53 protein-coding genes (2 of these 53 cut by a window edge) are annotated in these 57671 nt (G+C 60.0%); 20 read left to right on the top strand and 33 right to left on the bottom strand.

Going from position 1 to position 57671, the window contains the following annotated elements:
- Positions 1-673, top strand: the 3' end of a protein-coding gene (locus HH303_RS17990) for an NADPH-dependent 2,4-dienoyl-CoA reductase (protein ID WP_169626747.1). Its footprint begins 1325 nt before the window's first position; only the last 673 of its 1998 coding nucleotides appear in the window; its start codon lies beyond the left edge, outside the window; its stop codon occupies positions 671-673.
- On the opposite strand, the gene HH303_RS17985 is transcribed toward HH303_RS17990, so the two are convergent.
- The 3 genes from HH303_RS17985 to HH303_RS17975 form a co-directional block, all read right to left on the bottom strand.
- Positions 656-1717 (bottom strand): AbrB family transcriptional regulator, encoded by a 1062-nt coding sequence (locus HH303_RS17985; RefSeq protein WP_169626746.1) that lies wholly within the window; start codon positions 1715-1717, stop codon positions 656-658. The two genes, HH303_RS17990 and HH303_RS17985, sit on opposite strands and share 18 nt — an antisense overlap.
- Positions 1714-2655 (bottom strand): M14 family metallopeptidase, encoded by a 942-nt coding sequence (locus tag HH303_RS17980; protein WP_169626745.1) that lies wholly within the window; start codon positions 2653-2655, stop codon positions 1714-1716. The genes HH303_RS17985 and HH303_RS17980 overlap by 4 nt, the downstream gene beginning before the upstream one ends.
- Positions 2656-2788: 133 nt before the next feature.
- On the bottom strand, positions 2789-2989 hold the full coding sequence (locus HH303_RS17975; RefSeq protein ID WP_169626744.1) for a DUF3553 domain-containing protein: 201 nt from the start codon (positions 2987-2989) through the stop codon (positions 2789-2791).
- Between the two features lie 191 nt (positions 2990-3180).
- Between HH303_RS17975 and HH303_RS17970 the strand changes: the two genes are divergently transcribed.
- The 5 genes from HH303_RS17970 (at position 3181) to HH303_RS17950 (ending at position 9282) form a co-directional block, all read left to right on the top strand.
- Positions 3181-3840, top strand: a complete 660-nt coding sequence (locus HH303_RS17970; RefSeq protein WP_169626743.1) for a histidine phosphotransferase family protein — start codon at positions 3181-3183, stop codon at positions 3838-3840.
- 103 nt (positions 3841-3943) lie between these two features.
- Positions 3944-6736 carry a hybrid sensor histidine kinase/response regulator gene (locus tag HH303_RS17965; protein WP_169626742.1) on the top strand — a complete coding sequence of 931 codons (2793 nt, stop codon included), beginning with the start codon at positions 3944-3946 and terminating at the stop codon, positions 6734-6736.
- A 202-nt stretch (positions 6737-6938) separates the two neighbouring features.
- The gene (locus HH303_RS17960) at positions 6939-7304 is read left to right on the top strand and encodes a response regulator (RefSeq protein WP_169626741.1); all 366 of its coding nucleotides are present in this window, start codon (positions 6939-6941) and stop codon (positions 7302-7304) included.
- A complete protein-coding gene (locus tag HH303_RS17955) occupies positions 7304-8449 on the top strand; it encodes a protein-glutamate methylesterase/protein-glutamine glutaminase (RefSeq protein ID WP_169626740.1) in 1146 nt (381 codons plus the stop codon). The genes HH303_RS17960 and HH303_RS17955 overlap by 1 nt, the downstream gene beginning before the upstream one ends.
- Positions 8446-9282, top strand: coding sequence for a CheR family methyltransferase (locus HH303_RS17950; protein WP_169626739.1), 837 nt, complete (start codon positions 8446-8448; stop codon positions 9280-9282). The genes HH303_RS17955 and HH303_RS17950 overlap by 4 nt, the downstream gene beginning before the upstream one ends.
- 37 nt (positions 9283-9319) lie before the next feature.
- Here HH303_RS17950 and HH303_RS17945 read toward each other — a convergent pair whose 3' ends face one another.
- The 3 genes from HH303_RS17945 to HH303_RS17935 form a co-directional block, all read right to left on the bottom strand.
- Complete coding sequence (locus tag HH303_RS17945; protein WP_169626738.1) at positions 9320-9898, bottom strand: nitroreductase family protein; 579 nt, start codon at positions 9896-9898, stop codon at positions 9320-9322.
- 70 nt (positions 9899-9968) lie between these two features.
- Positions 9969-10664 (bottom strand): rhomboid family intramembrane serine protease, encoded by a 696-nt coding sequence (locus HH303_RS17940; protein WP_169626737.1) that lies wholly within the window; start codon positions 10662-10664, stop codon positions 9969-9971.
- Positions 10665-10667: 3 nt separating this feature from the next.
- Entirely contained in the window at positions 10668-11156 is a 489-nt protein-coding gene (locus HH303_RS17935) for a GNAT family N-acetyltransferase (RefSeq protein ID WP_169626736.1), read from the bottom strand.
- A gap of 164 nt (positions 11157-11320) precedes the next feature.
- Here HH303_RS17935 and ppk2 point away from each other — a divergent pair, with 164 nt between their 5' ends.
- A complete protein-coding gene (ppk2, locus tag HH303_RS17930; protein ID WP_169626735.1) occupies positions 11321-12304 on the top strand; it encodes a polyphosphate kinase 2 in 984 nt (327 codons plus the stop codon).
- Positions 12305-12307: 3 nt separating this feature from the next.
- Entirely contained in the window at positions 12308-12964 is a 657-nt protein-coding gene (locus HH303_RS17925) for an MBL fold metallo-hydrolase (RefSeq protein ID WP_319637457.1), read from the top strand.
- 15 nt (positions 12965-12979) lie between these two features.
- Here HH303_RS17925 and HH303_RS17920 read toward each other — a convergent pair whose 3' ends face one another.
- Both HH303_RS17920 and HH303_RS17915 read right to left on the bottom strand, forming a co-directional pair.
- Positions 12980-13405 carry a hypothetical protein gene (locus tag HH303_RS17920; protein ID WP_169626734.1) on the bottom strand — a complete coding sequence of 142 codons (426 nt, stop codon included), beginning with the start codon at positions 13403-13405 and terminating at the stop codon, positions 12980-12982.
- Between the two features lie 172 nt (positions 13406-13577).
- Positions 13578-14537, bottom strand: a complete 960-nt coding sequence (locus HH303_RS17915; protein WP_169626733.1) for a ribonucleotide-diphosphate reductase subunit beta — start codon at positions 14535-14537, stop codon at positions 13578-13580.
- A gap of 216 nt (positions 14538-14753) precedes the next feature.
- On the opposite strand from HH303_RS17915, the gene HH303_RS17910 reads away from it, so the two are divergent.
- The gene (locus HH303_RS17910; protein WP_169626732.1) at positions 14754-15377 is read left to right on the top strand and encodes a phenylacetic acid degradation protein PaaY; all 624 of its coding nucleotides are present in this window, start codon (positions 14754-14756) and stop codon (positions 15375-15377) included.
- Between the two features lie 16 nt (positions 15378-15393).
- Here HH303_RS17910 and HH303_RS17905 read toward each other — a convergent pair whose 3' ends face one another.
- The 3 genes from HH303_RS17905 to HH303_RS17895 form a co-directional block, all read right to left on the bottom strand.
- On the bottom strand, positions 15394-17382 hold the full coding sequence (locus tag HH303_RS17905; protein WP_169626731.1) for a hydantoinase/oxoprolinase family protein: 1989 nt from the start codon (positions 17380-17382) through the stop codon (positions 15394-15396).
- Positions 17383-17458: 76 nt separating this feature from the next.
- A complete protein-coding gene (locus HH303_RS20320) occupies positions 17459-18928 on the bottom strand; it encodes a methyl-accepting chemotaxis protein (RefSeq protein ID WP_169626730.1) in 1470 nt (489 codons plus the stop codon).
- Between the two features lie 146 nt (positions 18929-19074).
- Positions 19075-20514: a sensor domain-containing diguanylate cyclase gene (locus tag HH303_RS17895; RefSeq protein WP_169626729.1), complete on the bottom strand. Its 1440-nt coding sequence runs from the start codon at positions 20512-20514 to the stop codon at positions 19075-19077.
- Positions 20515-20730: 216 nt separating this feature from the next.
- Between HH303_RS17895 and HH303_RS17890 the strand changes: the two genes are divergently transcribed.
- Complete coding sequence (locus tag HH303_RS17890) at positions 20731-21873, top strand: succinylglutamate desuccinylase/aspartoacylase family protein (protein WP_169626728.1); 1143 nt, start codon at positions 20731-20733, stop codon at positions 21871-21873.
- A gap of 33 nt (positions 21874-21906) precedes the next feature.
- On the opposite strand, the gene ctrA is transcribed toward HH303_RS17890, so the two are convergent.
- Positions 21907-22608 carry a response regulator transcription factor CtrA gene (gene ctrA / locus HH303_RS17885; RefSeq protein WP_169626727.1) on the bottom strand — a complete coding sequence of 234 codons (702 nt, stop codon included), beginning with the start codon at positions 22606-22608 and terminating at the stop codon, positions 21907-21909.
- A 163-nt stretch (positions 22609-22771) separates the two neighbouring features.
- Between ctrA and fliI the strand changes: the two genes are divergently transcribed.
- Positions 22772-24112: a flagellar protein export ATPase FliI gene (gene fliI / locus HH303_RS17880; protein WP_169626726.1), complete on the top strand. Its 1341-nt coding sequence runs from the start codon at positions 22772-22774 to the stop codon at positions 24110-24112.
- Between the two features lie 18 nt (positions 24113-24130).
- Positions 24131-24556 carry a flagellar export protein FliJ gene (gene fliJ, locus HH303_RS17875; protein ID WP_169626725.1) on the top strand — a complete coding sequence of 142 codons (426 nt, stop codon included), beginning with the start codon at positions 24131-24133 and terminating at the stop codon, positions 24554-24556.
- On the opposite strand, the gene HH303_RS17870 is transcribed toward fliJ, so the two are convergent.
- The 16 genes from HH303_RS17870 to HH303_RS17795 form a co-directional block, all read right to left on the bottom strand.
- Positions 24553-24981 (bottom strand): hypothetical protein, encoded by a 429-nt coding sequence (locus HH303_RS17870; RefSeq protein ID WP_169626724.1) that lies wholly within the window; start codon positions 24979-24981, stop codon positions 24553-24555. The two genes, fliJ and HH303_RS17870, sit on opposite strands and share 4 nt — an antisense overlap.
- A complete protein-coding gene (locus HH303_RS17865; RefSeq protein ID WP_169626723.1) occupies positions 24978-26510 on the bottom strand; it encodes a hypothetical protein in 1533 nt (510 codons plus the stop codon). The genes HH303_RS17870 and HH303_RS17865 overlap by 4 nt, the downstream gene beginning before the upstream one ends.
- Positions 26511-26609: 99 nt before the next feature.
- Positions 26610-27362 (bottom strand): nucleotide-binding protein, encoded by a 753-nt coding sequence (locus HH303_RS17860; protein ID WP_169626722.1) that lies wholly within the window; start codon positions 27360-27362, stop codon positions 26610-26612.
- A gap of 6 nt (positions 27363-27368) precedes the next feature.
- Positions 27369-28358, bottom strand: a complete 990-nt coding sequence (locus tag HH303_RS17855) for a flagellar biosynthesis protein FlhF (protein ID WP_169626721.1) — start codon at positions 28356-28358, stop codon at positions 27369-27371.
- A 3-nt stretch (positions 28359-28361) separates the two neighbouring features.
- Positions 28362-30488 carry a flagellar biosynthesis protein FlhA gene (gene flhA, locus HH303_RS17850; RefSeq protein ID WP_169626720.1) on the bottom strand — a complete coding sequence of 709 codons (2127 nt, stop codon included), beginning with the start codon at positions 30486-30488 and terminating at the stop codon, positions 28362-28364.
- Between the two features lie 98 nt (positions 30489-30586).
- Positions 30587-31990, bottom strand: coding sequence for a sigma-54-dependent transcriptional regulator FlbD (gene flbD / locus HH303_RS17845; RefSeq protein ID WP_169626719.1), 1404 nt, complete (start codon positions 31988-31990; stop codon positions 30587-30589).
- A 4-nt stretch (positions 31991-31994) separates the two neighbouring features.
- Complete coding sequence (locus HH303_RS17840) at positions 31995-32831, bottom strand: motility protein A (protein ID WP_169626718.1); 837 nt, start codon at positions 32829-32831, stop codon at positions 31995-31997.
- A gap of 59 nt (positions 32832-32890) precedes the next feature.
- The gene (fliN, locus tag HH303_RS17835) at positions 32891-33268 is read right to left on the bottom strand and encodes a flagellar motor switch protein FliN (RefSeq protein WP_169626849.1); all 378 of its coding nucleotides are present in this window, start codon (positions 33266-33268) and stop codon (positions 32891-32893) included.
- Between the two features lie 80 nt (positions 33269-33348).
- Entirely contained in the window at positions 33349-34176 is an 828-nt protein-coding gene (locus HH303_RS17830; RefSeq protein WP_169626717.1) for a FliH/SctL family protein, read from the bottom strand.
- 13 nt (positions 34177-34189) lie between these two features.
- A complete protein-coding gene (gene fliG, locus HH303_RS17825) occupies positions 34190-35206 on the bottom strand; it encodes a flagellar motor switch protein FliG (protein ID WP_169626716.1) in 1017 nt (338 codons plus the stop codon).
- A gap of 109 nt (positions 35207-35315) precedes the next feature.
- Entirely contained in the window at positions 35316-36962 is a 1647-nt protein-coding gene (gene fliF / locus HH303_RS17820; protein WP_169626715.1) for a flagellar basal-body MS-ring/collar protein FliF, read from the bottom strand.
- Between the two features lie 470 nt (positions 36963-37432).
- Positions 37433-37678 carry a DUF1153 domain-containing protein gene (locus HH303_RS17815; RefSeq protein ID WP_169626714.1) on the bottom strand — a complete coding sequence of 82 codons (246 nt, stop codon included), beginning with the start codon at positions 37676-37678 and terminating at the stop codon, positions 37433-37435.
- 230 nt (positions 37679-37908) lie between these two features.
- Positions 37909-39420 (bottom strand): flagellar hook protein FlgE, encoded by a 1512-nt coding sequence (locus HH303_RS17810; RefSeq protein ID WP_169626713.1) that lies wholly within the window; start codon positions 39418-39420, stop codon positions 37909-37911.
- Positions 39421-39474: 54 nt separating this feature from the next.
- On the bottom strand, positions 39475-40182 hold the full coding sequence (locus tag HH303_RS17805) for a flagellar hook assembly protein FlgD (RefSeq protein WP_169626712.1): 708 nt from the start codon (positions 40180-40182) through the stop codon (positions 39475-39477).
- A gap of 40 nt (positions 40183-40222) precedes the next feature.
- Complete coding sequence (locus HH303_RS17800) at positions 40223-41809, bottom strand: flagellar hook-length control protein FliK (RefSeq protein ID WP_169626711.1); 1587 nt, start codon at positions 41807-41809, stop codon at positions 40223-40225.
- A gap of 276 nt (positions 41810-42085) precedes the next feature.
- Entirely contained in the window at positions 42086-42508 is a 423-nt protein-coding gene (locus HH303_RS17795; protein WP_169626710.1) for a flagellar protein FlaG, read from the bottom strand.
- Between the two features lie 290 nt (positions 42509-42798).
- On the opposite strand from HH303_RS17795, the gene HH303_RS17790 reads away from it, so the two are divergent.
- Positions 42799-43254 (top strand): flagellar biosynthesis repressor FlbT, encoded by a 456-nt coding sequence (locus HH303_RS17790; protein ID WP_169626709.1) that lies wholly within the window; start codon positions 42799-42801, stop codon positions 43252-43254.
- Here HH303_RS17790 and HH303_RS17785 read toward each other — a convergent pair.
- From HH303_RS17785 to HH303_RS17765, 5 genes are all read right to left on the bottom strand, one after another.
- The gene (locus tag HH303_RS17785; RefSeq protein WP_169626708.1) at positions 43224-43946 is read right to left on the bottom strand and encodes a formyltransferase family protein; all 723 of its coding nucleotides are present in this window, start codon (positions 43944-43946) and stop codon (positions 43224-43226) included. The genes HH303_RS17790 and HH303_RS17785 overlap by 31 nt on opposite strands.
- Positions 43943-44434, bottom strand: a complete 492-nt coding sequence (locus tag HH303_RS17780) for a flagellar biosynthesis regulator FlaF (RefSeq protein ID WP_169626707.1) — start codon at positions 44432-44434, stop codon at positions 43943-43945. The genes HH303_RS17785 and HH303_RS17780 overlap by 4 nt, the downstream gene beginning before the upstream one ends.
- 162 nt (positions 44435-44596) lie before the next feature.
- Positions 44597-45631: a hypothetical protein gene (locus HH303_RS17775; RefSeq protein WP_169626706.1), complete on the bottom strand. Its 1035-nt coding sequence runs from the start codon at positions 45629-45631 to the stop codon at positions 44597-44599.
- Positions 45632-45745: 114 nt separating this feature from the next.
- On the bottom strand, positions 45746-46897 hold the full coding sequence (locus HH303_RS17770; RefSeq protein ID WP_169626705.1) for a hypothetical protein: 1152 nt from the start codon (positions 46895-46897) through the stop codon (positions 45746-45748).
- Positions 46894-48153, bottom strand: a complete 1260-nt coding sequence (locus HH303_RS17765; RefSeq protein ID WP_169626704.1) for a glycosyltransferase family protein — start codon at positions 48151-48153, stop codon at positions 46894-46896. Before HH303_RS17765 ends, HH303_RS17770 begins: the two co-directional genes overlap by 4 nt.
- A gap of 180 nt (positions 48154-48333) precedes the next feature.
- On the opposite strand from HH303_RS17765, the gene HH303_RS17760 reads away from it, so the two are divergent.
- The 7 genes from HH303_RS17760 to HH303_RS17730 form a co-directional block, all read left to right on the top strand.
- On the top strand, positions 48334-49293 hold the full coding sequence (locus HH303_RS17760; protein WP_169626703.1) for a flagellin N-terminal helical domain-containing protein: 960 nt from the start codon (positions 48334-48336) through the stop codon (positions 49291-49293).
- Positions 49294-49544: 251 nt separating this feature from the next.
- The gene (locus HH303_RS17755) at positions 49545-50504 is read left to right on the top strand and encodes a flagellin N-terminal helical domain-containing protein (protein WP_169626702.1); all 960 of its coding nucleotides are present in this window, start codon (positions 49545-49547) and stop codon (positions 50502-50504) included.
- A gap of 233 nt (positions 50505-50737) precedes the next feature.
- Complete coding sequence (locus HH303_RS17750) at positions 50738-52711, top strand: tetratricopeptide repeat protein (protein ID WP_169626701.1); 1974 nt, start codon at positions 50738-50740, stop codon at positions 52709-52711.
- Positions 52708-54756, top strand: a complete 2049-nt coding sequence (locus tag HH303_RS17745) for a motility associated factor glycosyltransferase family protein (RefSeq protein ID WP_169626700.1) — start codon at positions 52708-52710, stop codon at positions 54754-54756. Before HH303_RS17750 ends, HH303_RS17745 begins: the two co-directional genes overlap by 4 nt.
- 35 nt (positions 54757-54791) lie before the next feature.
- Positions 54792-55805 (top strand): N-acetylneuraminate synthase family protein, encoded by a 1014-nt coding sequence (locus HH303_RS17740; protein ID WP_169626699.1) that lies wholly within the window; start codon positions 54792-54794, stop codon positions 55803-55805.
- Positions 55806-55811: 6 nt separating this feature from the next.
- The gene (gene asnB, locus HH303_RS17735) at positions 55812-57653 is read left to right on the top strand and encodes an asparagine synthase (glutamine-hydrolyzing) (RefSeq protein WP_169626698.1); all 1842 of its coding nucleotides are present in this window, start codon (positions 55812-55814) and stop codon (positions 57651-57653) included.
- Between the two features lies 1 nt (position 57654).
- Positions 57655-57671, top strand: partial view of an N-acetyl sugar amidotransferase gene (locus HH303_RS17730; RefSeq protein WP_169626697.1) — the beginning only. It continues 1129 nt past the right edge of the window; 17 of the gene's 1146 nt are visible here — the first part of the coding sequence; it begins with the start codon at positions 57655-57657; the stop codon falls past the right edge of the window.

The following is a 57671-nucleotide window of genomic DNA, read 5'->3' as shown; positions in this document are numbered from 1 at the left end:
ACTCGGCATCGATTTACGGCTGAATACACGGGCGACGCCGGACGCGCTGAAAGACTTCGATGCGGTCGTGCTGGCCAGCGGTGTCGTGCCGCGCGTACCGGATATAGACGGCGTGGATCATCCCATCGTCATGACCTATGCGGACCTTTTGTCCGGCGCGCGGAAGGCGGGCGGGCGCGTCGCGGTGATCGGCGCGGGCGGTATCGGCATCGATGTGTCGGTCTTCCTGACGGAAGGCGACAGCGATGCCTATCACGAGGTAGAGGCGTTTTGCAGTTTCTGGGGTGTGGACCGTCCTGCCGAAACGCCGCCGCCGGTGCGTCAGGTTACGTTGGTACAGCGGCGGTCCGGCAAGATGGGCATCGGGCCGGGACGGACGACCGGCTGGGTCCATCGGCTTGCCTTGCTGAAATCCAAGGTCGAGATGATCCCCGATGCGATCTACGAGAAGATTGACGATGCCGGATTGACGGTTCTGTTGAACGGCGATCGCCGGGTAATTCCCTGCGACAGCATCGTTCTATGTGCGGGGCAGGAATCCCTGACGGATCTGTCGGAACCTTTGTTGGCGGCCGGGCAGGAAGTCCATGTCATCGGTGGGGCAAAACTCGCGACAGAAGTGGACGCGAAGCGCGCCATCGCCGAAGGGGTGGCGCTAGCCGCCCGTCTTTGACAGGCGTTTCATCCACGCCCGATAGGCCATCGGCGCGGCGATTATGACATAGACGATGCGCACAATGTGATGGGTCGCGACAAAGGCGACATCCGTCCCCAGCGCCAGGGCGACAAGGCTCATTTCCGCAAGACCGCCGGGTGCATAGGCAAGCACGACGCTGATCACCGGGATACCGGCCAGCCAGGATACGAAGACGGCGAATACAGCGGTCAGACCCAACAGGATCGCCGTCGACCCGACACTCATGGCAATGGTGCGCAGAACCTCGCGTCGCGCGATACCGGCGAAGCGGCAACCGATGACGGTGCCCATAACCCATTGCGCCAGACTGACGATAACGATCGGCGGCTGGGTGGCGGTGGTGCCGGACAGGTGCAGGGCCGCGCTCGCCAGCATCGGGCCGACCAGCATCGGCGCGGGGATGCGCAGGTACTTCGCCGCCGGATAGCCCAGGATGCAACTGGTCAGCAGCAGGTAGTCCTGCAGCGACACATCTGTCAGGGCGACACCGAAACGCGAACGGTCGGCCATGTCGATATGCATCGTCAGCCGGAAGAAGATCGGAATGCACAGCACCGTCAGCAGGACGCGGCTGGCATGGGTCAGCACGATACGGCGATCGTCACCGCCCATTTCGTGGCCGATCACCATCATTTCGTTCAACCCGCCCGGCATGGCCGCGAAATAGGCGGTGGGCCGATCATAGCCCGCAATCTTGCGGAAATACGGGTAACACAATGCGCCGCCCAACCCGACATAAGCGGCCAGCAAGGCAAGGCTGATCGTCCATTCCCCGGCGCGTTGCAACATGTCCGGGGAAAACCCGCTGCCCAACATGACACCCAGGATGGTGATCATCGCAGGCCGGATTTTGTTCGGGCCGTTAACGGGGAGTTTCAGCAGGGACGCGATCGTGCAAACGACCATGGGGCCGAGCATCCAGGGCAGCGGCATGGTCAGCCAATTGGCGATAAGCCCGCCGATCCCGCCGATGCCGAGCGCGAACAGCGTCTTGGTCAGAAGCGTCTTGTCGATCGTCATATGCCCGCCTTTCGGGCAAAACGAACGGCGGTTTGCCCCGGCAAGGCATGGCGTGTCGGCATGACGAGGTAGCAGTTGTCATAGGGCGTTTCGATAGTGTTCGGACCGTCCAGCGCGATCGGCGTTCCTTTTTTTGGAATGCATTCCAATCCGTTGAAGCTTTCTACGAAGCGGAGCCCGGAATGCATAACAGTCACTGCGTCCGTCACCGTCAGGACGGTTTGGTCCGGGTTCGCGGTGGGGGTAGGGCCGTCCCTCATATCCAACAGGCGCAGGAATCGGTCCGTTACGTCTCGCGCGACGGTTACCGTGCCTGTCTGCCAATGCTGGCCGCACTCGACCAGAAGGGAGATACCCGCACCGGTTTCCGGCCGGAACCTGTCGAAATCCCGCATCCGACGCCCGGCCTTGTGCCCCGCATCGCAGATGATCGCGTGGTCCGTACCCAGGGCACGGGCAAACTCCACGGCACGCGAGTCCAAACCGGATAACATCATGGGCGGGGAAAAGCTGCTGGTCGAATGCAGGTCCAGCAGATAGTCGACCTGTTCGACGATGGGGCGCACTTCCTGTGCCCGGCGTACCTCCCGCGTGGTGGCGGGGCCGTCCAGACGATCCGTATCCCAGACTCGGTTGAAATCCTCATCCTGATAGCGCGACTGATCCGGGTGGTCCGGATCGAAGCTCTTGAACGCCGCGACATTCATAAAGGCAACGAACAGGCGACCGCAGGCGGGGTGGAAACCGGATGACAGTAGTTCCGCCGCGACGATGGCGCCGCACAACTCGTTGCCATGGACGACAGCCGAAATCATCGCCGTCGGGCCGGGACGGCCCGAGTCCAACAGATGGATATAGGGTATCCCGGCAGTGCCGTCGGCAAAGCCGTCTATCTTGGGAGGGGAGATATCTACCTGAAACGAGGACGCGGATTGCATGCTGGTTATTTTAGAGAAGGCCCGCTGAAATTCCAGTCGAGACAGCAACGCAAAGTCAGACAGCGTGTCCCAGCATTTGTGAAGGCCGGTCGTCGGTTAGATCGGCGGCTGAGGTCTGCAGCTTAGGTTGGTGTCAGTGATCCAAATCGGCTTTCGCCGAAACCAGGCCGACGACCGATATGTCGATGACCTGCTTACCGCATTCCTCGAAATTGACGGTAACCCGGTTGCCGATACTGGACTGTACCTGCCCGATCCCCCAGTCCGGGGCATCCGGATTCCGGACGAAAGCGCCGGGAACCAGTCCTTGTTCTTGGGAAGGGCGAAAATTCATGGCGCGACCCTTTTCTGTCACGTTGACCCAGGCTTCGGACGCACTCCCCAACAGCGCCCTTAACAGTGACGGCGCATGTCCATACTTGTATCTTGGCCTCATCAAGGCCAAGAAACTGTCCGGTGATTCTGGTTTTTGCACCAGATGCATTTCGAATTGTGGCAACAACGGCTGACCGAGGGCGAACCGACATGACTTCGAACACCGACGCCGCCCGTCTTTCGCTGGTTTCGGATCTAGTCGCGTCTCGCATGGCGCATGAACTGGTCGGTCCGATCGGCGCGATTTCCAACGGTTTCGAGCTTCTGGAAGAACTGGGAGCCGATGCGGGCGAAGACGTCATGGGCCTTGTGCGGGAAAGCACGCGCCAGGCCGGGGCTCGGCTGCGCTTCTATCGTCTAGCCTATGGTCGGGCGGGTCGCAGCGTCAGCAACGTATTCCAGTTGAAGGCGGCGGCAGCCGAGTTCTTTCAAGGCGCGACGAAGCACGAATTGTCGTGGCCGTTGCCGCCGATCCTGCCGTCCCTGCCGGACGGTGCCGGTCGTTTGGCATTGGTCCTCAGTGAATTGGGGATCGATGTCTTGCCGCGCGGCGGCTTGGTGAAGGTGGATACGGATGACGATTCCTGTCGGGTTTCCGCCGAAGGGGCAGGGGCGACGCTGTCCCCGGAAATTGTGGCGGCGCTAACCTTTTGCAGTTCCGCCGAGCCCCAGGACGGCGACCCGCAATTCGAGGCCCGGCATGCCCATGCCCTGCTTGCCGGCGTCATCGCGGCGGACGGTGGATGGACATTGTCATGGGCGGCCATTGAAGGACGGATTGAATTTACGGTCGAATTCGCGCGGACCTAAAACTTTTCTTAACTTTTTACAGGCTACCTATATTCACTGATACTGGGGTAAGCTGACGCAATGACTGCGATTTTGCGCACCTGGGCGTAACTGGAGGAACGTTATGGACGATCTGTTAAGCGAGTTTTTGACGGAAACGGCGGAGAGCATGGAAACGCTCGACACCGAACTCATCAAGCTCGAGCAGAATCCCAACGATCAGGCGATCCTGTCGAACATCTTTCGATTGGTTCACACGATCAAGGGCACCTGTGGGTTCCTCGGTCTGCCGCGCCTGGAAGCTGTGGCGCATGCGTCAGAGAACGTTCTGGGTCGAATTCGCGACGGCGAGTTGGAAGTAACCGCCGGCGCGGTGTCGCTGGTTCTCGAATCCCTGGACCAGATCAAGCTCATCCTCAACGGTTTGGAACAGACCGAGGCGGAACCGGAAGGTGACGACACCGACCTGATTAGCCGCTTGAACCACCTTGCGGAAACCGGAAAGGTTCCGGGCGAAGATGCCGACGCGGCGGCCGAACCGGTTGCCGCCGCCGAACCGGAACCCGAACCTGAACCCGCGCCGGAACCGGCTCCGAAGGCGGCAACGGGATCGGCGGCATTCGAAGCCATGATGAATTCCGAAGAAGTCGCCGAGGATTCCCCGGAACTTCAGGCGGCCTTCGACAATGCCGTTTACAAAGGGCCCGGTGACCCTCTGGCCGGGACCAAGGCGGCGGACGAACCCGCGCCGGAACCGGCCAAGTCAAGCCTGCCTGTGAAGGCGAAGGAAACCGCGCCCACCGCCGCCAAGGGCGATAATGGTGAAGTTGCGGTCGAGAAGAAGGAAGGCGCCGGCGTCATTCAGACAATCCGCGTCAATGTCGATCTCCTCGAAAACCTGATGACCATGGTCTCCGAACTGGTTCTGACCCGGAACCAGTTGCTTCAGATTCTCCGTTCCCAGGGCGACAGCGAATTCAATGCGCCGTTGCAACGCCTGTCGCATGTGACGTCGGAATTGCAGGAAGGGGTCATGAAGACCCGGATGCAGCCGATCGGCAATGCCTGGGCGAAACTGCCGCGTATCGTCCGCGACCTGTCGCTGGAACTGCACAAGAAAATCGATCTGCAGATGATCGGGGCGGAAACCGAACTGGACCGTCAGGTTCTGGAGATCATCAAGGATCCGCTGACCCATATGGTCCGCAATTCCGCCGATCACGGTATCGAGCAGCCGGAGGAGCGCGCGGCGTCGGGCAAGCCGGAAACCGGAACGATCACGCTGAACGCCTATCACGAAGGTGGTCACATCCTGATCCAGATTTCCGACGACGGTAAGGGGTTGGCGGCGGACAAGATTCGCGCCAAGGCGCTGTCCAACGGTCTGGCCACCGAATCCGAACTGGATGCGATGAATGAACATCAAATCCAGCAATTCATCTTCGCGGCCGGTTTCTCGACGGCGGCGCAGGTGACGTCGGTTTCCGGTCGAGGCGTCGGCATGGACGTCGTGAAAAGCAATATCGACAAGATCGGTGGGACGGTCGAACTGACCTCCGTCGAAGGGCGCGGTACGACGTTCACGATCAAGATTCCGCTGACCCTGGCCATCGTGTCGGCCCTGATCGTGGAATGCGGCGCGGAACGTTTCGCCATTCCGCAAATCAGCGTCGTCGAACTTGTCCGTGCGTCAGCCGATGCCGAACACAAGATCGAAATGATCCATGGCACGCCGGTCCTGCGTTTGCGCAACCGCCTGCTGCCGCTCGTGAACCTGCGCAAGCTGTTGGATGTGGACGGCGCGGAAGACATGACCGATCTGGACGAGGCCTTTATCGTCGTCAGTCAGGTCGGCCAATACACGTTCGGCATTATTGTGGACAAGATCTACGACGCCGAAGAAATCGTCGTAAAGCCGGTATCGTCGCTGCTGCGTCATATCCCGATCTTCGCCGGGAACACGATCCTGGGCGACGGGAGCGTCATCATGATCCTGGATCCGAACGGTATCGCCCAGTCGACCGGCGAAATGCAGGTCGCCGATCAGCAGGCCGTGGAACATGCGGATGCCCGCCTTGCCGGTAGCCAGGAACGCGTCGCGCTCTTGCTGTTCCGCGCCCATGGCCATCAGCCGAAGGCGGTGCCTCTGGGCCTCGTTGCCCGTCTGGAGGAAATCGATTTCGACAAGGTCGAGTATTCCAACGGTCGTGCGATGGTGCAGTATCGCGGCACGTTGATGCCGCTGGTGCCTATCAATCCGACGGAAACCTTCCCGGAAACGGGCAAGAAGCCGACGCTGGTCTTCTCCGACCGCTCGCGCTCCATGGGCTTGGTCGTGGATGAAATCCTCGACATCGTGGAAGACCGACTGACCGTGGAACACGGTGCGGATAAGCCGGGCTTCGTCGGCAGCGCCATTGTTAATGGCAAGGCCACCGAAATCATCGATACGGCACATTTCCTGACCATCGCCTTCCCGGATTGGTTCGGCCACGATCAGGGCAATGGCGTTCTGGAAGATGCCACCGCCCGGAAGAAGCGCATTCTGCTGGTCGACGACAGTGCCTTTTTCCGCAACCTGCTGACGCCGATGCTGTCCGTTGCGGGGTATTCCGTGACCTCCGTCGACAGCGCCGAAGCCGCCTTGCAACTGCATGAGCGCGGTGCGGAATTCGACGGGATCGTGTCGGATATCGAAATGCCGGGCAAAAGCGGTTTCGATCTGGTTCAGGAGTTGCGGGCCGGGGGGCGTTGGGCGTCGCTGCCGATCGTCGCGATGTCTTCGCACACGACCCAGGCGGACCTCGACAAGGGCCATCAGGTCGGTTTCTCCGATTATGTCGCGAAACAGGATCGCGAAGGCCTGCTTCAGGCCTTGTCGGAAATGCTGGGCGAAAGCTACTTAAAGGACGCCTAAAGCGGCCTTTCACCGGGGCGTGGTCGAGCGGCTGCGTCCCGGTTGCCTCTGTCATACGATCGTGATGCCACTGCGGTAATGTAATGTTGCGGCAGTCCCGATCGGCGACTAGACTCACTTTTGCTCGGTCAGGCTTGTCGTTTCCAACAATCGAAACGAAGCGGAGAGAGCGGACCGCCGGTCCAAGTTTAGGGGTAAGGCAATGAAGTCCTGCATTGTGGTCGACGATTCCCGTGTCATTCGTATGGTGGCCCGGAAAATTCTTGAAGAACTCGGATTTGAAGTACGCGAGGCTGAGGACGGGAAGGAAGCCCTGGATCTCTGCCAGAAGTCCATTCCCGACGGAATATTGTTGGATTGGAACATGCCGGTCATGGACGGCTTGGAATTCCTGAAACAGTTGCGCAAGCTGCCCAATGGCGGGACGACCAAAGTCGTTTTCTGCACGACGGAAAACGATCTGTCGCATATCCAGGAAGCGATTGCCGCCGGCGCCGACGAATACATCATGAAACCGTTCGACAGCGAGATCGTACAATCGAAGTTCGAACAGGTAGGACTTCTTTAATGAGCGAACTGCGCGCCACTGCGGCGTCTACAGGCGCGTCAGCGGATGATCCTATCCGCGTGATGATCGTGGACGACGCCTTGGTCATTCGGGGCATGTTGAGCCGTATCCTCCAGGAAAGCCCTGATTTCGCGGTTGTCGCTTCTGCAGGGGACGGCGCGCGGGCGCTGTCCATGCTGAAGCGCACCGATGTGGATGTGGTGGTGCTGGACATCGAAATGCCGGTGATGGACGGGATCGAGGCACTGCCCAAGATCGTCGCCGAATATCCGCATATTCAGGTCGTGATGGCCTCGACACTGACGAAGCGCAACGCGGAAATTTCCCTGAAGGCGCTGGAACTCGGCGCGGCGGATTACGTTGCCAAACCGTCGTCGTCCGGGGAGTTGCGCTCCGCCGACGATTTCAAACGAGAACTCGTCGACAAGGTGCGCAGTCTGGGCCGTGTTGCGAAACGGCGCGTCGGGCGACCGAAGGCGACCGCGACGGCGGCCTCGTCCACACTGACGGCCGCGCCCGCGCCGCGCCCCAAGGAATTTACGCTGCGCCCGCTTAAGGCGTTCAAACCCGATGCCCTGGCGATCGGCAGCTCGACCGGTGGGCCGCAGGCGTTGTTGAAGGTCTTGAAGGATTTGGGGCCGGTGGATCAGCCGATCTTCATCACGCAACATATGCCGCCGACCTTCACGACCATCCTGGCGGAACATTTGAGCCGCGCCACGGGGCGCCCCTGCCAGGAAGGTGCCGATGGAATGGTGGTGGAGCCGCGCAAGATCTACCTCGCGCCCGGCGACCGGCACATGCTGATCAAGTCGTCCGGTGGGCGCGTGACAATCCAACTGTCCGACGGGCCGCAGGAAAACTTCTGCCGTCCGGCGGTGGACCCGATGTTGCGAAGCCTGTCCGCGGTTTATGGCCCACGTCTGTTGATCAGTATCCTGACCGGGATGGGATCGGACGGCGCTAAGGGGGCGAAAGTGTGTGTCGATGCGGGGGCCCAGGTCCTCGCGCAGGATGAAGCGTCCAGCGTCGTGTGGGGAATGCCGGGGGCTGTTGCCATGGCCGGCGTTTGCGGCGCTGTTATTCCGTTAGATAAAATCGGTGCTGCGATCCGCCGGTTTGCGGTCGATGGAGCCCGGCCATGAGGATAGAAGACTTCGACATGCTCAGCGCGCTGCTGAAGCAGCGTTCCGGCCTCGTGCTGACGAAGGACAAGTCGTACCTTCTGGAAACCCGCCTGATGCCGGTTGCCCGTAAGCACGGGCTGAAGGATCTGGACCAGTTGTGCGACAATGTGCGTTTGAAAAAGGACGCGAAGCTGATTGCCGATATCACGGAGGCGATGACGACGAACGAGTCCCTGTTCTTCCGGGATTCGAAACCGTTCGATCAGTTCCGCGACGTGCTGCTGCCGCAGTTGATGATCAACCGCGCCTCGACCAAGAAAATACGGATTTGGAGTGCGGCCTGTTCCAGTGGTCAGGAACCCTATTCCCTCTCCATGATTCTCAAGGAAAATCAGGCGAAGCTGGCGGGCTGGCGGTTTGAGATTGTGGCCACCGACATTTCGGAAGAAATGTTGGCGAAGGCGCGGGCCGGGATTTATACACAGTTCGAGGTTCAGCGCGGTCTGCCGATCCAGATGCTGGTGAAGTATTTCAAGCAGAACGGCGAGAAATGGCATATCGACGCTGGCCTGCGGTCCATGGTCGATTACCGCCCGTTCAATCTGCTGGAAAGTCCGCGGGGGCTCGGGACCTTCGATATCGTCTTCTGCCGCAACGTGTTGATCTATTTCGATCAGCCGACAAAGGCGAAGGTGCTGGGACAGATTTCCGAGATATTGGCGAAGGACGGCGTGCTCTACCTCGGCGGGGCGGAAACGGTTTTGGGCGTGACGGAAAAATTCAAGCCCGTGCCGAACTTCCGCGGCATGTATCAGCATGCGGACGGTACCCCGGCGATCAAGGTCGCCTGATTGCCGGTCTTTGGAACCGCCGCGTCGGCTTAGGTACTTACCGCCAGTCTTCGATATAATTTCGGGCGTCCGGGCGCTTCATGTCGCGCGGCGCTTCCGTCGGTGTTCCCATATAGACGAAGCCGATGATGCTGTCCTTCGCGGCAAGGCCTAGACCTTGCTTCACCGTCGCGTCGAAGGCCGGCCAGCCGGTCAGCAGGATCGCGCCCCAACCGGCGGCATGGGCGGCGAGCAACAGGTTCTGCGTCGCGCAGGCGGCGGCGACCACCTGTTCTTCCACCGGCACCTTCGGGTGGTTTTCCATGACTTCCGCCACGGCGGCGACGATCAGGGGGGATCGCAGGGGCTTGCCGCGCATCGCCGCGACGACGTCATCCGCGACCTCCGGTTCCCGCTTGCGCAGGGCTTCTTCAAACAGGTCCGACAGTTTGTGCCGCGCGTCGCCGCGAATGACCTTGAATCGCCAGGGCCGGATCGCGCCGTGATCGGGGGCGCTCATCGCCGCTTGCAGCAGGTCGGTCAGTTGCGCGTCGCTCGGCGCGGGCTCCACCAACATATCCGCCTTCACGGAACGGCGGGCGGCAATAAGGTCGATCAATTGGCGGGAGTCACTCATGGAAATATCCTCTTTAAGAATCGTTCGCAAATCGAATTAGTCGGCACATGCCGGACGTCAAGTCCGGAGGTCACAGTCCATGGCCGTGATGCGGATCCCGTTGCCGATGTCGCCAGGGCAGCAACAGGGACAGGAGGAAGCCCGCGACGAACCCACCCAGATGACTTTCACCGGAGACCGTCAATCCGCCCGGCCCGGGCAGAAATTCGAACAGCAGATTGACCCCGAAAAAGACCAGGATGAAGATCACGCCCGCGCGCCGGTTGTTGAATGGCGGCGGCACGTATTCCTGGCCCCGACGCAGGAAGACCATGCGCGATAGGGCGCCGACCAGGGCGGAAACACCGCCGGACGCCCCGATCAGGTAAAGGTCCGCCCCCGGATAGACGATCAGAACCGCCAATGCTCCGCCTGCCGCGCCCAGGGCATAGAGCGCCAGGAAACTGAGCTTCGGTATCTGCCGGGCGATCGGCGTGCCGAAGGCGAGCAGGAAGGCGCAGTTCACCATCAGATGCAGCCAAGACCCGTGCACGAGGGCGTAGCCGACCCATCGTGCCGAAATTTCCACCGGATAGTCGCCGAAAAAATGCAGGTCGCCGGGATTGAAGACCAGATAGGTCAGAACGGGATCGACCCATGCTTCCGGCGCGACCAGCCGAAAGACATGCATCAGCACCGTCACCACGATGATTTGCAGGACGATGCCCGGCGCGTTGAAGGCAGGCGGATTGCGACGTGGTTGGTGTGTACCGAAGGGATGCTGCATGGCCTATAGCTGGGCTTCCCGGGCCAGTTTGTCCAGCTTCTCGTCGCGCAATTCATAGACCAGCGCGTCGGTTGGTAGGGCCGCCCCGATCCGGTCGTACAAGCGTCGCGCGGGATTGTCGGTATAGACGGCAAGACCGATGCAGCGTTGCCCCTTGCGTGCCGCGTCCGCCGCGACCCGCGCCAGCAACTGCCGTCCCAATCCCCCGGACCGATGCGCGGGGTCGACATAGAGGTCGAGCAGCCATGTCGCCATGGTGCCGGTATCGGTATCGAAGAACTTCTGACACAGGGCATAGGCCACGGGCATGCCATCGCTTTCACCCAGATAGCCATAAACCAACGGGTCATCGCCCTGCATGACGGCCGCCAGCGAGGCGCCGTTCAGCGTCGCCGCGTTTTCCATGCCGAAATGCGCATTCAGCGCGGCGGCCAAATCGGCGAGTGTCGCGGCGTCTTGAACGGTCGCGGCGCGGATGCTCCACTGTGTCATCGGATGCCTGTTTCCATTGAATGCGCGGTAGCTTATCCGCCGGTCCGTGAAAACGAAAGGGCGCTTGGTAAGGCCCTTGGCAAGGTCAGGCTCATGGCCGAAAATCCGCGTATGGTGTTCGGCACTATACTGAACATGACGGCATTCGAAGGGCATAACGGCGCATGACCAAACGATGGGTGAAATCCAAGGAACGGCGGACCCTCGACTCCATTCCCACGCCTGGACCGCATGGGCCGGATTCGACGGCGGATGCGGAGGCTATGCGCCATGAAACCGCCTTCCACGGCAGCGGCACGGGCGATCATGAGGCGGCGGTCGAAAGCTTCCGCAGTCCGGATTTCCCCTATAAGAAAAAGCTGTCCGATAGCGCCTATGAAGAACGCAAGGAAGCACTGCAGGTCGAATTGCTGAAGGTGCAGCGATGGACCAAGGAAACGGGCCAGCGCATCGTCGTCCTGTTCGAAGGCCGCGACGCGGCGGGGAAGGGCGGCACCATCAAGCGGTTCATGGAACACCTGAATCCGCGCGGCGCACGGGTCGTCGCCCTGGACCGCCCAAATGAGCGGGAACGCGGCCAATGGTATTTCCAGCGCTATATCGATCACCTGCCGACGGCGGGGGAAATGGTGTTCTTTGATCGGTCCTGGTACAACCGTGCCGGCGTCGAGCGGGTGATGGGGTTCTGTACCCCAATGGAATATCTGGAATTCATGCGTCAAACACCGCTGCTGGAACGCATGTTGGTGAACAGCGGCATTCTGCTGTTCAAATATTGGTTTTCCGTTACGCGCGACGAACAGCACAAACGTTTCGACGCACGCGAAACCGACCCGCTGAAGCAATGGAAGCTGTCCGCCATCGACAAGCTGGCCGTCGACAAATGGGACGCCTATACGGAGGCGAAGGAAGCCATGTTCTTCTATACGGATACGGCGGACGCCCCCTGGACGGTGGTGAAGTCCAACGATAAGAAGCGGGCGCGGATCGAATGCATGACGCATTTCCTGCATCACCTGCCTTACGACGGGAAGGACCGCGATCTGGTCGGCGTGCCCGACCCCCGTATCGTCGGGCCGGCGAGCCATCTGATCGGGCGGCACGAACATATTTTCGGCGAGGCATTGGAAATGCCGGAGGAGGAGTAACCCGTGACCATCAAGGCCGTTATCGTTCCCGTTACCCCGTTCCAGCAGAACTGTTCCGTTATCTGGTGCGAAGATACGAAAAAAGGGGCTGTCGTCGATCCGGGTGGGGAAATTGACCGCATCCTGGACGCCGCCCAACAGCAAGGGGTGATCATTGAAAAGGTCCTGCTGACCCATGGTCATTTGGACCATTGCAGCGCCGCGCGAGTCCTGGCCGACCGTCTGGGCGTGCCCCTGGAAGGACCGCATAAGGACGACGCCTTCTGGATCGACCGCTTGCCCGACGATTGTGCGAAATACGGCTTTCCGGAAGGGAAGGCGTTCACGCCGGACCGTTGGCTGGACGAGGGCGACACGGTGACCGTCGGCGATTGCGAGATGGCGGTCTATCACTGTCCGGGGCATACGCCGGGACATGTCGTCTTTCACGATGCCGAAGATGGAATAGCCTGGGTCGGCGATGTTCTGTTCCAGGGATCGATCGGCCGCACGGATTTCCCGAAAGGGGACGGCCCGACCCTGGTTCGGTCCATTGTCGAAAAGCTCTGGCCCTTGGGCGACGAGACGGTCTTCGTGCCGGGGCATGGCCCGCTATCGACCTTCGGGCAGGAGCGGCAGTCGAATCCCTTCGTATCGGACCACGCGCTTTCCCACGCGTAGCGGCAGCGGGCCGTCCTACATATTACGCGCGATGAATTCGCGCAGGAACTTTTCCCAGTTTTCGAACGGGGCGGGGTAGGTGACGACGACGTCGGCCCCATCCCGATGATGGACCATACCCGACAGGGAAATGCGGCGAATGCCTTCCTCGCTGACCAGCAGCAGGGCGAAGCTCAATGCCTGACCTTCCTCGATCCACGTGGGCAGGTCTCTTAAGCATATGCCGCTGGCCGAAATATCGAAGATTTCCAGCGTCTTTCCGTCCATTTCAAATCGGATGGAACTGGACCTGAAGCGTTGCGAGCCAGCCTCGCCGCCGACCTTGACCTTCGCCAGCGCGGATAATTCTTCTGCGGTGGATGATGTGTCTTCCGCGGATGGTTGCCGGGACCGTGTTTCGCCAACGGTCGACCGCGTCGTCTTAATATCGAAACTTTTCACATTCCCCACCCAGCACGCTTCGACGGCGCACCGATCGCAAGTCGGACGCGCCGCCGGTTGCGCGGCCACGACCCCCTGAAGGAGGGACTAGGCATTCCAGAAGGACGGGCCGCGGTCAAACCAGCGTCTGACCGGGATATGCTAGCGAGTTTTCTAAAAGTTATCTAGTATTTTAATCAAATGCCTCATCCCAGGATCCCTGGGTGGAGGCTTTCGAATATTCCGTTGCACGGTTTTCGAAGAAATTGGCGTGTTCGACGCCGTTCAGCATCTCGTCCATCCAGCGTAGCGGATTCTTCTCGGAATGGTACATCGGCTGGAGGCCCAGTTGCGTCAGACGGCGGTCGGCGATGTAACGGATATAGGTCTTCACTTCCTCCGCGGAGAGGCCGTCGATGGGGCCGAGTTCGAAGGCAAGGTCGATAAACGAATCTTCGTGGCTGACGATCGTGTCGCAGGCCTTGTACAGATCGCGCTGGAACTCTTCGGTCCAGACTTCCGGGTTTTCCGCGACGAAGGCCTTGAACAGGCGGATAATGGAGGCCGTGTGCAGCGATTCATCGCGCACGGACCAACTGACGATCTGGCCCATTCCCTTCATCTTGTTGTGGCGCGGGAAGTTCATCAACATCGCGAAGCTGGCGAAGAGCTGCAGCCCTTCCGTGAAGGCCCCGAAGACCGCCAAGGTTTTCGCGATGTCTTCCTTCGTATCGACACCCCATACCTGCATGTAATCGTATTTGTCCTTCATCTCCTTGTATTGGAGGAAGGCCGTATATTCGATTTCCGGCATGCCGATCGTATCGAGAAGGTGGCTATAGGCCGCGACATGGATGGTTTCCATGTTTGAAAAGGCGGCCAGCATCATCTGGACTTCGGTCGGCTGGAACACGCGCGAGTAATGCCGCATGTAGCAGTTGTTCACCTCGACATCCGCCTGGGTGAAGAAACGGAAAATCTGGGTCAGCAGATTGCGTTCCGGTTTGGTCAGCGTTTTGTGCCAATCCTTCACGTCGTCGGCGAGAGGAACTTCCTCCGGCAGCCAATGGATTCGCTGCTGCGTAAGCCAGGCTTCATAGGCCCAAGGATAGTTGAACGGCTTGTAGACTGGGCTGGCGTCGAGGAGGGACATCGGGAACCTATTGGCGTTGAGGGATTATTATCGACCGACCGCACATGATAATAGATGTGGTGTCTGTGGCAAGATCGAAATCTAGATATTGTATGGCATTCGATCTTTTTCCGACCGCCATTCATCATAGGGCAAACGACCGTTCTTGTCAGGCGGCGTGGTATCGTGGACTCTGCCAAAAATGCAAAGGCCAAAAATGCAAAGGGAGGAACCTGAATGTCGGATGACCGACTGAAGCCGAAAACCTATTCCATTGAGGGCGTGCGACCGATCATCCATCCGACGGCCTTCGTCCATCCGACGGCGGTGCTAATCGGCGACGCGGTGGTCGGGCCGAACTGTTACGTCGGTCCCGGCGCGTCCATGCGTGGCGATTTCGGCCGGGTCATCATGGAAGAAGGGTCGAACCTTCAGGACAACTGCATCATGCATGCCTTTCCGGGAATGGATTGCGTGATCGAAGTGGACGGGCATATCGGCCATGGCGCGATCCTGCACGGCTGTCGCGTGAAGCGGAACGCACTGGTCGGCATGAATTCCGTGGTTATGGACGGGGCGGTGATCGGCGACAGCGCGATGGTTGCCGCCATGGCCTTCGTGAAGGCGGGATTTGAAGTGCCGGATCGGATGCTGGCGGCCGGGACACCCGCCAAGATACTACGGGCGCTGACGGATCAGGAAGTCGCCTGGAAGGAAGAGGGGACCCGCGATTACCAGCGTCTGGTCATTCGGTCTCATGCAAGTTTCCAGGAATGCGACCCCCTAACGGAAGAGGAAGCGGATCGCCCGAAATTGGACGCCGGCGCTTCAGTCCCGCTATTCGTTAAAAAAGCAACGTAATCGCGGTAGCCGTTTTCTATCGGACAGCGAGCATCGGGCGACCGAAGGCGGTCGCGGTGATGCGGCTTTCGATGAAGACGTCGAAGGATCCCGCGACGGTCGCGACCCGGTCGTCGCGGTTTGTTTCGGTACGGATTTCGCTGGCGCCCGCTTCCAGCGCGCGGCGTTCCGCCTCCGTTGTCGCGATATCCGTGGCGCGGGCGGCGGCATCCTCCAGGAAACGGAAATCCTCCACCCCTTCCAGGGCGTGAACGCGGAATAGACCTTCCGCGGGGGAGGTGATGAGGATGTGCACCCGCTGACTGACGCCGCCCGCGACGGCGCCGACGGCGTTGCATACTTCCGCAAATCGCGGCACGTCGAAGTCGGTGTGTAGGCGTTTGGCGATTTCCGGATAATAGGTTTGCGCCGGGGCGCCGATCCCGATCAGGGGACGGTGCAGGCGGACTTCGAAACCGACCAGCGAGTCCGCGTCTTCCTGATCCGATCGATGGGCGAAGGCTTCCGTCATGAAGCGGCGGGCGCTGCGGCCCGGTGCGTCGGGGATGACGGCCTCCACCATCGCCATGCAGGATTGCACGGTCAGGCGGTCGATAACCTTGCGCGCCAGGTCGTCTCCATTCGCCGCCAGCGGAATGCCCGGTCTGCGTTCCGTGCGGGCATGCAGGCCGGCGGACAGTTTTGCCGCTTCGGTATTCCAAGAGTCCTGCAAGCCGAGGACATGCGCGGCATCGGACGGGGTGAAACCGGACAGGATGACCAGTCCCCGGTCGACGAGCCGCAAGAGAGGCTGTTCCGGCGCACGGGCGGCCAGCAGGGCTTCCAAAGATTTCGGCCCGTCCTGCAGCATGTCCCATATACGCTGTTCGCCCCGGCTGAGCGTACCGGCCTTCAAATCGCGCAGCTTCACGGCGAACCGTCCGTCGATCGGCTTCGGCCAAGCGCGGTCCAATTGGGTTTTCAATATATCGACGATACCGGGATTGTCGCGGGCGAGAAGGCTGACCGGGACCATGCGGCGGGGACCGACGCGCAATTGCTTTTCGTCATCCAGGCCGATCTCGCTGTCGCCGCCCAGGCCGATCGTGTGAACGGCGATCGCCTCGACCATCGTGCGGTAGCCGCCGACGACGGCCCCGTCATCCGCCAGGACCGGCTTACCGTCCTTCAGCACGGCGATATCCGTCGTCGTCCCGCCGATATCGGAAATAACGCAATCCGGCCGGTTGCACAGGAACTGCGCGCCGATGACGCTGGCGGCCGGGCCGCTGAGGATCGTTTCCACGGGCCTCGTCAGGGCGGTATCGGCGGCGATCAGGGAGCCGTCGCCCTTCACCACCATCAGGGGTGCGTCGATGCCGCTCTGGTCCAGCATGGCGGACACGGCCCGGATCAATTGTTGGATCAGGGAGATCAGGCGCGCGTTTAACAGCGCGGTCAGCGCCCGGCGCGGCGCATCGAGAGCGGATGCCATTTCATGCGCGCAGGTGACGGGAAGGTCGGTCAGGCGGCGCACCGCGTCGCGCACGGCGATTTCGTGGGACGGGTTCCTGGTGCCGAAATATCCGCAGACGGCAACGGCGGATACCTTTCCGGTCAGGGCCTCGATATCGGCTTGTGCGGCGTCCAGGTTCAGGGGCGCGCGCTCCAGCCCGTCGGTGCCATGCCCGCCGTCCAGAAACAGAACCGGATCGCTGCCCAGGGCTTGGCGCAGTCCGGCGCGATCCAAGGCCTTGTCGTCCTGACCGATTAGGATCAGGCCGACCGGGAAACCATGCTGTTCGACCAGCGCATTGGTGGCCAGCGTCGTCGACAGGGATACCAGGGCGACCTTGGACGGATCGATATCCGCCAGGGCGGCGGCAGTCGCTTCGGACACACAGATCGACAGATCGTGCTTGGATGTCAGCGCCTTGGCGGACGATATGACTTCCCGCGTTTCATCGTCGAAAATGACGGCATCCGTATAGGTGCCCCCGGTGTCGATTCCCATCAACAAGGCCATGTTTTTGCTCTTCCAAATCCCAACGATCCCAATGCCTCATGACATTGGGCCGGACGGGCGTCAATCGGGATTGGGATTATAGTTTGCGTATTTCCTCCAGGAAGGAGTCGACGGACCGGCTTAACAAGGCTGCTTGCTGGCTCAACTCGGATGCGGCCTTCAGCGTTTCTGACGCTGCTTCCCCAGTTTCCCTGGATGCCTGACCGACGCCGTCGATATTCGAACTGACCTCGCTTGTCGCGGCATGCTGTTTTTCCACAGCGGCGGAAATGGCCGCGGATATTTCGCTGATCTGGTTGATGCTGGCGGTGAACGTTTCCATGACGGCGATCGCGCGATGGGTGGCGCTTTGCATGGTCCGCACTTGTGTATCGATTTCCTCTGTCGCCTTCGCTGTTTGGTTCGCGAGGCTCTTCACCTCGTTCGCGACGACGGCGAAGCCTTTGCCGGCCTCGCCCGCTCGGGCGGCCTCGATCGTCGCATTCAACGCCAATAGATTGGTCTGGTTGGCGATGTCGTTGATCAGTTGCATGACGTCACCGATCTTGTCGGCGGAATCTGTCAGGGTCTGGATGTCGTGCTTGGATTTTTTGGAATTTTCCACAGCTTCATTGGACACGCGTGCAGCGACCGCGACCTGTTGTCCGATTTCCGTGATCGACCGCGACAATTCCTCCGCTGCCGACGCCACGGTGTTTGCCTGCACGCTGGTCTCCTCGGCCCCGGACGCCATGGTTTCGGACGTCGCCTGCATTTCGGTCGATGCGGAAGACACACCGTCGACCACCGTTTTCACATCCGCTTCGAACTGGTCGGCGAGTCGCACTTGCGCGGTCACGACCGACCAGGTCAGCAGGGCGGCGAAGTAATGACCGGATTTGTCATACAATGCGGAGACGTTCAGGTTGAGGAATTGGTCACCAAGCCTGATCCTGGTCGAATGCGGCAGGTTGGACGGGTCTTTCAGCAAGTTGCGTTGATGGGCTGGGTTTTTGTGGAATACGTCGATATTCGCGCCGATCAGATCCTTCGCCTTGATCGGCAGCAAATGTTCGATGCTTTTCAGTGTGTCCTTCGTCGCCTGATTGGCATAGGTGATTTCAAAGGTTTCGATATTGCACAGGATCGTATTGATCGGCATTTGGTCCAGCATCTGCGCCTGCACCAGATTTTGCCGTTCATGTTCAACCTTGTCCGTAATCACCGACCAGGTGACCATCGGCGCTATATAGCGTCCAGATTTGTCCGTAATCGGGGTGATATGCAGGTCCAGATATTCGCCGCCGATGGAAATGACGGCGGAATGCGGCAGGTTCTTCGGGTCTTTGAGCATCTGGCGTTGATGCGCCGGATTTTTATGGAAGATATCGATACAGGTGCCGAGCATCTGGTCGGCCCGGCACGGTAGCGCATGTTCGATGGTTTTTAATGTCTCTAGGCTTTTTCGGTTCAGGTAGTCGATTTTGAAATTCTTGAGATCGCAGGTCATTACGTTGATCGGCATATACTCGATCATCGATCGATACGTATGCGCATTGTAGCTCACGCCAGCCTCTTTCTCCCACCACCCCTAAAGTTCTAAATACAGGAAGTACAACCGCTCGATCACAAGTGGGTACAAGTCTAGGCAACAGCTATAGTTCTGTGAAGCTGCGATTTAAAATTTCTAGTTTCCTCGAATACATCTTGTTCTTAAGCAGGTTCAACGCGGTTCCGACCAGCCGCTTTTGCACGATAGAGAGCCTCGTCCGTGCGTCGGATCAAATCGTCCAAATGCTCGGATTTTGACAATTGCCCGACGCCCATGCTGATGGTGACCCGCGCTTCGCCCTTGCCGGTGAGTACCGGGGTATTCTCGATTTCGCGTCGGATATTGTCCGTGATGGTCTGTGCCTGATTCAGGTCGCAGTCCGGAAGGACGATCAGGAATTCCTCACCGCCCCAGCGGCAGATCGAATCCGATCCCCGCAAATTTTCCTTCATGATCCGGGCGATGGTCTGAAGCACCTTGTCGCCTGCGAAATGGCCCAACCGATCGTTGACCAATTTGAAATGGTCGATATCGACCATGGCCACGGCCAGCGGAGACTCCATTCGCCGCGCATTGCGCAGCATGTAGTCCAGAACGATTTCAAAGGCATGTCGGTTTGCGACGCCGGTCAGCTTATCCGTTGTCGCCATTTCCTCCAGCTGGTTCTGGTAGCGGCCGATGATGAGGTTGGCGAGAGCGACAACGACCAGGGTAACGGCCAAACAAATCGCGAGGTTCCAGATCAGCGCGCTTTGAATGCCCGAGGCGGTTCGACCTTCCGGTTCCTCGACAATCAGGTACCAGCCGAAATCCGGGATCAGTCGGCTGTTCAGATAAACCGTATCGCCGTTGCGTTGATATTCGATCGTACCGCTGGGGGAGGTCAGGATCTTGGTCGCGACCGGCGCCAGGTCAGGATCGTCGCGCAGGGACTCCGCGAGGTTGGAGCCGACGGCGCGCAGGGTTACATTGCCTTCGCGGTCCACGAAGAAAATTCGCCGCCCGTAGCGTTTCTGATAGGCTTCGATCAGGTGGCGGACGTCGGAGACGGACAGCCCGACACCGGCGGCACCCAGATAGCCGCCTGTATAATCGTAAACCCGATAGTTTACGAAGACCGTCAGCCGGGTCGGATCCGCAGTGTCCCAGTCGACATTGACTTCATAGTCGTCTTTCATCGTTCGGACGCGCTTGTACCATTGATCCTGCGGATCGTCGTCGGTCACAGTGCGCAATATGCCGGACGGGTGGTAGTACCGCCGCGTTCGTTCTGAAACATAAAAGGCCGTTACGGTTTCATATCGCGTTTGGATGGCTGTCAGGTAACGCTGAATCTGAGAGGCGTTCTGTTCGCCGCGGATTGTCCAATCGCGCAGAAACGTATCCTGCGCCATCAGCGAAGAGATGAAGATGGGCCGCAGGATGTCGCGTTGGATTTCGGAATAAATATTGTCGCTGGTCAGGGGAAGCGTGCTTTCGGATACCTGTCTGGCGATGGAGTCATGGGCCACGAAATAGCTGACGAGGCTGGTCACGACAAAACCGGCCACCAGCATTGCACTGAGGGCTGCCACATATCGGTACTTACGTTTGGAAAGCATTTACTGAACCTTGTGCCCGATCTCCCGCCCGGAAAATAGTCGACCGGGATGGGCGGGGAAACCCAATATTCACGCGGTGTTTAATATCCATGGAATCTTAATACGCCCTTAATCGAATGCCCTCTCAATTGAATGGCGACGAGCGGGCTTGCCGCGGGCGGGGCGTCTGCTTACGGTCGCTGAAATCATCCCTCCTCAATAAGGCCTGTAAAAATCATGACCCACAGCGTTGACCGTATTCCTCTGAAATCGCCGTCTCCGGGAACCGAACGGTTCCTGACCGTGCACCGTTTCGGAACCGAAGGGGCGCGACCAAAGGCTTATCTGCACGCTGCCTTGCATGCCGACGAATGGCCGGGGCTGATGGCGCTGCATCACCTGGTTTCGATGCTGGATGCGGCGGATCGCGAGGGGAAGATCGTCGGGGAAATTATCGTACTGCCGTACGCCAATCCGATCGGCATGGACCAGCGTCAGGGCGGGGCCGTTCCCGGTCGCTATGCCTATGACGGATCCGGCAACTTCAACCGGAACTGGCCGGACCTATCGCCCATGGCCGCGCCCTATCTCGGCAACGGTCTCACCGGCGATGCCGACGCGGACATCGTCGCGTTTCGCGGGGCGTTGAAAGCTGCTGTCGCCGATTTGCCCGCGCGATCCGATGTTCAACATTGGCGCGCGACGCTGCTGGGGCTCAGCGTGGATTCCGACTATGTGATCGATATTCATTGCGACCAGGAAGCGCAGGCACATGTCTATTGCCATGTCGAACATGCGGAAATTGCGCGCGAAATGGCCGCCGCCATCGACTTCCCGGTCGTTCTGCTGGAGGAGGAAGCGGGCGGCTTCAGCTTCGACGATTGCAATGCCGGTGTTTGGCGCCGCATGGGCGGGCTGGTTGAAAACGGGGACGCGCTGTCCATGACCTGCTTCGCCTGTACCCTGGAACTGCGCGGTAAAGACGATATCGAGGACGATCTGGGGCGCAGCGATGCGGAAGGTCTGTACCGGTTTCTGGCGAAACGTGGCCTGATTTCAGGGGATGGCACGGCGCTTTCCGATGGGCCGATACCGTATCGACTGGACGAGGTCGATGTCATTTCATCCCCCATCGCCGGGCTGGTCGCGTTCAAGGCGGCGGTAGGCGAAACGGTCGCGGCGGGACAGGTGGTCGCCGAAGTCATCGACCTGACGGCGGCGGATCCGCTGACGGCGCGCATCCCGTTGAAATCGTCCACGGACGGCCTGTTCTTCGCGCGGAACGACCTGCGTCTGGTTCAGCCAGGGGAGAATGTCGGGAAGGTGGCGGGGCGGCAACCGCTTGCACACCGCAAGAAGGGCGCCTTGCTGGAACCGTGATGTGAAGGAACGGTCGGGCTTACCGTTATACGGTTACCCGGCCGCTTTCTGCTGCGCCTCGTGCGGGTCGCGCAGGACGTAGCCCCGGCCCCAGACGGTTTCGATATAGTTGTCGCCGTTCGACGCGGCGGCCAGTTTCTTACGCAGTTTGCAGACGAAGACGTCGATGATCTTCGCTTCCGGCTCGTCCATTCCGCCGTAAAGGTGGTTCAGGAACATTTCCTTGGTCAGCGTCGATCCCTTGCGCAGGGCCAGTAATTCGATGATACCGAATTCCTTGCCGGTCAGATGTACCGGTTGGCCTTCGATATTGACGACGCGGGAGTTCAGATCGACCCGCAGAGCGCCGATGCTGATTTCCGAGTGGGAATGACCGCGCGACCGGCGCACGATCGCCTGAATTCGCGCAATAAGTTCGCGTTTGTCGAACGGTTTGGTCAGGTAATCGTCGGCACCGTAGCCGAGGCCTTTGATCTTGTTGGACATTTCCGCCAGACCGGACAGAATCAGGACCGGCGTTTCGACGCGCGCGTCGCGCAGTCGACGCAGGACCTCATACCCGTCGATATCCGGCAGCATCAGGTCCAGGATGATCAGGTCGTAATCGTATAATTTCCCGATTTCCAGACCGTCTTCGCCACAGTCGGAATGGTCAACGATGTACCCTTCGGATTTCAGCATCAATTCGATGCTTTGCGCCATAAGGCTGTCGTCTTCGACCAAGAGAATACGCATCAAAACCCCCTAGGGCGCATTCAGTGCGCCTCATATTCGAAATATTAATTACCATGCTACCGGCTTCCTGGCCATACTCTCTTGATTTGACGGAACTCCGGGGCATTTCCCGGGTTGGAATCAAGCGGTATAATCCGAACCTCCTTCGATATGTGGAGCGCGTATGTCGAGCCTCTTGGATTTCCTGATCGCCGACTTGTCGAAAGTATCCGACAGACAGGTCTACGGACGTGTCGCGGCGGTGCAGGGCATGCTGATCGAAATCGAAGGCGTGGAGGGGCATCTGTCCATCGGCGACCGTTGCATGCTTCAGGCGCGGCGCGGCAAGACCGTTCCGTGCGAGGTGGTGGGTTTCCGCGACAAACGGGCACTGGCCATGCCCTTCGGCGCGCTGGAAGGGGTTGCGTTGGGCACCAAGGCATTCGTGGTGAGCGCTCAGCCGACGATCAATCCGACCCGGGAATGGCTGGGACGGGTCATCAATGCATTCGGGGACCCGGTGGACGGTCTGGGCCCGCTGCCCTTGGGGGAGGAGGCCGTGGCGATCCGGGGGGACCCGCCGCCGGCGCACAAACGGCGGCGGATCGGCGGAAAGATCGATCTCGGCGTCCGGTGTCTGAACACCTTCACCACCTGCTGCCGCGGACAGCGTATGGGGATATTTGCCGGGTCCGGCGTCGGGAAATCGGTGCTGATGGCCATGATGGCGCGGTTTTCCGAGGCAGAGGTCATCGTCATCGGCCTGATCGGCGAACGCGGGCGCGAGGTTCAGGAATTCATCCAGGATGAACTGGGGGAAGAAGGCCTGGCGCGCAGTGTGGTCGTCGTCGCGACCTCCGACGAATCGGCACTGATGCGGCGGCAGGCGGCCTATATGACCTTCGCCGTCGCCGAATATTTCCGGGATCAGGGCAAGGATGTGCTCTGCTTGATGGACAGCGTCACCCGTTTCGCCATGGCGCAGCGTGAAATCGGCCTGTCGGCGGGCGAACCCCCGGCGACCAAGGGCTATACGCCGACGGTCTTTTCCGAATTGCCGCGTCTGCTGGAGCGCGCCGGGCCCGGACCGGATATCGGTACGATTACCGGCCTCTTTACCGTCCTTGTCGAAGGCGACGACCATAACGAGCCGATATCGGATGCAGTGCGTGGGATTCTGGACGGTCACATCGTGTTGGATCGTACCATCGCGCATCGGAACCGCTATCCCGCCGTGAATATTCTGCGCTCCGTCTCGCGTACCATGCCCGACTGCAATACCGAGGATCAGACGCGGATCGTCAACCGCGCGCGCCGGCTACTTGCCACCTATGACGACATGGCGGAATTGATCCGGTTGGGCGCCTATCGCAAAGGGTCCGATCCGGCGGTGGATGAGGCGATCTCTTTCAATACGCCGCTGGAAGACTTCATCGCCCAGGGGAAGAACGAAACGACATCGCTGGAACAGGGGTATTCCGAGTTGGCAGCGGTGCTGGGCGAAGACTATCCGGGCGCCGCCTAAAATGGCCGGGGTTAGATAATGGCAGGGGATACGCTGGATACTCTCGTCCGTCTGGCGGGACGCAGTGTCGATAACGCGAGACGCGCCCTGCAAGTCCTGCTGGCCGAAGAAGACCGCATCAATGCCGACTATGCCGCGCTGGCGGAACGGATCGAGTCGGAATCGGAAATGGTCCGAGCAAAGCCCGAATTCGGCAGCCAGTTCGGATCCTTCATGGTCTGGGCGAAAGACCGGCGGGAGAAGCTGGACGCGGAAATGCGCGAATTGGTGCCGAAGATCGACACCGTCCGCGACGCCCTTGCCGATGCCTTTGCGGAGCAGAAGAAATACGAAATCGCCAAGCAAAACCGCGACGAGGCGGAAGCCGCAGACGAGAAGCGCAAGGAAGGCATCGCCATGGATGAAATGGGACTGAATGCCTTCCGCCGTAAGGACGGCGCTTAGATCTGCGCCAGGTGGGCCAATAGCGCCGGATTGTCCCAGCGCGGGCGACGGTCTTCCACCAGGATGGCGTGCCCGGCGTCCAGTGTGTTCCGGCTTGCCATGATGCGGATTTGCAGGAAGCGCGGCACCAATTCGTTGTTCAGATCGTCCAGAATGATGGCGGCCAGGGCTTCCAGACTTTCTTGCGAGTGGAGTCCGGCGAGGTATGTGCCGAAACCGTCTTCCTGCACCAGCAGCTTGTCCGGAACGTAGCGCAGTTCGATCAAGGCGGCGCCTTCCATGGCGGTGCCGCTCAATCGGCACAGATAATCCGCCCGTGGTAGCGGGTTGGGGATGGTCTCCAATTCCGCGTGACGGTTCAGCGCCGCATTCAGGTCAGCGGCGTCTTTGGCCAGGGCGGCAGTGATGTCGTCGGTCTTGCTCATACCGTCAATCCATGCGGGATGTCTTCATTCGGAACAAGGTCGAAATGGGACACGACGGAAAATTCAACCTGTCCGGATAGGCCCAGCGCACTGACGGTATCGGCGAACAGGCCGCGAATGTCGTCGCGGGCTTCCGGCGGCAGGGCGCGTTGGCTGCGAACCATGACATCGACCTTCTTGTCGCGGGACAGGCCGTCCAATTGGATCGGCCCCAGATGGCTGAAACTGGCTTCCACGACGAAGCGTTTCGCCTCTTCCTTCTTGCCGCCGCCTTTACCGTTTTCCTCGTCCTTCGGACGGTCGCGGGTATAGAGACGGATTTCGTCGACTTGATTGCCGTTCATCAGGGGCAGGGAGGTCACGCGCCAATCCTGACCGGCGGCGTCCCTCGTGCGGGTATGCGTCGGGGTTACCTCGCCGTCCAACTCCGACAGCAGGCCCGGCTTTCCCGCGGCCCGCCCGGCGGCGTCGATACCGCGCGCCGTGTCCCCGCCCAACCATTTCTCCGCGCCGCCCTGCCGCATGGCGCTGAGCAGAAAGACAGCCGCCAATCCCATTTGTCCATTCGGCTGCGGCAGCAGCGATTGGGTCATGCGTTGTGCCAGGGCCGGGTCGCCGCCTTTCAGCAAGGCGACGGCGTCCTGTAGCGCCTGATAGCGCGCGGCGGCCCCCTGCGCGGCGGCGGACCCGAAGGCCGCTATTTTCGGTGTGCCGACCAACCCCAACATCAGTTGGGTTCCGGTAGGAGGCGGGTTCGGCATGGTCAAATTGACCGTCCCCATCGGTGTTTGGACGGATACCGATCCACTACCCGTTTGACCGGTGACGGTCCCGGTGAAGGTGCCCGGCGTGCCACCCGCCAACGATTGGCCGGGTGGGGCGAAGGACAGCAGGCGCAACTGTACGGCGCTTCCCGGGGGTAGAACCGGCAGTGGGCTTTGTGCCGGTGCGGTCGGGGCGGGGGTGCCGCCGCCGGTCGGTTGCGCTGCCGTATTCACGGTCGTTTGCGCGGAAGGGGAGGACGTCGGTGTTGTTTGAGCGGTTGCGGCCGCTGTTGCCGAGGTCGCAGATGTCGGCGGGGCGGTAATTGTGCCCGACAGGACCGATCCGACAGAGGTATTCGTGACGACGGCAGGCTGCGGGGCTGCGGTTTGGGCCGTTTGCGGGGCTGGTTGTTGCCCCGCCGTCGCGGTTCCGGTCTGCGCCGCGCCCGGATTCTGCGGTTGCAGGAACAGCGTCGCCTGACCGCCGGACGAGACGGATTGCAATGCAACGGCCAGATTTGTGCCGGGCGGCAAGGGCAGGGGCGTTTGCACCTGCACCGTTTGTCCTTGCACGGACAACGTCAATTGGCCCGCTGCGGGTTTCGCCGTGACCTGTGCGGTCAGGGTGGCGCCGTTTTGCAGCGCTTGCGCAAGGCTTGGGGGGAGGCTCGGCGAGACTGTCGCCGTGCCGGAAGGGAGGGGGGGGGCGTTTGCCGCCGGGGCGGACCCTGTGCCGCCCGCTGTCGGTACGATGGGTGTCTGCATTTCTATCCGGCCGGTTCTCCGGCCCCTCTATAGCATAATTTCGCGTCGGATTCCCTTCTGGTCCCCGCTCGGAAATACTGAAGCAGGAATTGTACCAAACTAAAGCAAGGAGCGGGCGATCGCCTCGACATCCGATGCCGCTTCCGATGTGGGGGACCGTGTCAGCAGCGGCTGTTGCGCCCGGATCGCGTCTCGAACACGGTTGTCGCGCCGGACGATCCCGGCCAGCGGCGGTTTCCGCTTCAGGAAATTCTCGCAAGACCGTGACAGGATATCGTAGGTCTTTTGACCCGCCGCCTGACTTTCCGCACCGTTGACGACGATGCGGATATCCATGCCGGGATGGTTCGTCCATCCCAGTTTTATGAAGGCATAACCGTCGGTAAGGGACGTCGGCTCGTCATTGACCAGCAGCAAGGTGCGGGACGCGGTCGCGGCCAGCATCTGGACGGTCTTGTCGACCCCGGCGCCCAGATCGATCAGCACATGTTGGTAGCCGCCCGCTAGCGCGACCAACTCGCGCCCGATCCGCTCGATGCGGGGCGTGGGCAGGCTGGCCAGCGAACCGCTGCCCGACCGGCCCGCGATGATGTCGAACGGCCCCGCTGCAAACTTTTCGACGCATTGGGTCATACGCAATTTGCCCGCGATGGCGAGCGCAAGGTCGCGTTCCGGTGTCAGCCCCAGTTGAATGTCGATATTCGCCAGCCCCAGATCGCCGTCGAACAGCAGGACCTTGCGTCCCGAACGGGCCAGGGCCTGGGCAAGCGTGATGGCAAACCATGTCTTGCCGACGCCGCCCTTGCCGGAAGCGATCGCGATCAGATTGTTGTTCGGCGCTTGGGCATTCATCGCTCGCTACTCCCCCACCCCGATGCCGGACTTGGCCGGTTCGGCAGTTGCTTCGGGTATCAAAAGTTTCGCCAAGGCGCCGGCATCCATCGGCGTCAGTCCCTGACCGATTTCCGGCGCCAGAGAGACATCGGAAATCGCCAGATTTCCGGCCTCCGCCGCAGCCAGAATCGCGCCCAGGCGTTTGGCCATATCCAAGCCGGTCGTCATCAGGCGGGTCGCGCCGACGGGTCGGAATGCCTCTGCGATTTCGGCGGCTTCCTCCGCGTTTCGTCCGGCGGTCAGGACCAGCACGGTTTCCGTCTTTCCCGCTTCCGCCAATTCCACCAGATGTGCCAGTTCGTCCAGGTGATAAGGGTTGGTTCCCGGCGTATCGATGACGACAAGTTCGCTGCGGCGAATGCGGGTGAGGACGGATGCCAGCGCGGCGCCGTCGGATGCCTCGTAAAGCGTCGCCCCCAACCGGTCGGCATAAGCGCGCAATTGTTCGACCGCACCGATGCGAACCGGGTCCGCCGCGATCAGCGCGACAGGCGTTTCGTCGTCCTTGTCATGGGTCAGCGCGATGCGGGCGGCCAGCTTCGCACAGGATACCGTCTTCCCTACGCCCGGCGGACCGATCAGCATGATTGGCGGCGGCCCCGGCCTGTCCGGTAGCGGCTTGAAGGTGAAAACTTTCGCCAAGGCATGGGCCAGGGTGTCCTTTGCCGTTTCCGCTGTCGTATCGGATGCCGCGTCGAGCAAGCGGTCGACCAATGGCGGCGGTGTGCCGTGCTGTTCCAGGATGCGCGTGATCGTTTCCAGGATTTCTTCCGAGGGACCGTCGTTGAAAAAATCGAAATTCTGTTCTTCCGGTTCGATAGCGGCGGTCACGCGGGCGCCGCGATTGGCGTCGTCTTCATGGGTTGCGACGATGATCGCATTCGGCCCCAAGGTTTGACGGACCAGTTCCATGGCGGCGGGAAGGCTGTCTGCGTGGAAAGTTTTCAGGCGCATGGCTTAGATCGAGTCCACCGTCTTGATCCGCGCCTTGGGATGGATTTCGTTCTGGCTCATCACCACGGTGACGGGCCGGAAACGTTCAATCACGGACCGCACATAGGGACGGATATTCGGGCTGACCAGCAGGGCCGGGGTTTCGCCCTGCATCGCCTGACGTTCGAAAACGGTGCGGACCAGACCGATGAATTCCTGAAGCTTCGACGGTGCCATCGCCAATTGCCGTTCGTCGCCCTGACCGACAAGGCTTTCCAGGAAGGCCTGTTCCCAGGCGGGCGTCAAGGTCACCAGGGTGACGTAGCCGGAATCGTTGGTATTCGCGTCCGATATCTGACGTGACAGGCGGCTGCGGACATGTTCGGTGATGTTTGTCAAATTGCGTGTATAGCCGACGGCCTCGGATATGCCTTCCAGGATCGTCGGCAGGTCGCGGATCGACACGCGTTCGTTCAGCAGGTTCTGCAACACGCGCTGGACCGCGCCCAGGGCGATCTGGTTGGGGATCAGGTCGCTGACCAGTTTCTGCTGTCCCTGCGGCAGTTCGTCCAGAAGCTTCTGCGTTTCGGAATAGGACAACAGTTCCGACATGTTGTCCTTGATGATTTCGGTGATGTGGGTGGTGATCACGGTGGCGCTATCCACGACGGTATAGCCCCGGAACATCGCTTCTTCGCGCTGGTTTTCCTGGATCCAAACGGCGGGCAGACCGAATGTCGGTTCCACGGTGGCCTCGCCGGGCAGGGAGATCTTTTCCCCATGCGGATCCATACACAGCTGCATATTGGGCCGCAGGTCCCCGCGTCCGGCCTCGATCTCCTTCACGCGGATGACATAGGTATTGGCCGGAAGCTGCAGATTGTCCTGAATGCGCACAGCGGGCATGACGAAGCCCAAATCTCCCGCCAGTTGGCGGCGCAGGGATTTGATCTGGTCCGTCAGTTTGTGTTCTTGCGACGCATTGATGAGCGGCAACAGCCCATAGCCGAGTTCCAGCCGGATCAGGTCGATTTGCAGCGCCGCCGAAATCGGTTCCTCCTTCGGCGCCATCTCCGCTGCGGCTTCCTGCTCCAGGACCTTGGTTTCTTCCTCTACCTTCCGGCGGGCGTTGCCCTGCGACACGAAGAAAGCGCCCGCCCCGGCGGCAAGCGACATGATCAGGAAGGGCCAGGCGGGCAGGTCCGGAATCGCCGCCATCAGCAATAGCATCCCCGACGCCATGCCCAGAGCGCTGGGATAGCCGGATAGCTGTCCGAACAGGGCTTTGTCGGTCGCGCCGCTGACCCCCGCCTTGGTTACCAGTAGACCCGCGCCGACGGATACGATCAGCGCCGGCACCTGACTGACCAGACCGTCCCCGATGGTCAGCAGGGTATAGTTCTCCGCCGCGTCGGCCAGGGACATGTCACGCTGCACGACGCCGATGATGATGCCGCCGATGATATTGATAAAGGTGATCAGAAGACCGGCGATCGCATCGCCGCGCACGAATTTCGACGCACCGTCCATGGCCCCGAAGAAGGAGCTTTCCGACTCCAATTCCTTACGGCGGGCGCGGGCTTGATCCTCGTTGATCAGGCCGGACGACATATCGGCGTCGATCGCCATCTGTTTGCCGGGCATCGCGTCCAAGGTGAAACGGGCGGCGACTTCCGCGATACGGCCCGCACCTTTGGTGATGACGATGAAGTTGATCAGCACCAGGATGGCGAAAACGATTACCCCGATGACATAGTTGCCCCCGGCAACAAAGCCGCCGAAGGCCTGAATAACCTGTCCGGCGGCGTCCGTGCCGGTATGTCCTTCGGACAGGATCAGGCGTGTCGAGGCGACGTTCAACCCCAGCCGCAACATGGTCGCGATCAGCAGGATTGTCGGGAAACTGGTCAGTTCCAACGGCGAGACGATGAAGATAACCGTCATCAGGATCAGGACGGAAATCGTGATCGAGATCGATAGCGACAGGTCCAGAAGCCATGTCGGCAACGGGATCAGCAGCAGAACCAGGATCGCCATGATCCCGACGGGCAGCAGCAATTCCGAACTGGTGAAAGCGGAACGCAGGCGATCGCCCGCATCGCCCCCGATGCGGGTTACGGAGCTTTTCTTGGTATCGCCCGTTTCCGCCATCTCACCATCCGAAGGCCGACTCTTTGGAGGGCCTCTTGTAAACGTTCCTTACTACGCACCCGTTCGCACGATTCGTCGGGGGCGACGATCCATCAATCTCAGGACTCACCGGGAGCCGGGACAGCAAATCCTTCTTCGGAATATTGCTTCAGCTTGTTTCGCAATGTTCGGATCGAAATCCCCAGGATATTCGCCGCATGCGTCCGGTTGCCGAGACAATGGCCCAACGTGTCGATGATCAGATCGCGTTCGACATCCGCGACAGTGCGTCCGACCAGCCCAACGGCATTTGCATCGGCGGCAGGATCGACGCCGCCGGGCATGCCGCCAGGGGCGGCGTCCATGCCGGTGCTTTCCGACGCGGGTTTCGGGGCCGGTGTCGAGGCGTGGGCCTGTTGGGGCGCTTCGGTCAGCATAATCGCCTCCGTTCCGATTTCGTCGCCGCCGGCCAGGAGCACGGCGCGATGCATCGTGTTTTCCAGTTCACGCACATTGCCCGGCCAGTGATAGGTCTGCAGCATCGCCTTGGCGTCCGCCGACAGGGCGCGAACGGGCATGCCGTTGGCTTCCGTGTACTTTTTGACGAAATGATCCGCCAATAGGGGGATGTCCTGCGGGCGTTCCGCCAGCGACGGCAGCGACAGATTCACGACATTCAGGCGATAGTACAAATCCTCGCGGAAGTCGCCGGACTTCACGCTTTCCTGCAGGTTCCGGTTCGACGTCGCCAGGATGCGGACATCCACCTTAACCGGCTTCGAGCCGCCGACCCGGTCGATCTCCCGTTCCTGAATGGCGCGCAGCAGTTTTGCCTGAAGGCGCGGGTCCATCTCGCTAACTTCGTCGAGAAGCAGGGTGCCGCCATTGGCTTCCTCGAACTTGCCGACACGCCGGGCGATGGCACCGGAAAACGCGCCTTTCTCATGCCCGAACAATTCGCTTTCCAGCAGGTTTTCCGGAATGGCGGCGCAGTTGACGGCAACGAAGCTTCCAGCGGCGCGGCGAGACTTGGCGTGCAGATAACGCGCCATGACTTCCTTCCCCGTCCCGGACTGGCCGGTGATCAGGACGGAAGCATCGGACGGCGCGATCTGATCCGCCAGCTTGATGACGCGCTGCGTCGCCGGGTCGCGATGGATGATGCTGGTGCTTTCTTCGGCCACGGCTTCCAAAACCGCCGCGATCAGGTCCGGGTCCGGGGGGAGGGGCAGGTATTCCTTCGCGCCCGACCGGATGGCGCCGGCAGCGGTCGCAGCGTCGGTGCCCTCGATGCCGCAGGCGACGACGGGCGTGTTGATGCGTTCGGATTCCAGCGCCTTGCAGAAGCGTTCCAGGTTCAGCCGAACATCGACCAGAACTACATCCGCGCCCTTGCCGTTGCGCAGATGCTCCAGCCCCTGATCGATGGAATCGACGGCCGCGACCTTCGCCCCGCGCTTGATCGCGATTTGGCTGGCCGTCGTCATATGCCCTTCCAGTGTGCCGATGATCAGAAGTTTCATAACGTCACCCGAAATAGTCGATGCGCGCCGACGGCGGCAGGATGGTGTTGAACAGCATTTCCAGGCGGCGCGGATTTTCCTGACGCCCGATGGACGCCGCCGCCATGACATAGAGTTGGTTCAGGATCATTTCCTCCGCGGCGTTGCGTTCCAGCTTCGCCGCCAGCGGGGTGAAAACCATATTGGACAGCAAGGCGCCATAGAAGGTCGTCAGCAGCGCGACCGCCATGGACGGGCCGATGGAATTCGGGTCGTCCAGGTTGGCCAGCATTTGGATCAGGCCGACCAGAGTCCCGATCAGCCCCATCGCCGGGGAGATTTCAGCGGCCTTCTTCAGGATCGAAACCGCCCGCGCGCTGCGTTGGGCGGTCGACTGCACCTCCCGCCGCATGATGCGTTCCACATCTTCGCCCGGCGTTCCGTCCACGACCATCGCCAACCCGGCGCGCAGCATTTCGCGGTCTTCCACGGCGGGCATATAGTTCTGGATCGCCAGGACACCCCGGAATCGCGCGATCTGCGCCAGTTGCAGCAGTTGTAGCGCAGCCTCGCCCGCATCCAGGTTGCTGCGGAAAAAGGCGCGTCCGATGATGCGTGCGGATTCCGCGATATCACGGAGCGAGAAACAGGCCGTGACCACGCCGAACGTGCCGCCGATGACGATCAGAACGGACGGCCAGTCGACAAAGGAGGACGGGCTGCCGCCGAGAACGATCGCTGATCCGACCAGTGCGGCGGCGCCGATCAGCCCCAGGATGGTCGCCAGATCCACGGACCCCCGGGTGGAGGGCTGTGTCAGCGGCCGTTCTCCTGAACGGCTTTGATCCGATTGCAATGCCATGCGGGCTTATGTCCGATCCGTTATGGGCTGTGGTTAAGGCCGTTTCCGACCGGCTGTTGTCAGGTCTGCGTTTTGTCGGATTTGATGATTTCCGTCATGGTCACGCCCAGCTTGTCGTCCACCAGGACAACCTCGCCACGCGCGACAAGGCGGTTGTTCACGTAGATGTCGATCGCTTCTCCGACCTTACGGTCGAGTTCGACCACGGCGCCGCGCCCCAGTTTCAACAACTGGCTGACCTGCATGGACGATTTACCCAGCACGGCGGCGACCTGCACCGGAATTTCGTAAACCGCCTCGAGGTCGCGGGCGCCGGTGGGTACGGCCAGATCGGCGGCGCGCGGGTCCAGATAGTCGTCCGTGCTGACGCCGTCGCCCAATTCCTTCAGATCGAAATTGTCGGCATTCTTGCCGGATTCCGCGGCCTCGGCGGCCATGGCCGCGGCCATATCGGTGTCGTCCGCGTCCGGCTCTGCCGCGCCGTTTTCGGGATCGTCTGTTTCGTCAGCCATATTTTCTACTCCTCACCGGACGGGGAAGGGCGGGTATCCGCCGGATCGTCGGTTTCGTCGTCATAATCGTCGTCCAAGTCTGCGTCGGCGGCGTTCTTGGCCTCTTCGCGTTCCGCGATTTCCGCCTCGACGCGGGAAACTGCACGGTCGATTGCCGCATCGATATCGCCGCGAATGGAATCGTAATGGCGTTCGGCGCCGCCCGCGCCCCAATCGACCCGAATGTCGGACGGGCCCATCGTATCGTCGGCCAGCACGCGGAATTGTCCTTCGAAGCCGACGCGTTGTACCACCCGGTCCAGGCGTTCGCCCAATTGATCCATCGTTTCTTCCGACAGAAAGACGGTCAGGCGTCCGGCGTCCTGCAACTCCGCCAGACAATCGGAAACGACGGCCAACGCCTCGTCCGCGCCGTGTTCGCGGATATAAACCGGCATCAGCTTCGACATCAGGGCCTGCACCATCCGGGCCATGTTGGCCTGGGCCCGTTCGTTCGCCAGCTTCTGTTCCGACGCCAAGGACCCGACAAGCGGAACGATCCGTTCCAGCAGGTCGTTCAGGTTCTTCTCGATCGTCTCCAGGGCCTCGGTCTGGCCTTCGCGGAATCCGTCCGCGTGACCGTCCATATAGGCTTCCTGCTTGAACGCCGTGATATCGTCTTCGGAATAGATCAGCTCGATCTCGGGTTCCGCCGGTTCCGGATTTTCCGCCGCTTCCTTGGCCGCCTTTTCCGCCGCGATCTGCTCACGCGACTTCACCTCCCGTCCGTAATCGTCGAAGGCACGATCGAACAGGAAAGGTTTCATGTCTGCGCTTTTTGCAGGGATTGCCATACGCTCCTTCCGATCAATAGATCAGTTCGTCTTCGGCGCCGCCTTCGGAGATCACGATCTCGCCCTTGGCGGCCAAATCCTTGGCCAAGTTCACCATTTCCATCTGCGCCTCGTCGACGTCGCGCAGGCGGACCGGCCCCAATGCGTTCATGTCTTCGCGCAGGATCTTCGCCGCGCGTTCGGACATGTTGGAGAAGAACAGTTCCTTCATCTGTTCCGACGATCCCTTCAGCGCCGTGCCCAGCTTGTCCTTGTCGACATTGCGCAGCAGCGTCTGAACCCCGCTGGGATCGAGTTTCTGAAGGTCCTCGAAGGTGAACATGAGGGCCTTGATCCGCTCCGCGCTGTCGCGGTTGCGCTCTTCCAGCAGCGTCATGAAGCGGTTTTCGGTATTCCGGTCCAGGGCGTTGAAGATTTCCGCCATCATCTCGTGGCTGTCGCGCCGCGCCGTCCGCGCCAGGTTCGTCATGAACTCGTTGCGCAGCGTCCGTTCGACATCGTCCAGAACTTCCTTCTGCACCGCCTCCATGCGCAGCATACGCATGATGACTTCCATCGCGAAGCTTTCCGGCAGGGAGGCAAGCACGCGGCTGGCATGGTCCGGTTTGATTTTCGACAGAACGACGGCGACGGTCTGCGGATATTCGTTCTTCAGATAGTTGGCGAGAACGACCTCGTTCACATTCGCCAGCTTATCCCACATGGTACGACCCGCCGGACCGCGGATTTCTTCCATGATGGTCGCGACTTTTTCCGGGTCCAACGTCTTAAGCAGCAGACGTTCCGTGGATTCGTAGGACCCGACCAGGGAGCCGGTGGACGAAATCTGTTCCGCGAATTCGACGAACAGACGTTCGACAAGGTTCGAACTGACCGTGCCCAAATTCGCCATGGATTGGGAGATCTCGCGGATCTCCTCGTCATCCATATGGGTAAAGAGCTTGACGGCGTTGTCTTCGCCGATGGCAAGCATCATCATCGCCGCCTTTTCGGGGCCTGAGAGGCTACGATAGTCGTCGCGAATACGCATTGTGCCGTTCGTGTCAGTTCTGTGCGTCGTTCAGCCGACCGTGCAGGTCCGCCCAAGATTCTTCCTTATAAGGCGAGTCCGGGCGATCCAACACGATTAAGCACGGACCCTAGTTCGATTCCTGATACATCCAACTGCGCAGGATGGACACGGCCTCTTCCGGGTGTTTCTCGATGATTTCGCCGATCTTTTTCAACGAGGATGCCTTCACCCGGCCTTCGATATGGGCGATGTCGATCATGGCGTCGAATTCACCGCCGCCTTCATGCGGCACCATATCGCCGCCCATCATGTCGCCCCCCATCATACCACCGGATTGGTCGGTGATCATGGTAGGCTGATCCGCCGCGGCGCGGGCTGCCGCTTCCTGCTGCTTCATGTCGAAGAAGCGGGTCATCAGCGGGCGGACGACGATCAGGGCCACCAGAATGATCGCGATCAGGGCGAAGAGCGGCTGCGCGAAGTTCCGCAGGCTCGACAGCGGGAAGGGGATGCCGAACAGCTGTTCTTCGTCCAGCGGCTCGAAGACGGGGACTTCCTCGAAGCGCAGATTGTGGATGGTGATCTGGTCGCCGCGGCCGCGATCGATACCGGCAGCCGATTCCACAAGTTCGCGCAGGACTTCCATCTCTTCGTCCGTGCGCGGCTGATAGGTGCCGTCTTCAAGGCGAACACCATCAACCACGACCGCGACCGACAGACGTTCGATCCGACCCGGCGGCACGATGCGTTCGGTTTTCGTATTGCCGGTTTGGAAGTTCTGGATGGCATCGGTCTTGGATCGAGAGTCGGTGTTGCCCCCGGCGCCGCCGTCGATGCCCGGTGCGGCCGGCAGGTTGTTGCCGACAGTGACGCTATCCTGGGCCTGTTCCTGCGACTGCTGGACTTCCTCGACCTCGCGGGAGGAAACGAGTACCTGCTGTTCCGGGTCAAAGGACTGGATGTTCTGAACTTCCTGAGAGAAATCCATTTCCGCCGTGATCTCGACCCGGGCCTTGCCGACGCCGACGACCTTTTCCAGCATTTCGGTGATCTTGCTGCCGACACGACTTTCATAGCCGGAGCGCATGTCGGCGATGTTGGTCGCGCTCATCGGGCCATCTTCGGCGTCGCCGCCGCCATGCAGCAGGGTGCCGCGATCGTCGATGATGGTGATGCGGGACGGGTCCAGCTGCGGCACCGCCGTGGCGACCAATTGTTGGATCGCCGCCGTACGGTTGGAATCCAGACGCTGCGCGCCCTTCATCTTGATGATGATGGAGGCGGTGGCCGGCTGCGGTTCGCGGGTGAAGACTTCTCGGCGCGGCATGACGATATGGACGCGGGCGCCGCGGACATTGTCGATGGACGCGATGGTGCGGGAAAGCTCGCCTTCCAGCGCGCGCAGCTTGTTGATTTCCTGCGTGAAGCTTGACTGGCCCAGGCTTTCGTCGCGGTCGAAGATGTCATATCCGACGATGGCGCCGCTTAGGCCCTGTTCCGCGAATTCCAGGCGAAGCTGAGCAACTTGATCGCGCGGCACCGAAATCCGGGTCTGGTCCGCCGACATGCTGAATTCGACCTGGCGGCTGGCCAGTTGGTCGGCGATCTGATTGGTGGCTTGCGGGTCCAGGTCGCTGTAGAGCAGCGCCATTTCCGGCTTGGAACTGTTGATGATCAGGAAGACGAGAAGACCCAACATGACCGCGGTCCCGGCGACGATCGCCGTAACCCGGGGCATCCCGATATTGCGAATGGTCTCTATCAAGCCACCCATGATCCGTTCCTTCCGTTCCGGCTGCCAGATCGGGTCGGTTCTGCGCTTGGGTAAAACGCCTTCCGTGCCCGGCCGGGGGGTGGCGGTACTTTGCCAGTGCGACCCCCTGATACTTCCCCACCATTATTTCCCACCGTCCGATCGGTTCCCAAATTCAATCCGTGGGCGGCGCGAAAACTCCCTCAACGTCGGTGTGTCGCTATAGACGAATCGTATCGCGAAAATCTGATTCGGGACCGATTCTCTTTCGGGAGAACCACACCATTTCCCCCTACACCTTGATCGGCAAAAATTGCCTATCTCCATGCGAACATAACTTAATTCGGTGCCTACGCAATGGAAAATCTACAAAATATTGTATAAATTCCGCGCGATTCGAAGACTTTATCTGATACTCGTCAGTAAAGAGCGCATACCAGATATTGTATTCGTAGAGTCATTTCAGACTCTTATGGCACTTTTGCCTAACGTTACGGTTTCCGGCGCGTCACAAGCAGGCCTTCTTCACCGTGAACCGACAGGGCGCTACGCCAGCCGTTCAGTTCCTCAAGCGTGAGACCGTAGCGGTCGCAGGCCTCTTGTTCGTCCAGCACGCCCCGATCGAGCGCCCGTACGATTTGTGCCTTTCTGGAAGCGACCCAACGCGCCGTTCTGGCGGAGGGAAGGATGACGGGATCGGCGTGGGGAGGTGTCGGTTTACGATCCTCGTTTCGCATGCCTGTCGGTCCCGTTTCACCCGTTAAAAACAATACTGCACTGGAAGTTCTTAATAAATGATAAAAGCAGATAAAATTTTAACGATCCACCGAAATTTCCCAGTGTCGGTATATCCGGACCCCGACCGTGCCAAAAGGAAGGGGCGCCCGATTGGGGCGCCCCGACGTTGTGCGGCTGGAAGGTTCCTGACCGAGACGACGGTAAAGCCGACGTCGCCGGTCAGAGACTATTACCGTTTCGCCCGGATCAATTCGTCCAACATCTCATCCGCCGTGGTAATGATACGGGTGTTGGCGGCGAAGGCGCGTTGGGTGACGATCAGTTTCGTGAATTCATCGGCAAGGTCGACGGTCGACTGTTCCAGCGAGGACGGCGAAATCAAACCCGCACCACCGGAGTTCGCGACCTTCACGACCGCCTGACCAGAATTGTCGGTCTGGGCGTAGACGTTGCCGGTGAGGGCCTGCAAGCCGTTCGGGTTGTTGAAGGTCACCAGCGGTACCTGGAACAACTGACGCTGTTCACCGTTGTCGAACAGGGCGGTCACTTCGCCGTTTTCATCGACGGATACGGAAGACAGGGACCCGAACTGCTTGCCGTTCTGATCGATGTCGTTGATGACGCTGGTACCGTCGAACTGGGAGATACCGTCCGACCCGTTGATCGACCCGAGGTCGATGATGATCGACGCGGCGTCACGGGACGTGGTGTCGTCGCCGTCATAGTCGATCAGCAACTGCATCTTGTTGTCGCCGGTCAACCCGATCCCGGAGTTGGCGACACCGCCGAAATCGTCGGTGATCGACGCGATGGTCCCGTTCGAGTTGAATGTGATGCGGCCCAGATTGGCAACGCCGCCCGTGCCGATCGCATCGTCCGCGAATGCGGAATAGTCGGTTTCCGTTCCGGCGACGATGCCGAAGAAGGCCTCCAATTCGTCATCGCCCATGATTTCATCGGCGGCGGTATCCGCGCCGGTACCGTCATCAAGCTGTGATGCGGTAACGGCACCATCGTTGGAGACGTCCGTGTTGATGAACTGACCGGCGGAAATTTCCGCGCTGATATCCCAGGCATTGGCGGAAATCGCCGGGTCGACCTTGGTGAAGGTCAGGGTCAGCGTGCGTTTCGCGCCCAGTCGGTCGAAGACCTGAATGGACATATCGAACGTGCCGCCCGTCGCGGTCGACTGTTGTAGGTTCGCCTCCAGTTGGACCTGAGAGGTTTGGGTCGGCGTTGCGGACCGACTGGCGACGTTCACGCCGCTCATCGCGGACAGAACGTTCGTGACATCATAACCTGTATCCGTCGCATTGCGCGGGAAACCGAGAAGGTAGAACCCACCGGCATTGACGAGGTTTCCGTCCTTATCTGCCCGGAATTCGCCCGCACGGGTGTACATGATATCGCCCGTCGGCTCGTATTCGCCGGTCGTTGTATTCAGGGTCAGTTCGTCCGTCACCGCGAAGAACCCAGCCCCGGATACGGCGATGTCGGTTGCGGAAGTCGAGGAGGCGAGCAGGCCTTGCTGATCGATTTCGCGTGCGACATGCGATTGCACACCGCCCGAGGCAAACAGCGCCTCCGAAGCCTGCGTCGTGACGAGGGTAGAAAATTGAGGGCGGTTCACTTTGTACCCGACCGTGTTCACGTTGGCGATGTTATCGGAAATCATAGCCATCGCCTGGCTTTGTACGAACAGGCCGGAAACGCCGGACCGCAAACCACCGAAAATACTCATTTCAACATCCTCCGCGCTATGTATGCCGGGTCGGCATGCATCGGTGTATCTGGATTAAGAAGCCGTCTCCGGATCCTCGATTCCCAAAACCTGATTGATATTGACGGAGAACGAGCCGAGCTTCAGCATCGTCGTTCCATCGGCATATTCGACGCCTGTTACGGTGCCGCGGGTCTTGTAGGTCGGCTCGATTTCCTCGTTTTCCTTGGTCACGGCGGTGACCTGAAAGGAATAGGCGCCAAAATCTAGCGGATCGCCGTCGATGTCGGTGCCTTCCCAGGTAACGGTGTGCTCACCGAAATCGGTTTCCAGGCCGGTGATGATCCCGGCGAGGTTTCCTTCTGTGTCGTAGATTTCCATCACCGCCGCCTTCGCTTCTTCCGGAAGGTTGTAGGTCATTTCAACCGGCTCGCCTTGGAAATCGACCTCGTTGTAATCGGCGACAACAGACTTGCCGAGATATCCGACAGCCGCCGCCGCTTCGTTCTGTTGCTGTAGGCCGATAAGGTCGTCCAACTGGCCGCTATGGCGTACGGACTGTTCCAGATCCGCGAACATGACCAACTGGTTGGTGAATTCCGTCGTTTCCATGGGCGACAACGGGTCCTGGTTCTTCAACTGTGTCGTCAGAATGGTCAGGAAGTTGTCGAAGTTGTCCGACAGGCTGGACATCGCGGACAGCTGTTGGGCGCTGACCGTATTCACCCCGGAAGACGGCGAGGTGTTGTTCGATGTGCCTAGAACATCTGCGTAATTGCTCATTGTCGTTCTCCCGGGGGTCGGCCCCGAAGGCTCCTATTCGTTAAATTCGGACGTCCAGGCGGCCGTCGCCTTTGAAACCGCCGGTTTCTTCGAAGATGAAGCCGGACTGGATCAGATCGTCGTCGGGCCCCATCGTTTCGGCGGACGCCATGTTCTGTCCGGTTTCGCTGCGGTTGCCGCCCGCGTCCTGACCTTGCAGCGAGAAGCTCAGGCTGTTCTGATCGGCCTGCAGGCCCGCATCGTTCAGGGATTGCAGCAGATGGCGGGCGTCCTGACGCAGCATGTCCAGCGTTTCCGGTCGTTCGGCGGACACCACGGCGGTCATCTTGCCGTCATGGGTGACCTCCATTTTGACCTCGACCTTGCCGAGTTCGGCGGGACGAAGCTGAATGGTGATCTTGTCCTGACCCTGGGCGGCACCCTTTTGGATATTAACGGCGACCTGGTCGGTCAGGGCCTGGTTCGGCATGGCCGCGTTGCGGGCTGCCGCATTGGCTGGCGTTTGCGTCGGCATGCTGCGCTGCTGAACGGCATTGTTCTCGCCGAGCGTAGCCGCGCCGCCGGTCGCGCCATCCACGGTCATGCCGCTTTGCGTCGTGCCGGTCAGGCCGGATGTCTGTTTGCCGGCGGTGCCCATGCCGCTCAGGCCGAAACCCGGCTGCGTATTCTGGTTGGCCGGAGTCGGGGTTTGCTGCGCGTTGGCCTTCGGCGCGTCGGCGGTCGGCATATCGGTCTTGGCATTTGCGGCCGCATCGGCGGCCTTGGCACCGGCCGGGGTATTCTGCGCCTTGACGCGGTTGAAGATCGTGTTGGCGTTTTCCTCGGCTTCCGTGGCGGCGGCGGATTCCGCGTCGGCGGACGCCACCATTTCCGCGTTCTGCGCCTTGCGAGCCCCGGCGGCAGCATCCACGGCGGCCTTGGCGGAGAGCGTGGTTTGCGGCTGGGACGTCAGTTTTGCATCCGCGTCGGTCACCGTGACCTGCGCCTTGCCGGAACCTTTCTTCGCCGCTTCCTTCGCGGCTTCCGTCAATTCGGGGGAAATTTCTTCCGCATCGCCGGCATTGGCCGCGACTTCTGTCTTGGGTGCCTTCTTCGTGGCGTCGTTTAGCGTGGCGGCCTGGTTGGCGGCGCCGTCCTTGGTTTCCGTCTTACCGGATTGGGCCGCGGCGGCGGCTTGCGCCTGAACCGGCGCGTCCCCGGTATCGGCGAGCGCATCTACCTCGCCCGTTTCGACGGTGGTCGTCGGCAGAGTGCTTTCGATGGTGGGGTCGGTTATCGGTGCGGTCGCCGCCTGATCGCGATTGGCGTCGTCGGGACGGTCGGCTTTTTCATAGTCATCGCGGTCGTCGTGGCGTTCGGATGTGTCGCGGCGCTCGACGACCGGGGCTTCCTGACGATCGGAAGACGCCCGTTCCGGCAGTTCCAGCGACTGGTCCACGCGCGCGGAGCCGAAATTGTTCGACATGCGGTTTTGGAGAAGGGCCGAGAACTGCGACGCGACGGTGCCGCCGTCGGTCTGGGCATCCTGCTGCGAACGGTCTTTGTCCTTGCTGCGCTCCGTAGCAGAGCGGCGCGCGTCGGAACCGTACAGTTCGTACATCGTATCGTTGGCACTTGTAACGGACATGGCGCATCTCCGGTGTCAGATTTGCCATATCCGGAGCAAGCGGCGGGCCAGTTTTTGGGAACGGTCGTATGTGGTTGAAAAAAAGGAATAAAATATTTTCGGATTTGATCGGTTTGGCGCGCGTGATCGGAGGCGTATCCGATTCTTTCCTAGCGAATTCCGGGGGACTGGGAATCTTCTGCCCTGCCGGTATCGGTACCCCAAATGGAGGCGCACATGACCTTTCGCAGACGTTTTACCGCGTCCGCGCTACGACGATTTCGTCGAAGGATTGGCTTAGATAGACTGGTCGAACGCCTGGGAAGACCCGCCCGGCGAGGAAATCCGATCCACCTGGCTTTGCAGGAATTCGATCAGACTTTCCGACGGAATGCGGCGCAGCACTTCCTCGGTCTTCGGCAGCAGGATTTCCAGGAACACCCGGTCCTTTTCCGCATCGAAACCGAAGCGCGTTTTCAGCCCTTCAATCCGGATGTCGTCGAGGGAAGCGACAGCTTGTTCCCGCACGGACCGTTCCTGACGACGCAGGGCGTCTTCTTCACGGGAATTGGATTGCGCGGATTCGGTTGCTGCCGTTACGACATTGTCCGGAACGGTCTGCACCGTCGCGGTCGCACCGGTCTGATTGGTGGCGTTCGGCGCCTGCTGCGACTGATTGTTCTGCGGCAGCGGCACTTGGGAAGTAAGATTTACGTCCATTTCTAGTCTCCTCGACAGCTTCTGCTGCCGTTTCACGCCATTCCGCCATTTCGGAATGCGCTGTTCAGCGGGCGGTCACACCAACCCACGACACTATTATGGGGGAAATCGCTAAAAAATGCAAGATACCTGCGTCGTGGCGGGAAACCTGTGTCGCAGTGATCCCCCATCAACCCGTTCTTCCGGTTTGCGCCTAGCAGCGAACCGCCTATAGTCGAGTGTGCAGTGCACGTCATGGACGTGTCGACACTTCGAATTCGCATTGCCCTGTTTCGGGTTAAGGATAGCCTATGCCGCTCAGGATTAAACTTCCCTCCAAGGAACGCATCATCATCAATGGCGCCGTGTTGGAAAATGCCGGGGAAGCCACGACGATCATCCTGCACAACCACGCTGACATTCTGCGTCGTAAGGAAGTCATGAGCGAGGCCGACGCGCAAAGTCCCGCGCGCCGCGTCTATTATGCCCTTCAATGCGCCTATATGTTCGAAGACGAACGGGTGCGATATCGCCAGATGGCGCTTGAACTGCTGAACCAGTATGAAAGCGCTGCGCCAAGCGGGAAATCGATTACCGAAAAAATCCGCGCCGAGATTGAAAAGGATCGCCTCTACAACGCGCTTCGAAACACGCATGATCTGATCGAGCATGAAGTCGAACGCATGCGCAGTCTCGGGCTTTGGCCGGAAGAGGCCGCTTCCGGGTCGGATGACGATCAGGACGAAGACGAATCCGAGCTATCTTGAACGGTCGACGGTCGGTAGCCGTCCGCCGGACTGAATATCCATTGAAAAGACCGGATGCGGCGGTCCAATTCCGTGTCGTCGAGGGGGCCGGTCAATAGACGCATCGCGTTGGCGCGTGCGGTTGTTCCCTTTTTCCCCGACCATATCTCGCCGCATCCCTGTGGGGTGAAACCGCGCCGCGCCAGATTGCGGGCATTCGCGGTGAAGAGATCGACCAATCGGGCGAATGTTTCAGCGGCCAGTTCCTGTGCGGTCCGATAGGATGCCGCCGGAAACCGGTGGCAGTCCAATATCTCACCGGCATCGACCGCTTCGATCATGCGGTGGAAGGTGACACCGAATTGCGGTGCATCGGCGTAGACCGCAAAAGCGGACGGATGATTGCCGGGGAATTCAGGCGGGCCGGGATGGAAGTTGAAGGCACCGCCGCCGAACCGGGGCAGGAGGCGGCCCGGGACGATAACCGATGTCGAAAATCCGATGAGTTTCGCATCGGACACCACACGACGCGACAGGGCCTCCAAGGCTCTCACATCCCTGGCCCAAGCGATCTTGAGCGTCGGATCCATAGAGCGAAGCATGCGACCGCACTGCAATGCCGGTCGATAGCGCGATAGGATGACGATGTCGTAAGGGGCAGGTAGACCGAACCGGTCCGTTCCAATGTCGGCGTGGACGGTGAAGTCCGTCACGCCTCACGATCGGTTGCTTGTGTCGCAGGCGTGTCCGGGGCGTCCGCACCCGCGTCGGCCTGGGTGGCCATACCGTTTTTCTCAGCGAATTCACGGCGCAGGCGTTCCGCCTCTTCCGGGTCGTCCGATGGATTGCCGAGAAGACCGGCCCCGATCTGACGGTTGATGTTGATCAGAACGGCCAGTTTCGACGCATCCGGCTTGCTGATCAATTCGGCAGACCGTTTGTCGATGAAGTTGGACAGGCTGAGCAGGTTTTCGCGAATCGCCTGCGGCGTCTTGCATTCCGGATCAACCAGTTCCGCCTGAAAGATCGTCCATATGCGCCAGTTCAAACGCACCATGTCCCGGATAGACACCAAGTCGTCGGGCGTCTTCGAAACCGCGTCCAGCCGCCGCGCCATTTCTGCTAGCGCGTAGCCTTCCGCCGCCTGGGGCGGGGCGTTTTCGAGGGCAGCACGTTGTTGACTGGCGTAGGGATTGGCCATGCTGATCTTTCTCGTCCTTTTGCGGCGCGGCCCGGTTTCGCTTGCGCGCCAACCCAGCCGACTACTCACGCGGTTCAGTGTGTCAGTCTATGTTTATTTCGTAAAGCCATGGTTAACGGTCGTATCCGGCTTTCCCAATACTTTCGACTATCCCGCTAATTCCTACAGGAAGTTAACCAGCGTGAGCTGGCTTTGCGTGGCAATCAGCGAGTAGGACGCCTGCAACTGATTCTGCAAAGCCGAAATCTTCACCGCGACCTCCGCGTCGTCCGCGACCGTCAACTCGGTCAGGGCGGTTTGTGAAATCGTGATGAAGCTCTGATGGATGCTGGCGGTGCGTTCCAATTCGGTAATGACCGTCCCGTTGCTGGCTTGAAGTTGCCGCAACTGGCCGCGCGCGGTGTCCAGCGCGTTCCGGGCATTCCCCAGAAATTCTTCGCGCTCGTCTTCGGTCAGGCCGCTTTGTGCCGCTGACTTTAGCTGTAGCAGACCTTCCGCGAGATTCTGAAATGCGGTATCCGCCGCGGTCATCGTGTAGGTGACGGGTTGGGAGTCGTTGATTGTTACGCGCAGCGTCTTCCGGGAGGCGGTATCGAAGGTTCCGGTCCCGGCGAAGGCGTTATGATAGGACTCAACGGTATTCGCGCCACCCTGGTCGACCGTGTGTTCCGGGATTTGGTCGCCCGTTTCGATCGTGTTCAACGTCGCGCCGTTGGAGACGAGATCGTTGGTCGTATACAACGACAGCGTCCGCAGGTCGGTAACCGGCGCACTGGAGAAATTCGTGCCGCCGAAAACGAAACGATCGCCGATTTTGATATTCATGTTGGCTTCGAATTCCAGCATGAAGTTGTTCGACAGAACCGTCGTTGTCGTGTCGAAATCGTCGTCGTTGCTGGATAGCGGTTCCGCCGCGGCCAGCGCGTCGGACGTCATTTCAACGAGACGTTCCAGAACCGTGTCGTAGGAACTCGTAATGCTTTGCGCGTATTCGATGGAACTCAGGTAGGAATTCCGGGCCTCGATGTCCTTTTGCAGGTCGACGACCCGCGATGCGTCGCGGCCATAGAACTTCAGTTCCTGAAAGTTCTGACCCGTCGTCAGGGAATAGTTCAGTTTATCCAACTGTTTCCGGTTGGACGTGATCGTCGCCAGATTCTGGCTGAGAATGCCGATTGCACTGACTCGAGATACCATGATTCAGTTCCTTGCGCATCGACAGCGTCCCGACGTCGCTTCTGCGGCGAGAGGCTGTCATTTCGATAGGAAGAACAAGCAATTCGTATGCCACCGTGAGGACGGGGCATTATCTCACCCCCAGAATGCCGCTGTCATTCGGTCCAGTAACGGAGATATCCGGTGCGTCCAGGTATGCGTCCGGCGATAATGGTCCGTCGCGGCATCCCGTCGGGCATCGCCGGAATTTGACGCATGATCCAGGACATCCGTTATCCCGTCGATATCGAACGGCAGGAAGGACAGACCCAAATCGGCGGCGGCTTCCTGTTCCAGAAACCGGCTCGGCTCCGTCAGGACATAGGCGCCGCGCGATTGGGCATAAAATATCCGCTCATGCCCGCCGTTTCGGAAGCTGGGGCTGCTGTTCACAACGACGCGGGCACGTTCCATCAGGTCGCACCCGTCCTCGAACGAGATAACCGGGCCCGCCGTGACGTCGGACGGCAGTTCGCGCGCAATCGTGGCGTCGATACTGCCATAGAGGTGAAGGCCGCGACCCGCCATGGATTTGACCAGATCTGCGCGTCGTTCGGCGATCAGCATCTGCTCCAGCCCGTTTCCGACCTCCAAGCGGTGATCCAGGGACAGGTCAGGGGATTCCGACACGATCACGTCATATATCCCGGTGGTTTCCGACCGGATGCGGTCGATCATCCTTTGGACCGACATGCGGTCCGTGCCCGGGAAGCGCCCATATCGATCCGCCAAGGCATCGCCGCCGGGCGCGGCCCCGATATTGCCGATCATCAGGAAGGGGATGTCGCGTTCCGCATCCGTCCGGACGCTGTCGAGGGGCGGTGGCCCGCCATGCGGAAAGAACAGCACTTCGCGGCTGGCGCATCCGAAATCGCTTGCGATCCGGGCGAAATCCCGGTCGACGAGGCACAGTGCGGACCCCGGAGTCATGCCCAGAATCTTCGACATATGACGCAGCGGCGAATCCGTGATGAAGCTCGCCCTCGGCAAATCGTGCCGATCATAAAATGAGGTATCGCCAGACCGATAATTTTCATTCGCGTTAATGTCGAACAGGAAGCGCGGCCCTTTATGGACCGTGATGTAGCGCAGCATTATTTCATGGAGTTGCGCATTCGGAAAATCGCTGCGCAGGAATTCCATGACCGAAACCCCGGCCGTTTCCAGCGCTGTGCGGATATCCCGGCCCATATCCCAGATCGAACACATGGGAACGAAATTCGCGACGAAGAAACATCTGGGCTTCATGCGATTTCCTTCCAGAACCGCTCGTCCAACTCGGCCAACAGCCGATCGACCCGTTCGCCCCAGGTATGACGGGCGGCGTAGTAAGGCAGGGCGGTCTGACGGACTGCATCAAGATCGTGGTCCAATGCGTCCGCGACGAACTCATTAATGCGGGTACCGTCCCAGGGCAGGAAAGATACGCCGTATCCGCCGTCAACCATCTCCGACATGAAGCGTGACGGTTCGGTCAGGATAAAGGCGCCACGGCTCAATCCGTAGAATATCCTTTCGTGGGGACCGTTCCGGAAGCTCGGACTCGAATTGACCACGATCTTGGTATTGGTCATCAGGTCCAGTATGTCCAGAAAGGGCAGGGGGCCGTGATGAACGATATTGTCCGGCAGGGTCAGGGTCACGGCCGGATCAATATATCCCGAATAGTGGACCACTCCCCGGCTGGCGTTTTCCAGCATTTCCTTGCGCCGCATGGCGATAAGGTAGCCTTCCAATGCGGTGGCCAGAGGCACGATGCTGCTTATCGAAATGTCGCCGCCTCGGCTCGTCAGTTCTTCTTTCAGGATCTGCCAAAGCCCGGTATCGCTGGTCCGACAGCGTTCCAACGCCGCGTCCAGGGCCGCCTTCTTAACCGGGTCGCCACCAGATTCGGCTTGTAGCCAGTCCGCCAGGGGCGGCGTCGGGCCGACATTGCCGGCAATCAGAACATCAATCGGGCGATCTGCCGTGTCAGGTTGCGCCGGGGCGGGGGGCGGACCGGCATGGGCGAAGGAAACGCAGCGGTCGACCGGCAGCCCCAGATCGGCGGCGATCTCGGGAAAATCCAGGTCGACGAGGCCGATCAATCCCATATGGGGAAAGGTGCGGAACTGCGTGATCTTATGTACCGGTGAATCCGTCAAAAAGGTAAAACGCGGCAAGGCCCAAACGTCGTATAGGGGGCGGTCGCCGGACATGAAATTATTGGTGACGTTCACATCCATGGCGAAACGCCGGCCGGGATATTGGGCGGCCAGAACGAATTGGCGTTTGAACAGATCGGCGTTCATGTCGCCGTAATGCATGTGATTGAAAACCTGCACACCGCGCTGTCGGAGAGCCTGGTCGATATCCGCCGACATAACCTCCAGCGAGGCAAAGGGGGTGAAGGAGGCCAGAGAGAAACAGCGTGGCGCGCGGTGGCGCAACGCCGGGTCTCTGATCGCATTCTCGTTGCCTTGTGACGGTGGCAAGGCGTCGGTGTTGGAAGTGTCTCCGCTCATCGTGCCTGAATGTGCCTTTTGATCATCTTTGCGTCGAATGTGCGCGGTTTTCCTAATTTTATTGCTGCTAATGACAGATTCCCTGTAGTCTTGCATGACGTAATTTTTAGGGGGCGTATGCCGTTCGGCCCAATGTTTGCATAGGCGGGGTCGAATGAATGTAATCGGAGGCTTTTAGGTATGGCTAATTCCATCACTCTGACCGGGGCACAGCGCAACGCGCTTTTGACACTTCAGAATGTGGCGGATCTTTCCGACCGGACGCAGAACCGGCTGACAACCGGCAAAAAGGTCAACAATGTCGTCGACAACGCCGTCTCCTTCTTTCAGGCGAAATCACTGACCGACCGGGCGTCGGACTTCACCGACCGAAAGGACCAGATCGACCAGGGCATCTCCTCTATTACAGCTGCTCTCGACGCGCTGGAAAGCATCGATGCGTTGTTGAAGCAGATGAAGGGGGTTGCGCAGGCCGCGAAGACGCAGACCGGCTCGGAACGTGTTTCCTCGACCACGCAGTTCAACGAACTCGGCAACCAGATTTCGCAATTGGTCGAAGATGCGAGCTATCAGGGCCTGAACCTGTTGAGCAACACGGGGTCGGAGCTGGATATCGCCTTCTCGACCCGGACGGCGTCGCGCCTGACGGTGGAAGGGTTCGATCTGAACGCCACGTCGAAGACGGCCACGGGAACCCGCGGTCTGTTCACCGGCGTCAATACGGCGATTGCCGCCGGTGCCTTCGGGGCCAACAATTCCTTCATCGGTCTGTCGGCGCTGACCACGACCGGTATCGCGGCGGACACGGCGGTCAGTTTTGCCAGTTTCTCCGCTATCGGCACGAATAACACCTATCTTGAGGTCGTCGACGCCATCGTTACCAAACTGGACTCGGCGATCAGCCGGGTGCGTTCGGTCTCCGCCGAACTGGGTACCAACGTTGCGATCTTGCAGACTCGCCTCGATTTCACGTCCGCATATGTGAACACGCTGGACACCGGTTCCGACAAATTGACCCTGGCCGACCTGAACGAAGAAGGGGCCAACCTGGTTGCCCTTCAGACTCGTCAACAGTTGGGCATTCAATCTCTGTCTATCGCCGGTCAGCAGCAACAGGCGATCCTCACGCTGCTTCAGTAACGGCGCAATCGTTCCAACGGAAACCCCGGCCGCATCGTCGCGCCGGGGTTTTTTGTACCCGAAATTTCGAAGTAGGCCTTTTCTCGCGCAAAAATCGGGCGTTCTTGGCTGTTTTAGGGGGCGGTCGAGAGAGACGAAAAACCTATTGACTCCTTCTTTGCGCACGCGTATAAGCCAAGAACGAACGGAAAAATTCGTTCAAGCCACAGAAGTGGTTTTACATACTTGGCAATCCAGAAAGGACTTGAGCCATGGCTTCCTCGATTACCCTCACTGGCGCGCAGCGCAGTGCTCTTCTCACCCTGCAAAATGTCGCTGATCTTTCCGATCGGACTCAGAACCGTCTGACCACCGGTAAGAAAGTCAATAGCGTCGTTGATAACGCCGTCTCGTTCTTCCAGGCGAAGTCGCTGAATGACCGGGCGTCGGATTTCACCGAACGTAAAGATACGATCGACCAGGGTATTTCCTCCATTACCGCCGCTCTCGACGCGCTGGAAAGCATCGATTCCCTGCTCAAGCAGATGAAAGGTGTCGCCCAGGCCGCGAAGACGCAGACCGCGACGGAACGTGCTTCCTCCACCACGCAGTTCAACGAACTCGGCAACCAGATCTCGCAGCTGATCGAAGACGCGAGCTACCAGGGCCTGAACCTGCTGAACAACACCGGTGCGGAGCTGGACATCGCCTTCTCGACCCGGACGGCGTCCCGCCTGACGGTCGATGGTTTCGACCTGAACGCCACATCGAAGACGGCCACGGGGACCCGCGGTCTGTTCACCGGCGTCAACACGGCCATCGCGGCCGGTGCCTTCGGTGCCGCCGACTCCTTCATCGGTCTGTCGGCCCTGACCACGACCGGTATTGCGGCGGACACGGCGGTTAGCTTCAACAGCTTCTCCGACATCGGTACGAACAATACCTATCTGGAAGTTGTCGACACCATCGTGACCAACCTGGACTCGGCGATCAGCCGGGTGCGTTCGGTCTCCGCCGAACTGGGTACCAACGTCGCGATCCTGCAGACCCGCGTGGACTTCACGTCGACCTACGTCAACACGCTGGAAACCGGCTCCGACAAGCTGACCCTGGCCGATCTGAACGAAGAAGGCGCCAACTTGGTTGCCCTTCAGACTCGCCAGCAGTTGGGCATTCAGTCGCTGTCCATCGCCGGCCAGCAGCAGCAGGCGATCCTGGCGCTTCTCCAGTAAGCCCAGTGACCCTGTCCTAGGACTGAGGTTAAAGCGCCGGGAGATCCTGTATGGGATCTCCCGGTTTGCGTTTCGGCTTCATTTTTGCTCCGGTGATGTCCGGGCGGCGCGTACGCTCAAGGAAAAATTTGGATTTCCTTCGAATCGCGGCACTTTTCCTGCATACCTGAATAGGGTGGCCAACGAATTCGGGATACTCCGTAAGTGTCGGAGAAAACGGAAAGTAATTGAATATGTCCGACGACAGCTTTTCTTTCGATCTAGACCTTGGAAATCTCGGCCTTGGCATGTCGCTCGGCGACAGCGGTGTGCACCGCGTCCTGACCCATCTGACCGCGCTGGAAACCGAAGAAGCTCTCGGCGAAATTCAAAAACTGCGCGACCGTGACGGTGCATCGCCTTTGGTTCAACATTTGTTGGCGCTGGCCGTGACACGCATGGGGCGTCCTGTGCCCGCCATACAATTGCTGGAAGCGGCTCACGAACAGGCGCCGAGCGCGTATGAACATGCGGAAGTTCTGGCCACAATCCTGGCTGCCGTCGGTAAACGGACGGAAGCGGTATACTACGCGAAACTCGCGACCGCGTTGAAGCTCGGCTACCCGGAATACGCACTGGTTCCAAGCTGGTTGGAATCTTTCGGAAAATTGCTGATGGCCGCGGAAGAAAACCCGGTGGTCGACTGGGGTTATCGCCTGATCGCCATGGACAAGCCCGACAAGGCGGTCGAGGCGTTTATCGATGCAATTCAATTGGATGCGGGCATTGTCGAGCCTTGGAAAGGACTGGTCGAGGCCAGCCGCCGCCGCCACTTCTACGGCGATGCGCTTAAGGCTGCGGAAGCGATCGTATCCATCGAACCGGACGATCCGGAAAACTGGGCGACACTGGCCAAATGCCAGGTCGATATCGGTCAGACGGACACCGCCTGGACATCTGTAAGCACCGCGATCCAGAATGCGGGGCCCGATCCGGATGTCGCGCAATACCTACCGTCCCTGGCACGGTATGATGTCAACGCGACTCCTGAATTCGCGGCGGAGCTGGCCGATGCCTGGGACAAGGTTGCTGTTCATTCGAACGATACGCCCTTGGTCGCCCAGCGGCGCAGCCAAAACGACAAGTTTCGGGTCGGTATCCTGTCCGGTTCAATCTATGCCGGGTCGCGACATGCGCCTCTCTTGTCGACGATTGAGGAATGCATCGGGCGCGCGGCGGAAATTTATTACTACGTGAACCGCAAGAGCGAAGACGCGGTGACCCGACGTTTGCGTCGCAGTGCCATTCGATGGCGGGACATTTCCCTGGTCGACGACCAAACCGTGTCGACAATGATCCGAAACGATGAAGTTCAAGTTTTGATCGATTTGGATGGCTTCGATTGGGGCGGTCGGCCCGGTGTGATTGCGTTGAAGCCAGCGCCTGTCGTCCTGTCGGTTTTTGCGGATCCGGGCTTCGTTCCCGGAAAATCGGTCGGCGTCAAATGCCTTGGCGAGCCCGGTTTGCCGGGCTTTGCCGGAACGGACGATACCGTTTGTTCGATAGAATGCGGATTGTCCAACTGGCCGCTCTATGTCAGTGCCGACGCTGAGGAACAGGAAGCAAAGGGGGCAGACGAACCGCTTCGCATCCTGATCGACGGACCGTCAGCGCGGCTGTCGGAAGCGTTTTTGGCCACGATCGCGGGGACGATCAAAGGTCTCGATGCGGTGGAATTCGTCCTGCGTTGCGAAAACCCGGAAGACACGACGGCGACGACGATCCTGGCGGAACGTCTCGCCGCGGCCGGAATCGATGATGCCGCCTTTACAAAGGTGGATTTAAGGCAGTCGCTCGAAAGCTTGTTGTCCGGCACGGACCTTGTCCTGGATACCTTCCCGGTACCGTCGCTGGAAGTCAGCTTCGCCGCCCTTCGGCGGGGAATTCCCGTATTGTCCAAGCGGCCCGTCTTTGCCCGCAACGGCGCTGTGACCAGCTTGCTGTCGTCCATCGGGCTGGGTGATTTCGTGGTTGAAACCGAAGCCGACTATGCCACGCGGCTTTCCGATTACTTGAAGCAACCGGAAACGGTGCGCGCCCTGGGACAAAAGGTTCGGGATGCCGTCAAACAGGCCGCGTCGCTGGAACCCCGATTGGAACGCGGACGCGCCTTTGCGGAGCTGTTTGACCGGTTGCTCGCGCAAGCGGCGTCGGAGGAGACGAAATGAGCATTGTCGATTTGACGGAAGACCCTGCGGCGCGAGACCTGTTCGAAAAGAACCTGGAGGCCATTCGGCGCTACGATGAAGCGCTGGCCGATCGGCTTGCGCTGATTGAAACCCCGGTTGCGAAGATCGTTTCCGTCGACGGTGAAGATGGGGAAGACCAGGACCTGAACCTCGATATCGGGCACACGCTTTTTTACGACAAGGGGGTCCGGAAATTCGTCGACGAACAATATGACGTATACGTCAAGGAACCGTATCGTATCGATATCTCCTGGCCGTCCATCGACAACAGCGCCCCACAACTGCTGTCGAAGGTAGCCATTCGTCGTCTTTCGGCATTGGCGACGGTGAATAACATCCGTCGCCTGCCCGCCGGACGTCAGCACGACATTACCGGGTTCGCGGTATCGCTCGGCGTCGGTATCGGCGATCATATTGGGCGGTTGCTGAATGATCACCTTGCCCAGTCGCTAATCGTGGTGGAGCAATTCGAGGAATTCCTGTGGCATTCGATGCACCTGCATCCGTGGCATGAATGGGTCGAATTGGTGGAATCCCGGAATGGACGTGTCTTTTTCATTATCAACGACAACCCGACATCCGTTTCGTCCGCGCTGACCGATGCCTTGCGGTCCGACAATGGCGGGACGTTGGATGGCACGCTGATCTATACGCATTATCGGTCCCACCTGGTTCGGGAAATCCATCGAAGCCTGTCCGAACAGATTTCCTATATCGGGACGAACCGTGGTTTCTTCGAAGACGAAAACATCATGATCCAGAACGCGACCAGGAACTTCCTGGCGCGGGATTATGCGATATGGAAAAGCCGACCGCGCCGGGAGAAATATTGCCCGGCCTTTGTCGTTGCCGCGGGTCCTTCCGTCGACGGGGCGCTCGACACGATCCGTAAATGCCGCGACCAGGTGGTTCTGATTTCCTGCGGGTCCGGTTTGAAGGTGTTGCTGTCGCAAGGAATCCGACCCGATTACCATGTGGAGGTGGAAAACACCTTTGGTCAGGCGGATATCCTGGAACGGGTTGCGTCACAGCACGACCTGTCGGGCATTACACTGGTATCCGCCGCCACGGTGAACAAGCGGACGGCGGCTGTCTTCGATAAGGCGATTTTCTTCCACCGCGACACTGTGTGTTCCAGCCGCTTTTATCTGGGCGATGACGAACCGGTCTATATGGCGGTGCCGACCGTGGCGAATGGCGGCGTGCGCTTCGCCTTCGGCATGGCGTTCAAGGAAGTCTACATGTTCGGCGTCGATCTGGGGTCCCGGATCGAAGGCTACCACCATTCCAAGGCGTCCAGCTATTACACGGACGAGGAGTTCATGTACTCCTTCCAAGGGACGGTGGAAAACACGCAAATGAGCGTCACCAATGACGGCAATCTGGGCGGTACGGTCAAAACCCATGACGGCTTCCTGCTAAGTCGCCTGTTCATGCAGAAGTTGATCGCGTCCTATCCGTCGTACCGACTTTATAACTGCTCTGACGGTGTCGACATTCCGGGCGCCATTCCGAAATTGCCGACCGTTGTGAATGTCACCGCCGAGCCGTCTGAACGGGATCGCGCGCTCAACCTGATCGACAAGGAAATCTCTCATTTCGCAAAGGGTGAGGGCGTTTCCCTGGAAAACTTCAAGGATCTGCGCCGCAAGACGGATATCTGGTACGACAAGGCGCGGGAGACGATCAAATCCTTGAAGGAAGAAGCGGCCGACAAACCGGACCCGTTCGAAAGCTACGACCGGCTGTGGAAGCTGTTTCAGCCGGATGTGCCGGGCACCCCCCTGGATTCCATCATGACCGTCGTCTGGCAGAACAACTTCGGCACGGTTATGACCATGTTCAACATCTACTTCCGAATGCACCGTCGGGTGGTGGAGGAAGACTCTATGCGCCTCTTCCACCTGTTCCTGGGTGAATTGCAGGCCTTCCTGGACGATATGGAAGCGATCCTGACCAGCGTCATCGACGAATTGATTACAGAAGTTGAAGACGCGCAGGCGGATATGGCGAAAACCGCCTGACAGGTTGGTCATCCCTTTGGGACCGGAGGCGTAGCATGAAATTGTTCGGTGTCGATACGGACCGGCGTCCTCTTTTGATCGCCGAAATCGGGGTAAACCACGAGGGCAGTCTGGATAAGGCGGTTGAACTTGTCGAACTGGCGGCGAAGGCCGGGGCGGATGCGGTCAAGTTCCAAAGCTATACCCCGGATCGGTTCATTGCCGCCGCCGATGCGGAACGGTTGGAACGCGTTTCCCGTTTCGGCCTCGACGAAGACGCCCACCACACCTTGAAGAGAGCTGCAGAAACGCGCGGCGTTGCCTTCTTTTCATCCGCGATCAGCGAAGATTGGGTGCCGTTCCTGGCCGCCGAATGTGAGGCGATCAAAATCGCCAGCGGCGATATCGATTTCGAACCCGTGATCCGGCAATCGGCGGCGACGGGCAAAGCCGTCATACTATCGACCGGTACGGCGACACTGGCGGAAGTGAAACTGGCCGTCGGCTGGGCGATTGAGGAAATGGGCACCGACGGCGCGAAGAACCGCCTCGCGGTGCTGCATTGCGTATCCGCCTATCCGACGCCGCTGGAACAGGCGAACCTGCTGGCCATTCCGACACTGGCAACGACGTTTCCCGATATCACCATCGGATATTCGAACCATGTCATGGGGCCGGAAGCGTCCATCGCCGCCGTTGCCTTGGGCGCACGGATCGTTGAAGTCCATTTCACCGATCAAAAGCACGGGCGGACCTTCCGCGATCATTCACTGTCCTGCGACCCTCAGGATTTGGCCTATCTCGCGGAAACCTTGCCGAAGGTGTGGCTGGCGCGGGGGACGGGCGAAAAGCGCCCGCAACCGTGTGAGGACGGGGTCGGACCGGCGATCCGAAAGGGGCTGACCGCGGCGGTCGATATGCCCGCCGGACATGTGCTCCAAGAAGGCGATATGATCTATACGCGACCGGCGACGGAACTTCCGTCCGCTGAATATCGCACAGTTATCGGCAAGAAGCTGGCCGGGCCCATCGCAAAGGGTCATTCCCTGAAGCGCGCTGATTTGGAGTGACCGGCCATGTGCGGTATCGCGGGTAGGGTGGCGCCGACGCGGCTGACGGACGACCGTCGGGACGCGGCGCTGACCCGTATGCGCAATCGCGGACCGGACGGCAACGGCGGCTATGCCGCGACGCGCCTGGACGGAAGCGCCCTCGACCTTCTGCACAGCCGTCTGTCCATCGTCGATCTGGATCATCGGTCGAACCAGCCCTTCGTGAAGGGCGGGTTGTCCCTGGTCTATAACGGTGAAATCTACAACTATCCGGAATTGCGCGAGGAACTGAGCCGCCTTGGCCACGGATTTACGACGACCGGCGATACCGAAGTATTGCTGGAAGCCTGGCGCGCCTGGGGGCTTGATGCGCTCGACCGGCTTGTCGGCATGTTCGCCTTTGCGATCTATGACGAAGGGACCGGCAGATTGGTGCTGGCGCGGGACCGGTTCGGGGAGAAGCCGCTCTACACGATGACGGGCCCGGACGGGGCGTTCTGCTTTGCCTCCGAGATCAAGGTGTTGCCAGTGCTTGCGGGTAAGGTCCCCGGTTTCGACCGCCTGCATCTACGTCGCTATCTCGTCAACGGATACAAGGGACTGATGCGGGACGGGCGGACGTTTTTCGACGGTGTCCGGGAACTGCCCGCCGCCCATGCGATGATCCTGGATCCGGGCGGCCAACCGATGCTGCACCGCTATTGGACCCTGTCCTATCAACCGCAGGACATGACGGAAGGCGAGGCGCAGGACCGCGTCGACGCGGTCATGACAAAGGCTGTCGAACGGGTGCTGCGCGCCGATGTTCCCATCGCCCTGCGCCTGTCCGGCGGGATCGATTCCAACGTTGTCGCCGGATTGGCCCACCATCGGTTGGGAGCGGATATCACATGCTTTTCGATTATCGAGGATGATTGGCGGTACGATGAATCCGCGATGATCGCGGAAGGGCTGAAAGGCTTGAATGTGCCGAACCGGCAAATCCGTATCCCGAAGGAAAACTTCGTGGAGCGGCTGGAGGATATGATCGCCTATTTCGACGGGCCGCCGCTGACGATTTCCTATTATCTGCACTACCTCGTCAGTGAAGCGATCCACCGCGACGGGTTCAAGGTATCCCTGGGCGGCACCGGCGCGGACGAGGTGTTCTCCGGCTATTACGACCATTACCTTTTCTGGTTGGCGGAAATGGCCGGTCGGGACGACTTCGAAGCCTTGGTCGAAGAATGGCGCGGCACCTATGGCAATTTCGTAAGAAATCCCTTCCTGCAGGACCCGCATCGCTTCGTTAAGAATCCCGACGCGCGCGATCATATCTTTCTGGGGGCGGAAAGTTTCGCGGGCTTCCTGCGCGATCCGTTCGACGAACCGCATCAGGAACTCACCCTCTGCGATGCGCTGCTGCGGAACCGGATGTTGAACGAACTGACGCGGGAAACCGTGCCGGTCATGCTGCATGACGACGATCTGGCCGGGATGCGGTGGTCCGTTGAAAACCGGGCGCCCTATCTGGACCGGGACCTCGTGACCTGCCTGTTTTCCATCCCCAGCCGCCATCTGGTGCGCGGCGGTTTGCCGAAATACCTGCTGCGGCGGGCGGGCCGCGGGCTGGTATCCGGCAAGATACTGGATAACCCCCGCAAGCAGGGAATCAACGCGCCGGTGACGTCCTTCGTCGATTTCAAGGACAAGGCGGTGCGTGAGCGGCTTTTGGATGACGGACCGTTCTTCGACATCGTCGATCGTGCTAAATTCGAGGCTTTGCTGGGATCGGACGTCGCGCGGAACAGCGAAAGCAAGTTCCTGTTCTCCCTGTTGGCGACGCGGTTGTTCCTGGATAACCATTCGGCGCTGGAAAAGGTTTGATATGCGCTACTGCAAACA

It is taken from the genome of Pacificispira spongiicola (assembly GCF_012926505.1).
Lineage (GTDB): Bacteria > Pseudomonadota > Alphaproteobacteria > UBA8366 > Aestuariispiraceae > Pacificispira > Pacificispira spongiicola.
The sequence above is the reverse complement of the archived record's forward strand: the minus strand, read 5'-3'. Positions and strand labels throughout refer to the sequence as shown.

Bases quoted from the DNA above. Each gene is read 5' to 3' on its own strand.
- fliI (WP_169626726.1), top strand. From the start codon at position 22,772: ATGTCGAGCCTCTTGGATTTCCTGATCGCCGACTTGTCGAAAGTATCC.
- HH303_RS17890 (WP_169626728.1), top strand. From the start codon at position 20,731: ATGACCCACAGCGTTGACCGTATTCCTCTGAAATCGCCGTCTCCGGGA.
- HH303_RS17910 (WP_169626732.1), top strand. From the start codon at position 14,754: ATGTCGGATGACCGACTGAAGCCGAAAACCTATTCCATTGAGGGCGTG.
- HH303_RS17950 (WP_169626739.1), top strand. From the start codon at position 8,446: ATGAGGATAGAAGACTTCGACATGCTCAGCGCGCTGCTGAAGCAGCGT.
- HH303_RS17840 (WP_169626718.1), bottom strand. From the start codon at position 32,831: ATGGCATTGCAATCGGATCAAAGCCGTTCAGGAGAACGGCCGCTGACA.
- HH303_RS17955 (WP_169626740.1), top strand. From the start codon at position 7,304: ATGAGCGAACTGCGCGCCACTGCGGCGTCTACAGGCGCGTCAGCGGAT.
- HH303_RS17800 (WP_169626711.1), bottom strand. From the start codon at position 41,809: ATGTCCGTTACAAGTGCCAACGATACGATGTACGAACTGTACGGTTCC.
- HH303_RS17805 (WP_169626712.1), bottom strand. From the start codon at position 40,182: ATGAGCAATTACGCAGATGTTCTAGGCACATCGAACAACACCTCGCCG.
- HH303_RS17855 (WP_169626721.1), bottom strand. From the start codon at position 28,358: ATGCGCCTGAAAACTTTCCACGCAGACAGCCTTCCCGCCGCCATGGAA.
- HH303_RS17770 (WP_169626705.1), bottom strand. From the start codon at position 46,897: ATGAAGCCCAGATGTTTCTTCGTCGCGAATTTCGTTCCCATGTGTTCG.
- HH303_RS17810 (WP_169626713.1), bottom strand. From the start codon at position 39,420: ATGAGTATTTTCGGTGGTTTGCGGTCCGGCGTTTCCGGCCTGTTCGTA.
- HH303_RS17775 (WP_169626706.1), bottom strand. From the start codon at position 45,631: ATGGTATCTCGAGTCAGTGCAATCGGCATTCTCAGCCAGAATCTGGCG.
- fliN (WP_169626849.1), bottom strand. From the start codon at position 33,268: ATGGCCGCCGAGGCCGCGGAATCCGGCAAGAATGCCGACAATTTCGAT.
- HH303_RS17780 (WP_169626707.1), bottom strand. From the start codon at position 44,434: ATGGCCAATCCCTACGCCAGTCAACAACGTGCTGCCCTCGAAAACGCC.
- fliJ (WP_169626725.1), top strand. From the start codon at position 24,131: ATGGCAGGGGATACGCTGGATACTCTCGTCCGTCTGGCGGGACGCAGT.
- ppk2 (WP_169626735.1), top strand. From the start codon at position 11,321: ATGACCAAACGATGGGTGAAATCCAAGGAACGGCGGACCCTCGACTCC.
- HH303_RS17975 (WP_169626744.1), bottom strand. From the start codon at position 2,989: ATGAATTTTCGCCCTTCCCAAGAACAAGGACTGGTTCCCGGCGCTTTC.
- fliF (WP_169626715.1), bottom strand. From the start codon at position 36,962: ATGGGTGGCTTGATAGAGACCATTCGCAATATCGGGATGCCCCGGGTT.
- fliG (WP_169626716.1), bottom strand. From the start codon at position 35,206: ATGCGTATTCGCGACGACTATCGTAGCCTCTCAGGCCCCGAAAAGGCG.
- HH303_RS17970 (WP_169626743.1), top strand. From the start codon at position 3,181: ATGACTTCGAACACCGACGCCGCCCGTCTTTCGCTGGTTTCGGATCTA.
- HH303_RS17985 (WP_169626746.1), bottom strand. From the start codon at position 1,717: ATGACGATCGACAAGACGCTTCTGACCAAGACGCTGTTCGCGCTCGGC.
- HH303_RS17760 (WP_169626703.1), top strand. From the start codon at position 48,334: ATGGCTAATTCCATCACTCTGACCGGGGCACAGCGCAACGCGCTTTTG.
- flhA (WP_169626720.1), bottom strand. From the start codon at position 30,488: ATGGCGGAAACGGGCGATACCAAGAAAAGCTCCGTAACCCGCATCGGG.
- HH303_RS17945 (WP_169626738.1), bottom strand. From the start codon at position 9,898: ATGAGTGACTCCCGCCAATTGATCGACCTTATTGCCGCCCGCCGTTCC.
- HH303_RS17870 (WP_169626724.1), bottom strand. From the start codon at position 24,981: ATGAGCAAGACCGACGACATCACTGCCGCCCTGGCCAAAGACGCCGCT.
- HH303_RS17860 (WP_169626722.1), bottom strand. From the start codon at position 27,362: ATGAATGCCCAAGCGCCGAACAACAATCTGATCGCGATCGCTTCCGGC.
- HH303_RS17915 (WP_169626733.1), bottom strand. From the start codon at position 14,537: ATGTCCCTCCTCGACGCCAGCCCAGTCTACAAGCCGTTCAACTATCCT.
- HH303_RS17935 (WP_169626736.1), bottom strand. From the start codon at position 11,156: ATGACACAGTGGAGCATCCGCGCCGCGACCGTTCAAGACGCCGCGACA.
- HH303_RS17980 (WP_169626745.1), bottom strand. From the start codon at position 2,655: ATGCAATCCGCGTCCTCGTTTCAGGTAGATATCTCCCCTCCCAAGATA.
- HH303_RS17865 (WP_169626723.1), bottom strand. From the start codon at position 26,510: ATGCAGACACCCATCGTACCGACAGCGGGCGGCACAGGGTCCGCCCCG.
- HH303_RS17755 (WP_169626702.1), top strand. From the start codon at position 49,545: ATGGCTTCCTCGATTACCCTCACTGGCGCGCAGCGCAGTGCTCTTCTC.
- HH303_RS17765 (WP_169626704.1), bottom strand. From the start codon at position 48,153: ATGAGCGGAGACACTTCCAACACCGACGCCTTGCCACCGTCACAAGGC.
- HH303_RS17745 (WP_169626700.1), top strand. From the start codon at position 52,708: ATGAGCATTGTCGATTTGACGGAAGACCCTGCGGCGCGAGACCTGTTC.
- flbD (WP_169626719.1), bottom strand. From the start codon at position 31,990: ATGAAACTTCTGATCATCGGCACACTGGAAGGGCATATGACGACGGCC.
- HH303_RS17940 (WP_169626737.1), bottom strand. From the start codon at position 10,664: ATGCAGCATCCCTTCGGTACACACCAACCACGTCGCAATCCGCCTGCC.
- HH303_RS17965 (WP_169626742.1), top strand. From the start codon at position 3,944: ATGGACGATCTGTTAAGCGAGTTTTTGACGGAAACGGCGGAGAGCATG.
- HH303_RS17740 (WP_169626699.1), top strand. From the start codon at position 54,792: ATGAAATTGTTCGGTGTCGATACGGACCGGCGTCCTCTTTTGATCGCC.
- HH303_RS17790 (WP_169626709.1), top strand. From the start codon at position 42,799: ATGCCGCTCAGGATTAAACTTCCCTCCAAGGAACGCATCATCATCAAT.
- HH303_RS17895 (WP_169626729.1), bottom strand. From the start codon at position 20,514: ATGCTTTCCAAACGTAAGTACCGATATGTGGCAGCCCTCAGTGCAATG.
- HH303_RS17795 (WP_169626710.1), bottom strand. From the start codon at position 42,508: ATGGACGTAAATCTTACTTCCCAAGTGCCGCTGCCGCAGAACAATCAG.
- HH303_RS17905 (WP_169626731.1), bottom strand. From the start codon at position 17,382: ATGGCCTTGTTGATGGGAATCGACACCGGGGGCACCTATACGGATGCC.
- HH303_RS17815 (WP_169626714.1), bottom strand. From the start codon at position 37,678: ATGCGAAACGAGGATCGTAAACCGACACCTCCCCACGCCGATCCCGTC.
- HH303_RS17960 (WP_169626741.1), top strand. From the start codon at position 6,939: ATGAAGTCCTGCATTGTGGTCGACGATTCCCGTGTCATTCGTATGGTG.
- asnB (WP_169626698.1), top strand. From the start codon at position 55,812: ATGTGCGGTATCGCGGGTAGGGTGGCGCCGACGCGGCTGACGGACGAC.
- HH303_RS17750 (WP_169626701.1), top strand. From the start codon at position 50,738: ATGTCCGACGACAGCTTTTCTTTCGATCTAGACCTTGGAAATCTCGGC.
- ctrA (WP_169626727.1), bottom strand. From the start codon at position 22,608: ATGCGTATTCTCTTGGTCGAAGACGACAGCCTTATGGCGCAAAGCATC.
- HH303_RS17830 (WP_169626717.1), bottom strand. From the start codon at position 34,176: ATGGCAATCCCTGCAAAAAGCGCAGACATGAAACCTTTCCTGTTCGAT.